Source organism: Streptosporangium sp. G12 (genome assembly GCF_052983175.1).
The window spans coordinates 1-57671 of record NZ_JBRIQO010000037.1; the positions used below are offsets into that span (position 1 = coordinate 1).

Genomic DNA, 57671 nt, shown 5'->3' on the forward strand with positions numbered 1-57671 from the left:
CCTGGTCGCCTTCGCGGTGATGTCCCTGGTCTGGGACGCCGGGGCCCGCCGCGCGATCGGCCTGCGCAAGCCGTACGTGGGGGCGCTGAACAAGGACCTGACCGGCGCCGTGCTGGCGATGGGCCTGCTGCCCGTGGTCACCTACGTCGTCTCCTGGGCCGGTTGGTTCGTCTCGCCGCTGGGCTGGGGCCGCAACTGGGTGCAGGCGACCTCGCAGGGCCCGGGGTTCTTCGTCTTCGACTCGCTCCGGTCGTGGCTGAGCTACCAGGTGCAGGTGCTCGGCTTCCACACCGGGCTGAGCACCGGGCACAACTACCAGTCGGCCCCCTGGACCTGGCCGCTGCTGTCCCGCCCGGTGGCGTTCCACTATCCGCCGAACAAGACCGGGTGCGGCGTCGACAGCTGCGCCGAGGCGGTGCTCGGGGTCGGCACCCCGGTCATCTGGTACGGGGGTCTCGCCGCCCTCATCGCCATGATCGCCTGGTACGTCGCCACCCGCGACTGGCGCGCAGGAACCGTGCTCGTCGGCTACGCCGCCGGCTGGCTCCCCTGGTTCTACTACGCCCTCGCCGACAACCGCACCATGTATCTCTTCTACGCGATCACGATGCTCCCCTTCATGATCCTCGCGTTGACCCTGGCCGCCGGGCTGATCATCGGACGGGCGGACGCCGCGCCCAACCGCAGGGCGATGGGGGCCGCGGTCGTCGGGGCCTTCACGCTCCTCGCGCTGATCAATCTCGGGTGGCTCTACCCGGTGCTCGTCGCCGAGCTCATCCCGCACTCCCAGTGGTGGGCGCGGATGCTGTTCCGGAGCTGGGTGTGACGGGACCGGGTGTGCCGGGATCCGGTGTGACGGGACCGGTCGTGCCGGTATCGGGCGCGCCGGGGGTGGTCGCGACGGGTCCGTCCGTGACGGCGGGCGGCTCGGTCGTGGCGGTCGCGGTCGCGGGCGGGGTCGGGGTCGCGGGCGGCGCGGCGGGGCCGATCATGATCGTTCCGGCCGGGGCGTCATCGGGGACGACGTCGCCGTCCGTGACGGCGGGCGGCGCGGTGGCGGGCCTGGAGAACCCGTGGCGCAGCGAGATCGCCGCCGCCAGGCACGCCAGCGGCACCGCGGGCAGCAGGTAGCGGTAGTCGAACTCGGCCGTCGCCGCCGGGGCCAGGATGAGCCCGAACGCCGCCAGCCACGGCAGCAGCACGGCCCCGCCCAGCCTGCGCCAGCGCGCCACCACCCCGGCCAGGCCGACCAGCAGCAGCGCGCCGAGCACGATGCCGGGCAGCCGGACGACGCGCTGGTAGCCCTGCAGGAAGGTGGCCCACGGGGCGTGCAGGTCGGTGCCGATCACGCGCTGCTTCCCCTGGAGCTGCGCGACCCGCAGGCCCGGGTCGTACTTGCGCGCGTCGGTGTCGGTGTTGCCCTGGTACGACGACCAGGCGGGCAGGACCTTGGTCGTCAGCGGGAACTCGTACTGCACGTAGGTCTGGACGTCGGGGAAGCGCGGCCTGCCCCAGTGGAAGGCGCGGAAGAAGTCGCCGGCCACGATGCCGAGATAGTCCATCGGCTGGGACAGGATGGCCCGCTGGGCGAACGCGCCCGCGGTCTTGTTCATCTCCGGGGTGAACGTGCTGCCCACCCCGAAGGCGTGGAAGCGCTGGCCGTTCTGTGCCCACCAGAGATACTTCTGCCCGGAGAAGTGGCGCTCGCTCGGTGGCGCGCTGATGCACAGCAGCGCCAGCTCCAGCTCCTCGCGCGGATCGACCTTCATCTTCGTGCAGTCGGCGAAGAGCGACGTCCGCATGTAGAGGATCGCGCCGTCGCTGTTGGTCATCGCGAAGTTGCCGTGCGCCGAGGCGAACCAGGCCATGTAGCCGACCACCGGGAGGGCGCACGCGGTGATCATCGCCGCGATCGTCTTCCAGGCCGTGCGCTTGACCAGCAGGTAGACCACGACCAGCGCGAGGATCGGCAGGCCGATGGACCGGGTCAGGGCGGTCAGCGCCAGCATCAGCCCGATCACCGCGCCGAGCCGCCAGGACATCCGCCGGTGCCAGAGCACCAGCGTGATCACGCCCACGACCAGCAGCATGAACATCACGTCGGACATGATCAGGTGTTCGAGCTGGATCTGGTACGTGTCGAACAGCACCGGCACCGCGGCCAGCGTCGCCCCCCAGCCGGGCAGCCCGAACCTGCCGCGCAGCAGGGTGTAGATCAGGACCGCGATGCCCAGGCCCATCAGGTGCTGGACGAAGGCCACCAGCGCGAAGCTGTGCAGGGGCCTCAGCAGCAGGAGCAGGAAGGAGTAGCCGTTCGGGCGCAGGGCGCTGGGGCGGCTCGGGTTGACGGCCCCCGAGACGTACTCGTAGGAGTCGTTGAACCACAGAGCCGGGCCGTAGCCGAGCATGGTGACCACACGCAGCAGGAACGCCAGCGCGAGGGCGGCCACGAAGAGGCGATGCCGAGAGAGGAAGGCTCGCAGGCGAGCGCCCCGCTCGGGCGGAGGCACGTCCAGGCGAGGGCGGTCGGCGACGGTCACCATGCATTACAGGATGCCAGCCGTTTCGGGGAGTTGACCCGGGCAGGGGACTCTAGAGGGCATCATGGTGAGATTGGCTTGTGCAGTGAGTGAAGGGTTGAGACGTGGAACTGACCGTGGTCATGCCTTGCTTGAACGAGGCGGAGACCGTGGAGACCTGCGTACGCAAGGCGCTCGCCTGCATGCGGGAGCACGGGATCGACGGGGAAGTCCTGATCGCCGACAACGGCAGCACGGACGGCTCACAGCAGCTCGCGCGCGAGGCCGGAGCCCGGGTCGTGCACGTCGACGCCAAGGGATACGGCAACGCGCTGATGGGCGGCATCCGCGCGGCGCGCGGCCGCTACGTCATCATGGGCGACGCGGACGACTCCTACGACTTCACGGCGCTGCTGCCCTTCGTCGAGCAGCTCCGTGACGGTGCCGACCTGGTGATGGGCAACCGGTTCAAGGGCGGCATCGCGCCGGGCGCCATGCCCCCGCTCCACCGCTACCTGGGCAACCCGGTGCTCTCCTTCATCGGCCGCCTGTTCTTCCCCAGCGCGATCGGCGACTTCCACTGCGGCCTGCGCGGCTTCCGGCGCGACTCCATCCTCAGGCTCGGCCTGCAGACCGGCGGCATGGAGTTCGCCAGCGAGATGGTGGTCCGCTCGACCCTGTCCGGGCTGGACGTGCGCGAGGTGCCCACCACGCTGTCGCCCGACGGCCGCTCCCGCCCGCCGCACCTGCGCTCCTGGCGCGACGGCTGGCGCCACCTGCGCTTCCTGATGCTCTACAGCCCCCGCTGGCTGTTCTTCATCCCCGGCCTGGTCCTGATGACCCTCGGCCTGGTCGCGGGCGCCGCCCTCACCTTCGGCCCGGTCTACATCGGCAAGCTCGCCTTCGACGTCGACACCCTGGTCGGCGCCTCGGCCATGGTGGTGATCGGCTTCCAGGCGTCGCTGTTCGCCCTGTTCACCAAGGTGTACGCCGCCGAGGAGGGCTTCCTGCCGGAAGACCGCAGGGTGCGCAAGCTCGTCGACATCGTGAGCCTGGAGAAGGGCCTGATCGTCGGCGGGCTGCTCGCCCTGGGCGGCCTGGGCGGACTGGTCGCCTCGCTGGTCCACTGGCAGACGCGCAGCTTCGGCCCGCTGATCCCGTCGGAGTCGCTGCGCATCGTCGTGCCCTCGGCCACCGCGCTGATCGTGAGCTTCCAGACGATCTTCGCGGCGCTGTTCATCAGCATTCTGGGCATCCGCCGTACCAAGGAGACGCCCATCGACGTGGCCGCCTCCGCCGCGGAGGAGGCCGCCGAGGCCGTCAGCCGCGCCGCCGCGGGCGACCCGGCGGACGCCCCCGTCGACGGTGCCACGCCGGCGGCCCCGCGGCTGCCGTGAGCGCCGCGGCGGCTTCGGGAAAAGGTCCCGGAAAGTCGAGGGCCGCGGAGAACCACGACAGCACCAAGACCCGAGGCCGCGTCCCTTAGGCTTGCATCATGTCCCAGCACATCCTGACCGCGGTCGCCTGGCCATACGCCAACGGCCCCCGCCACATCGGGCACGTCTCCGGATTCGGCGTGCCGTCCGACGTCTTCAGCCGCTACCAGCGGATGGCGGGCAACAAGGTCCTCATGGTGAGCGGGACCGACGAGCACGGCACCCCGATCCAGGTCCAGGCCGACAAGGAGGGCCTCACCGCCCGCGAGCTCGCCGACCGCTACAACAGAGTGATCGTCGAGGACCTCCAGGCGCTGGGGCTCTCCTACGACCTGTTCACCCGGACCACCACGGAAAACCACTACGCGGTCACGCAGGAGATCTTCAAGGGACTCCACGCCAACGGCTATATCTTCCCCCAGACCACGATGGGCGCCATCTCGCCCTCCACCGGGCGCACCCTGCCCGACCGCTACATCGAGGGCACCTGCCCGATCTGCGGTTACGAGAGCGCCCGTGGCGACCAGTGCGACAACTGCGGCAACCAGCTCGACCCGATCCAGCTGATCGACCCGGTGAGCAAGGTCAACGGCGAGACGCCGATCTTCGTGGAGACCGAGCACTTCATGCTCGACCTGCCCGCGTTCGCCGAGGTCCTGGCGTCGTGGCTGTCCTCCAAGGAGGGCGACTGGCGGCCCAACGTGCTGAAGTTCGCCCTCAACATGCTCGGCGACATGCACCCCCGCGCGATCAGCCGCGACCTCGACTGGGGCGTGCCGATCCCGCTGGAGGGCTGGAACGACCAGGCCAACAAGCGGCTCTACGTCTGGTTCGACGCGGTCATCGGCTATCTCAGCGCCTCCATCGAGTGGGCCCGCCGCTCCGGCGACCCCGAGGCCTGGCGCCGGTGGTGGCAGGACCCCGAGGCCCTCGGCTACTACTTCATGGGCAAGGACAACATCGTCTTCCACGCGGAGATCTGGCCGGCGATGCTGCTCGGCTACAACGGGCAGGGCGCCCGTGACGGCGAGCCGGGCTCCCTCGGCGCGCTGAACCTGCCCTCCGAGGTCGTCTCCAGCGAGTTCCTCACGATGGAGGGGCGCAAGTTCTCCTCCTCCCGCCAGGTGGTCATCTACGTGCGCGACTTCCTGGAGCGCTACGACGCCGACGCGCTGCGCTACTACATCGCCGTGGCGGGCCCGGAGAACCAGGACACCGACTTCACCTGGTCGGAGTTCCTCAACCGCAACAACGGCGAGCTGGTGGCGGCCTGGGGCAACCTGGTGAACCGCTCGATCTCGATGGCCGCCAAGAACTTCGGGGTCATCCCCGAGGCGGGCGACCTCACCGACGCCGACCGCGCGATGCTGGAGCGCAGCCGCGCGGCCTTCCCGAAGGTCGCCGCCGAGTTCGAGCACTGCCGCTTCAAGAACGCGACGAACGAGGCGTTCGAGGTCATCCGCGAGGCGAACCGGTACCTCGCCGAGCAGGAGCCCTGGAAGATCAAGGACGACCCCGCGCGGGTGAAGACCATCCTGCACGTCGCCCTGCAGGTCGTGGACGACGCCAAGACGCTGCTCACCCCGGTGCTGCCCAACTCCTCCAACAAGATCTACGCGATGCTCGGCGGCACCGGCGTCTGGACGGGCATGCCGGAGATCCAGGAGGTCACCGACGACGACGGCAGGACCTACCCGATCATCACCGGCTCCTACGACGGCGCCGCGCGCTGGGAGTCGTCCCCGATCCGGGTGGGCTCTCCGCTCGCCCCGCCGACCCCGTTGTTCGTGAAGCTCGACCCGAAGATCGTCGAGGAGGAGCTGGCCCGCCTGAGCGAGTAGGACAGGCTCTCGCGGCCCGCACCCAGGGCCCGCGGCGGCCCGCGATCAAGACCTTCAGCGGTCACCAGGGCTCTTCCCGCGGTCACCAGGGCTCTTCGCGGTCCGCGACCGGGGTTCTCAGCGGCCCGCGCCCGGCACCGGGCGCGGGCCCACCGGCTTCTCGGTAGGTTGGACGCCGTGAGCACGCCGAAGCTTCCCGACGCACCCAGGCCGCTGCCGGCAGAGGTGTTCGACAGCCACTGCCATCTCGACATCATGGTGGGCAACCGCCAGGCGTCCTCGGGGGATCCGGTCGCCCAGGCCGCGCAGGCGGCCCGGGCGAGCGTCGAGGGCATCCTCGACGAGGCCCGCGCCGTCGGCGTGACGCGGCTCGTCACGATCGGCTACGACCTGCCGTCCTCGCGCTGGAACGCCGAGACGGCCGCCCTCCACGCGGACGTCTACGCCGGGGTGGCCATCCACCCCAACGAGGCGCACGCCTCGACGCCGGAGACCCTCGCCGAGATCGAGCGGCTGGCCCGCCTGCCCCACGTCAGGGCGGTGGGGGAGACCGGTCTCGACTACTACCGAGACTGGGCGTCGAAGGACGACCAGCACGCCAGCTTCCGCGCGCACATCGAGATCGCCAAGCGGACCGGCAAGGCCCTGGTGATCCACGACCGCGAGGCCCACGACGACGTACTGCGCGTGCTGGCCGAGGAGGGCGCCCCCGAGGTCGTGGTGTTCCACAGCTTCTCCGGTGACGCCGAGATGGCGAAGCGGTGCGTCGCCGCCGGATATTTCATGTCGTTCTCCGGCCCGGTCACCTACAAGAACGCCGCCTACCTCCGCGAGGCCGCGCGGGTCGCGCCGAGGGAGCTGATCCTCGTCGAGACCGACGCGCCCTACCTGCCGCCCGCCCCCCACCGGGGCAAACCCAACGCGCCCTACCTCCTACCGCTCACGCTGCGCTGCCTCGCCGAGGTCAAGGCGGCCGACCTCACCGAGCTCGCCGCCGCCGTCAGCGCCAACGGGGAGACCGTCTTCGGCTCCTGGTGACCCTTCCCGGTGCCGGCCCACGGCGGCGCCGGAGCCGATCCGGAGCCGGGCGTCCGCTTCTACGGCGACCGGGGCCGGAGACCTCAGCCCACGGCGGCGCCGAAGTCGGCGGAGGCGGCGCCCTCGAGGGCGGGGATCTTCCCGGTGCCCGGCGAGAGCGGGATGCCCTCGGTGTCGTTGCGGCCCAGCAGGACGACCGCTCCGGCGCCTCCCCTGTCGGGCGCCCCGACGACCAGCCGGTTACCGCTGAACCCGACCGACCAGCCGAAGTGGTCGCCCGCCTCGCTCTGGGTGACCAGAGTGCCCGAGTCCGGCTCGCCCATCGTGATCAGTCGTACGCCGCCCTGCCCGCCGGTGCCGTCGAAGGGCACGCCCACGGCGAGCCTGATCTCTCCCGCGCCCTCGCCGGTGAAGGCCAGCGAGAATCCGTAGCCCTCGCCCCCGGCCCCCTCCGCGCCCTGGTGGAGGGTGGCGATCGGGCTGACCTCCTGGGCGTCGGAGGCCTGGAACAGCTGGACGAGGCCGGAGTCCTTCACCTCCCCGCCGTCGCCGAGCGGGGCGCTCACCGCGAGGTAGCCGACGTCCCCCTGCTCGGCGTAGGCCATCGCGTAGCCGAACCGGTCGCCCCCCTGGGACCTGGCCACCTCGCGCAGGTCCCACTTCCTGCTCCCGTACTCCTCCTTGGCCTCGCGCACGTCGTAGATCACCGCGATCGACCCCGAGTCGAGCTTGCCCGCGCCGACCTGGCGCCCCGCCCCGTCGTCGTTCTCGTACGGCACGCCGACCGCGAGATCCGGCTCGTCCGGGGTGCCGCCGAGCCTGCCGATCGCCAGTGACCAGCCGAACATGTCGCCGACCTCGCCGTTGCCCGAGATGCCCTCGGTCTCCTGGGAGATCCGCCGGCCCGTGCCGAGCGTCGCGGCGTCGAACAGGTGGACCGCGCCGGAGTCGGCCGTGCCCCCGGCGTTCTCGTGCGGGGCTCCGACCGCCACCAGCGTCCCGCCGAAGGCCAGGGACCAGCCGAAGTGGGCGTCGGCCTCCGGCTCGGCGGAGACCAGGCGGACCGTCCTGCCCCGGGGGCCGCCGTACACCACGTAGACCGCGCCCGCGTCCGTACGGCCCGCCACGTCCGCGTACGGGGCGCCGACGATCAGGTCCGCGCAGCCGTCGCCGTCGACCTTGGCCAGCCGCACCGACCATCCGAAGGCGTCCCCCGTCTTCGTCTCGGGGGCGGTCACCGCCTTGCCGCTCTCTCCCCGGCCGAACAGCATGTGGACGGCTCCCGCACCGGTCAGCCCGCCGGGGTTGGCGAAGGGGTCGCCGACCGCGGAGTCCTCCAGGCCGTCGCCGTCGAAGTCGCTCACGCCCGCCCCGGTGCAGTCGGCGGGCGAGGCGGTGCCGGATCCGGCCGCGAGGTGCCTGGCGGACGCGGTGAGCGCCTCGGCGGCCCCGGTGGCGGGGAGCGCGATCGCGGCCGTCGCCGCGAGGGAGAGCAGCAGCCTCAAGACAGTCTCACCTCGATGGTCCTGCCTTCCTTGATCATCACGCCGGTCAGCTTGGCGGGCTTGCGGGCCGGGGGAATGTCGAAGACCAGGAGGGCCTCCGCCTTCGTCCCGGGGGGCAGGGCGGCGGGCAGGGCCGTCGACACCCTCTCGGGGGAGTGCGTCGCGCCGCGATCGTCGATCAGGGTGATCGCGGCGCTGTCGCCGAGCTGGACCTGCTCCCCGCCGGTGTTGATCAGCGTCAGCGGGACCGTGCAGAACCGGCCCTTCGCCGGGGTGGCGTTCCGGTAGGAGGTGAGCCCGCAGGCCGGGGTGCGCGGGACGATCAGCCGCGGGTCCTCGAGGAAGGAGCCGGTCATGATCGTGCGGCCCACGTCGCCGGCGCCGCTTCCGGCGAGGTCGCCGGTTTCGCCGGTGGTGCCCGTCCGCGCCTGACCCTGGCCGTTCGGGTTTCCCCCGGGGATGTTCAACAGGACGACGACCGTGACGGCCAGCGCCACGAGCACGGCCAGTCCGGCGAACAGCCAGCGCCGCCGGGGCGCCGAGCCCTTCGCGTCCGGCGTGTCCGATCCCGGCGGGACCTGGAAGCCGGACGGGGGCGACTGGGGCGACGGGCGCGACGGGGGCGACGGGGGCGACGGGGGCAGGGTGGGCACCTGACCCGGTGCCTGATCCTGCGTCCCGTCCTGCGCCTGGCCCTGCGCCTGGCCGTACGCCGGGGCGTGGAAGGGGGTCGTGAACGGGCGCGACGGTGACGTCGTGGGCTCGGCCCGCATGGGGTACGGGAGCGGATTCGGCGGCGAGGTACGCTCCGGCGCCGCCAGGGAGCCCGACGCCCCCGATGACCCTGACGACTCCGACGACCCCGGCGGTCCTGACGGCTCCGGCGGCGTGGTCGGAGAGGCCGGCGCCGTGCGGGGCGCCGGTGTCGTCCGGGACCCGGAGGACGTCGGCGCCGTGGACGGGCCGGGCGCCGCGGTCTCCGGGGGCACGGACGTGAAGGCCGCCCCGGGGGCCGTGAACGGGGCCGGTCCGGAGGGCGAGTCCGCCGGACCCCGGACGGGAATCGATCCGGGGATGGGCGTCGGTGCCGTGGCCGGGTCGGTGAACCCCGCCTCCAGGTTCAGCGCGCTGAGGGTCTGGGTGGAGTCGGGTTCCACGTTGGCGGGTGGCTCCCAGGACTCGTTCAGCAGGTCGGTGGCGATCAGCGTGGGCGGGTCGACCCGGACGGGAGCCGGGGCGGCCGGTGCCGCGATCCCACCGCCGACCAGGGCGATCAGCAGGTCCTGGGCGCTGGGCCGCTGGTAGGGGTCCATCTCGGTCGCGCGGCGCACCAGGTCGTTCAGCGGGGCGGGAAGCGCGCCCAGGTCGGGCGGGGTGGTGAGCAGCCGGGTGGCCATGGTCATCATGTCGCCCCGCCCGTAGGGGTGGCGGCCGTTGCCCGCGTACGCGACCAGGCAGCCCCAGGCGAAGACGTCGGCGGCCGGGGTGATCTCCAGGCCGCGCACCTGCTCGGGAGCCCACCAGCCGGGGCTGCCGAGCACCTCGCCCGAGCGGGTGAAGCTGTGCGTGGAGTCGAGGGCCCTGGCGATGCCGAAGTCGATCACGCGGGGCCCCGACATGGACAGGATCACGTTGGCGGGCTTGAGGTCCCGGTGCACCAGCCCGGCGACGTGGATCGCGGCCAGCGCCGCCGCCACCCCCAGGGCCACGCCGTGCAGGGTGCCCTGCTCCAGGGCGCCGTGCTCGGTGATCTGGCGGGACAGCGGCGTGCCCGCGATGTACTCGGTGACCATGTACGGCCGGCCGTCGCCGTCGTTGCCGTTGTCCAGCACCTGCGCGGTACAGAACGAGGCCACCCGCCGGGCGTTCTCGACCTCCGTGTGGAACCTCGCCGCGAAGCCCTCCTCGACCGCGAACTCCGCCTTCACCACCTTGAGCGCGACCGGTCTCCCCGTCGGCGCCAGCGCCAGGTAGACGGTTCCCATCCCGCCCTCGCCGAGACGTCCGAGCAGGCGGTAACTCCCGATCTGCTCGGGGTCGGCGGGTCGCAGCCCTTCGACACCGGGCTGGTTCACGTCCTCTTCACCGGGAAGATTCCCTTTCTCACCGTTGGGCCCCCGTACGGCAACGTTATCCACAACGGAACCCCTCGCGCTTCATCGAGCGTCTTTGCATCGTCTTCGGTGCGGGAAACTGGTCGGATGGCATGGGAGAGCAACCTTGGGTGATCGAGATAAACGAGTCGAAGGCCACGGCGGGCCGGTGGATGCCGGGTTCAGACCGCCGTGCGGAGAACCAGCATGAACCTACTTGGTCCTGCAGAAATACGTATTTTGGCGAACAAGCTCAACATTCGTCCCACAAAAAAGCTCGGCCAGAACTTCGTGATCGACGCGGGCACGGTCCGCAAGATCGTGCGGGTGGCCGGGCTTGAGCCCGACGACGTCGTCATCGAGGTCGGTCCCGGGCTGGGGTCGCTCACGCTCGCGCTGCTTCCCGAGGTCCGCGGCGTGATCGCCGTGGAGATCGACCCCGTCCTCGCGGCCCAGCTCCCGCTGACCGTCGCCGAGCACGCCCCCGAGCTCGCCGGCCGCCTCACCGTGGTGCTCGCCGACGCCATGCGCGTGCTGCCCGCGGAGCTGCCGGAGGAGAGGCCGACCGCGCTGGTCGCCAACCTCCCCTACAACGTGTCCGTGCCGGTGGTGCTGCACCTGCTGGAGACGCAGCCGTCGCTGAGCAAGGTCCTGATCATGGTGCAGGCCGAGGTCGCCGACCGGCTGGCCGCGGCCCCGGGTTCCAAGGTGTACGGCATCCCCTCGGTCAAGGCCGCCTGGTACGCCGACGTCCGCCGGGCCGGTCCCGTCGGCCGTACGGTCTTCTGGCCGGTTCCCAACGTCGACTCCGGCCTGGTCGCGATGGTCCGGAGGGAACCGCCCACGACCGTGGCCACCCGCGAGGAGGTCTTCGCGGTGGTGGACGCCGCCTTCGCCCAGCGCCGCAAGACCCTCCGCGCCGCCCTCGCCTCCTGGGCGGGCACGGCCCCCGCGGCCGAGCGGGCGCTGCGGGCCGCGGGCATCGACCCCTCCGAGCGCGGCGAGCAGCTCACCGTCGAGGACTTCGCGCGAATCGCCGAGCACCGTACGACGGAAAGCGCGGCGGAAAGCGGTGTGTAGCGTGATTCACCGGTCGGTTTGTGTGCGCGGCGGAAGGATCCCGTTACGATCTGACGTCGTGACCAGTGAGCGAGCCCTGATGGGGGACGCATGAACTCCGTGACCGTCCGCGTGCCCGCGAAGGTCAACCTGCAGCTCGCCGTCGGACCGCTGCGGGACGACGGCTACCACGACCTCGTCAACGTCTTCCACGCCGTTTCGATCTTCGACGAGGTCACGGCCACCGCGGAGACCGGGATGAGCGTCCGGGTGGAGGGCGAGGCCGCCGGCCAGGTGCCGGAGAACCGCGACAACCTCGCGATCAGGGCCGCCCTCGCGCTGGCCGGGCACGCGGGCCGCTCGTACGGCGTGAACCTGCTCATCCGCAAGTCGATCCCGGTGGCGGGCGGCATGGCGGGCGGCAGCGCCGACGCCGCCGCGGCCCTGGTCGCCTGTAACGAGCTGTGGGGCCTCGGCCTGCCGATCGAGGACCTGATGGAGATCGCCGCCGACCTCGGCAGCGACGTCCCGTTCGCGCTGCTCGGCGGTACGGCCGTCGGCACCGGCAGGGGCGAGCGGCTCACCCCGCTGGACATCGCGGGCACCTTCCACTGGGTGTTCGCGCTCGCCGACGGCGGCCTGTCCACGGCCACGGTCTACGCCGAGTGCGACCGCCTCCGCCAGGCGACCGGCGAGCGGGTCGCCTGGCCCCAGGCCGCCGAGCCGCTGCTGGCCGCGCTGCGCGAGGGGGACGCGGAGACCCTCGGCGCCGAGCTCCGCAACGACCTGCAGCCCGCCGCGGTGATGTTGCGCGGATCCCTGGCCCGCACCCTGGACGCCGGCCGCGAGCACGGGGCCCTCGGCTCGCTGGTCTCCGGCTCCGGGCCCACCTGCGCCTTCCTCGCCCGCTCCGAGGCCCACGCGGGTGAGCTGGCCGCCTCCCTGAAGGACGCCGGGGTGGCGCGCGACGTCATCACCGCGCACGGCCCCGTCCCCGGCCCGGTGATCGTGTAGTCGCGGGGGAGCGCGCCGGCCGGGAGCGGATACGCTTGTGTGGCGATGAATCTGGTCAATCTTGAGTCGGTCTCCCACTCCTACGGTCCCAAGCCCCTGCTCCGCGACGTCTCCCTCGGCATCGAGGTGGGCGACCGCATCGGCGTGGTCGGCCGCAACGGCGGCGGCAAGACCACCCTCATCTCGGTGATAGCCGGCGACCTCAAGCCGAACACCGGACGGGTCACCCACAACCGGGGGCTCCAGGTGGGCTCGCTGTCGCAGGGCGACGATCTCGATCCGGCGCGGGCGGTGCGCGACATCGTCCTCGGCGACAGGTCCGAGCACGAGTGGGCGGGCGACGCGGGCATCCGCGAGATCCTCGCCAGCCTGCTTGGCGACATCGACCTGACGGCGCTCGCCGGGAGCCTGTCGGGCGGTGAGCGGCGCCGTACGGCCCTGGCCAAGCTGCTCATCGACGAGCACGACCTGATCATCCTGGACGAGCCGACCAACCACCTCGACATCGAGGCCATCGACTGGCTCGCCAGGCACCTGGCGGGCCGCAGGACCGCGCTGGTGGTCGTGACCCACGACCGGTGGTTCCTGGACGCGGTCTCCACCAGGACGTGGGAGGTCGTGGACGGCGCGGTCGAGCGCTACGAGGGCGGGTACGCCGCGTACGTGCTGGCCAAGGCCGAGCGCGCCCGGGTCGCGGCCTCCACCGAGGCCCGCCGCCAGAACCTGATGCGCAAGGAGATCGCCTGGCTCCGCCGGGGCCCGCCCGCGCGCACGTCCAAGCCCAAGTTCCGCATCGACGCCGCCCAGGCGCTGATCGCCGACGAGCCGCCCGCCAGGGAGAGCGTCGAGCTGGTCAAGTTCGCCGCCGCCCGGCTGGGCCGCACGGTCTACGACCTCGAGGACGTCACCCTGCACGCCGGGGGCCCCGGCCAGGGCCCGATGGTCCTCGACCACTCGACCTGGCAGTTCGGCCCCGGCGACCGGGTCGGCCTGATCGGCGTGAACGGGTCGGGCAAGTCCTCGCTGCTCCGCCTGCTCGCCGGTACCGTGCACCCCGACTCGGGCAGGCTCGTACGCGGCAAGACGGTCCGCCTGGCGCACCTGTCGCAGGAGCTGGGCGAGCTCGACCCGGAGCGCCGGGTGCTGGAGACCGTCGAGGAGGTCCGCAAGTTCATCCAGGTCGGCAAGAAGGAGTGGACGGCCTCCCAGCTGCTGGAACGCCTCGGCTTCAAGGGCGACGCGCAGTGGAAGGTCGTCGGCGACCTGTCCGGTGGCGAGCGGCGCCGCCTGCAGCTGCTCCGCCTCCTCATGGACGACCCCAACGTGCTGCTGCTCGACGAGCCGACCAACGACCTCGACATCGAGACGCTCAACGAGCTGGAGGACCTGCTCGACGGCTGGCCGGGCACGCTGATCCTGGTCAGCCACGACCGCTACTTCCTGGAGCGGGTCACCGACAGGACCGTCGCCCTGCTCGGCGACCGCAAGCTGTCGATGCTCCCCGGCGGGGTGGACGAATACCTGGCCCGGCGCGCCTCGGGGGCGGCCCTGTCCGCGCGGGCGGCGTCCGGCGCGGTGTCCGGCGCGGCCTCGGCGACCTCGTCCACCGGCGCGAAGGAGACGGCCCCCGGCCTGTCCGCGAAGGACGAGCGCGACCTCCGCAAGGAGCTCTCCCGGATGGAGCGTCAGCTCGACAAGCTGAGTGGCCGGGAGGCGAAACTGCACGCGTCCATGGCCGACGCCGCCGCCGACTACGAGCGGCTGGCCTCGCTCGACGCGCAGCTGAAGGAGATCCTCGCGGAGAAGGAGTCGATCGAGGGCGAGTGGCTGGAGCTGGCCGACCGTCTGGGCGAGTAGGCCGCGCGCTCCGGGTCCGTCCCGGAGCGCGGAAGGCCGAGGTTTGGATCTTCCTCGGAGGGCATGAAGGCTCAGCGCACTCCGGTGTCGGTGGCGTCGAAAGGGACGAGTAGCGTGCGCAGCAGGCCCGAAAGGGCCTGCTGTTCGCGTTTTCCCAGGCCGGACAGGAGATCGCGCTCGCGGCGCAGCAGGTCGGCGAAGGCGCCGTCCACGCGCGTCCGCCCGGCGTCGGTCAGCGAGACCAGGACGCCGCGCCGGTCCTCGGGGTCGGGGCGCCGCCTGACCAGCCCGGCCGCGGCCAGCCGGTCGATCCGGTTGGTCATCGTTCCCGAGGTCACCAGCGTCGCGCGGAGCAGGGCTCCCGGGCTCATCTCGTACGGCTCCCCGGCCCGGCGCAGGGCGGTGAGCACGTCGAACTCCCAGGTCTCCAGGCCGTGCTCGGCGAAGGAGGCCCGGCGGGCGCGGTCGAGGTGGCGGGCGAGGCGGGAGACCCGGCTGAGCACCTGGAGCGGCTCCACGTCGAGGTCGGGGCGTTCCTGGCGCCAGGCGGCGACCAGCAGGTCGACCTCGTCCCCGTCGGGTTCCCTGTCGAGCGCGCCGGCCGTGACGGTCTCGTCCTTCGCGGCGGACGGACGCCCGGACTCATGGTCCGCGTGGTGCAGGGTCATGCCGCGAGTCTATCTGTCTTGACATCGAGATATCTTGCCGGATATCAATTGTCTTGATGTCAAGAGATATGTGGGATCCGGTGATCTACGGCCGCTACGCCGACGAGCGCTCGCGGCCGTTCTTCGATCTTGTTTCCAGGATAGCCGCGGAGCGCCCCGGCCACGTGGTCGACGCGGGCTGCGGTACCGGCGAGCTGACCGCCGAGCTCGCCAGGCGGTGGCCCGGCGCCCGCGTCCACGGGTTCGACTCCTCACCCGCCATGATCGAGAAGGCCCCCGCGGGCGGCTCGCTGAGCTTCTCCGTCGACGACGTCACGCGGTGGCGCCCCGGGCACCCGGTCGACGTGATCGTGTCCAACGCCGTCCTGCAGTGGGTGCCCGAGCACCGCGAGCTGCTGCCGCGCTGGGTGGAGGCCCTCGCCCCCGGCGGCTGGCTCGCCTTCCAGGTCCCCGGCAACTTCGACGCCCCCAGCCACGCCCTGGTCCGCGAGCTGTGCCGGACGACGTGGCGCGACCGGCTGGGCGACCTGGTCCGCCCCTCACCGGTCGACGATCCGGCCGGGTATCTGGACCTGCTCACCGGCCTGGGCTGCCGGGTGGACGCGTGGGAGACCACCTACCTGCACGTCCTCCCCGGCGACGACGCCGTGCTCACCTGGATCACCGGCACCGCCCTGCGCCCCGTGCTCGACCGCCTGGATCCCGCCGAGGCCGTCGCCTTCCTCGCCGACTGCGCCGCCCTGCTCCGCGAGGCCTACCCGCGCGGGCCGCACGGCACGGTCTTCCCCTTCCGCAGGGTCTTCGCGGTCGCCCGGAGATGACCCGCGGCCCCGTGGCCGGCTCCCGCCGGTGGTCCGAACGCGACGGATTCAGGTCCCGGCGTGACCGTTCGTGACAGCCCGGTACGCCTCCAGCCGGTCGGCCAGCTCCCCGGGGCGGCTGAGCGCGACGCTGTGGCCTCCGCCGATCTCGTCGGGGACGGTTCCCAGCCGTTCCGCGACGACGCGGCGCATGAACTCGGCGGGGAAGAAGCGGTCGTCGCGGCACAGCAGGAATCTCGTCGGCACGGAGGGCCAGGCGTCGAGTGGCCACGGCTCGGCGAACGGGGTGGCGGACTGCCCGCGGCCTCTTCTCATCGCCTCCGCCGCGAGCTCGGGCGGGACATCGTGGAGGAACAGGGCGGTGTCGTCGTCCGGCGCCCGGCCGTCGCGTTCGTCCTGCTCGCGCCTCGCCGCCTCCCAGCCGGTGTTGGCCCACCAGGCGCCGGGCGGTTCGCCCGGTGACGGGACCATGGCCGTCAGCAGCACCAGGAGCCCGACCGGCACCCGCTCGCACACCAGCGGTGCGGTGAACCCGCCGAAGGACTGGGCGACCACGACGAGGTCGCCACGGTCACCGATGGCGTCGACCACCACGTCGGCGTACTCGGAGAGTCCGGCCGAGTCGTCGTCGCACGGCAGGTCGGGCGTAACCACGTCATGGCCGCGCGCCCGGAGCTCGGCGGCCAGAAGATGCCAGTACCAGGAGTCGGACGCGGCACCGGGGATCAGTACGTAGGTGGTCATGTCCGGCGGTCCTTCCGAGGGTGGAGCGGTGGGCGGGTGCCCGGACCGGCCGTCACAGCCGGCCCCGGCGCTCGAAGTCCTCCACGCCGGCGCCTCCGGGCAACCGGGTCGTGAAGTCGAGGACCCCGACCCAGGCCGGACGGACGGCGATGCGGGCCATCCTCGTACCGGGATGATCCACCGCCGCCACATTGGCGGCGCCCTGCTCGGCCCCGGCGTAACGGTGCTGGGCGAGCGCGTACTCCGGCACGATCCCGTCGACGTCGGTGACCGACGCCCGGCCGCGGACGAGGAGCACCTCGGGCGGCGTGGACGCGGCGTCGATGGTGATGGCGACGTCGGGCCTCGCCCGCAGGGCGGCGATCTTACGCGCTCCGGCGAACGTGGACATGACGACCTCGGTGCCCGTCCAGTGGAACAACATCGGAAACACGCGCGGGGTGCCGTCCGCCGCCACGTACGCCAGCCGCGCCAGCTCCTTCGAGGCGAGCAGGCGCCGCGCCACCTCGCTGTCCAGCAGGCGGACATCGCCCTGCGGCAGCGCCGTCATGTCTTCGCGACCGTCGATCACCATCAGGCTCGCTCCTCGTCGTTTCGACCACGCCTGTCGAGGTCGTACGTGTTGAGACGGTGAGGCGCCGGAAAAGGGGTCACCGCCCCGGCGGCGGCAGGGCGCGGGATCGGCCGGCGGTCAGGACAACGTCGGCGGCAGCCCGAACGCGGGAAACAGACGCGGCTCGAAGACGGTGATCTCGACGATCCTCCCGCCCGCGAGCCGCAGCACGTTGAGCACCTGGGGCCGGTACACGGAGTTTCCCGGCAGCCGGACGTATCCCGCCACCGCCGGCTGCCGGTTCGCCCGGGTGGGTACGCTCCGCCACTCTCCCCGGTACAGCGGCGAATCCGGCCCGAAGGCGTGTGCGGCGAAGGACTCGACCGCCTCGCGACCGGAGAACCAGAACGGGTGCGGAGGCATCGTCATCCGCACGTCCTCACTCAGCAGCTCCGCGAGAGCGGCCGTGTCGACCCGCTCGTGGGCGTCCATGAAGCGTCGCAGCAACTCCCGCTCCCGCGCGGTCGGAGCCGCCGGCGGTGACCATTCCAGCCGATGTTCCGGAAGGTGCGTCCTCAGGGTCGATCGCGCCCGCTTCAGGGCACTCTTGACCGAGTCGACACTCGTTCCGAGCAGCTCGGCGGTCTCCCCGGCGGGCCAGCCGAGCACGTCCCGCAGGATCAGTGCCGCCCGCTGCCCCGGGGGCAGGTGCTGGAGAGCGGCGAGGAACGCCAGCTCGATGGTCTCCTTGCTCACCACGGCGGCGTCCGGCTGCGTGTCGCCGGATGCCGCCGGCTCCAGCAGCCGATCCGGATACGGCTGCAACCACCGGATCTCGGCCGGCGGCGACACCGCGTACGGATCCTGTGCCTGTCGGGGCTCACGCGGGAGCGGATGGCGCGGGTGCCGGTCGAGGAAGTCGAGACACGCGTTCGTCGCGATCCGGTAGAGCCACGCACGGTAGGTGGAGCGGCCCTGGAAGGTCTCGCGTCCGCGCCACGCCCGCAGGAACGTCTCCTGCACCAGGTCCTCCGACTCCTCGAACGAGCCGAGCATCCGGTAGCAGTGCACCTGGAGTTCCCGCCGGTGGCGCTCGACGAGCTCGGTGAACGCCGGCTCGTCGCCCGCCCGCGCAGCGGCGACGAGCGCGCCGTCCCCGGCTCCGTCCTCGTCCAATGACCCGCCTCCCGAGTATCTCCGCGACACGCTCTCCCCATTAGGACGGATGAGCGGCGCGGAAAGTGTCAGCCCGAGCCCAGGCGACGGTCCAAGGCCGCGCGATACCAACCAGATTCTCACCGGAGCCGGAGCCGGAGCCGGAGCCGGAGCCGGAGCCGGAACCGGAGACGGGCACGGAGCACGCCCATCGGGTGGTCGAGCCTCTCTCCGGCACCGGCCGTCCCGCGAACCCGGTCCACGTCTTCGGCGGTCCACGAGCCGCGCGGTGGTGCGGGTGGCGTCGGGGGAGGGGGCCGTCGCGGTCGGAGGTGTTCACTCAGCGCTGTCGAAAAGCGGCTTGATCCGGTGGCGATCGGTGTGATTCGGTGTGATTCGGGCGGTGCGCGGACCGCCTACGGGGTGTCGGGGGAGTCGCGCGGGCACGCGCCCGGTCGCGGTGGCCCGGCGATCCATTGGACGGGTGTCAGGGGGCCGGTGGAGGAAGCGGCGGGGTCCGGACCGGAAGTGTCACGCCCTCTGTGGCGGGATCGTTCCTTCGGCATATTCTGGGGTGCGCAGACCCTTTCGGTGGCCGGTGACTCGTTCGCTCTCATCGCCGTTCCGCTGCTCATCCTGAACGTGACGGGATCCGTCGCGCAGATGGGCCTGCTGACCGGTGTCTCGGGCGCCGCCTCGGTCGTCGCCGGGGTGTTCGCCGGGGTTCTCGTCGACCGGTTCGACCGGCGTACGCTGCTCATCGTCTGCGATCTCGTCAGGCTCGTCCTGTACGCGCTGATCCCGCTGGTCTGGACGACCGGACCGCGGATCTGGCTGCTCTACGTGGTGCTGCCGCTGGCCGAGGCCGTCGGCATGGTCTTCCAGGTCACCTACGTGACCGCGGTGCGCAATCTCGTCGGCGGCGGACGCGTCACCGACGCCAACGGCAAGCTCTACGCGACCGCCGCGGCGGCGGGGATCCTCGGCCCGATGCTGGCCGGGGTGGTGGCCGGAAGGTTCGGCCTGACCGCCGCGATCGGCATCAACGCCGTGAGCTTCGCGGTGTCCGCGATCGGGGTCTGTCTGATCCGCGTCCCCCGGGACACCGGCGGCCCCGCGGCATCCGCCGTACGGGAGCGGCCGTGGCGCGAGATCCTGGCCGGGGCGGTGTTCCTGTGGCGCCATCCGGTGCTGCGCGTGCTGACCGTCCTGCTGTCGTTCTTCGTCTTCCTGACGCTCGGGTTGACCGACCTCGTGATCTACCGGCTCAAGGGCGATCTGGGGCAGCCCGACTCCGCCGTCGGGGTGGTCCTCGGCATCGCCGCGGTCGGCACGGTGATCGGCTCCCTCCTGGTCGCGCGCCTGCGCGCGCGTGTGGGCTTCGGCCCCGCCTGGATCGGCGCGCACGCCGTGGCCGGACTCGCGATCGTCGGTGCCGGATTCGCGGGCTCCGTCTGGGGGATGGCCGTCATCGTGGCCCTCTACCTCGGCTGCGTGAGCGTCGCGGGGATCTGCTCCATGTCCCTGCGCCAGCAGGTGACCCCGGACCACCTGCTCGGGCGGGTCACCTCGGCGTTCTGGACCATCCACTTCTCCATGGGCCCCATCGGCGCCGCCGCCCTCACCTGGGGCGCGGCCCGCTTCGGCGCCACCCCCGTCTTCGTCCTCGCGGGCGTCTGCTGCCTGCTGATCGCGGTGGCCGCCCTCTTCACCCCCGCACGCCTGCGGCACCCGGAGAACGTGATCCCCGCCCCGTGACCTGATCGGCCGGGGTTCGCGGACGTATGACTCGGGATTCCCGGACGTATAACAGGGCATCAATAAATACTGCGAAGACATGGTGCAAATCTGGGCAAATATGGGGATGAACTGTGGGAATAGAGATCGAGGACAAGTTCGACGTGCCGGTGGACTACCAGTTGCCGGACCTCACGGGCCTTCCCGGCTCGGCGGAGGTCGTGGGTCCGAAGACCCACCAGCTGGTCGCCCTTTACTTCGACACGCCCGATCTGAGACTCGCCGCGCGGGGGATCACCCTGCGCAGGCGCAGGGGCGGCACCGATCCGGGCTGGCACCTCAAACTTCCCAAGGCCAAGGGCGTCCGGCAGGAGATCACCCACCCGCTGACCCGGAGCGCCAAGATCGTCCCTGTCGAGCTGGCGGACCTGGTGCTCGCCTATACCCGGGGCGCCCCGCTCGCGCCCATCGCCGAGCTGGACACCCGCCGCGCCGTCACCACCCTGGTCAACGGCGCGGGGGTGGGGCTGGTCGAGATCGCCGACGACCGGGTCAAGGGCACCGTGTTCGGCGACGAACCCCACGTCGAGCGCTGGCGCGAGGTCGAGGCGGAGCTGCTCGAGGGCGACGAGAAGCTGCTGAGGAAGGTCGGCAGGCGGCTGGGCAAGGCCGGGGCCACCCCCGCCGACGCGGCCAGCAAGCTCGCGCGCCTGCTCGGCGGCGCCGGAGCGGTCCCGGAGCATCCGCGCGCCGAGACCGCTCCGGGGTCGGCGGGCGAGGTCGTCGTCGGCTACCTCGCCTCCCAGGCCGGCGCGCTGCTCGCGCAGGACCCCCGGGTCAGGAAGGCGGAGGAGGACGCCGTCCACCAGATGCGCGTCGCCGCCCGGCGGCTCCGCAGCGCGCTGAAGTCGTTCAGGACGGTCGTCGAGGGGACCGAGAACCTCCAGGAGGAGCTCAAGTGGCTCGGCACGGTCCTCGGCGAGGCACGTGACCTGGAGGTCGTCCGGGAGCGGTTCGCCCGCAGGCTCGACAGCCTGGACGACGAGCTGATCGTGGGCCCGGTCAGGGCGCGCCTCAGCTCCGACCTGCTGGACGACGAGCACGAGGCCCTCGACCGGATCAGGGACGCCCTCGGCGGGGAGCGCTACTTCGCCCTGCTCGACGCCCTCGACGACCTGACCGGCACCCCGGTGCTCACCAAGGCCGCCAGGAAGCCCGCCGACACCCTGGACACCGTCGCCGCCAAGAGCTGGCACCGGGTCACCAGGGCCTACGACACCGCCCAGGCCATCGAGAACGAGTCCGAGCGCGAGATCGCCATGCACGACGTGCGCAAGGCGGCCAAGCGGGCCCGCTACACCGCCGAGGTGCTCGGCATGAAGAAGCTGGCCACGCGGGCGGAGGACGTACAGGAGGTGCTGGGCACCCACATGGACGGCGTCGTCGCGCAGGAGCGGCTCGCGGCCGAGGCCGCGAACGCCCGCCTGGCCGGGGAGGACACGTTCACCTACGGCGTGCTGACCGGCGTGGAACGGGCCGGGGCCGCGCGCGCGTGGGAGGAGTTCCCCCGGGTCTGGGCGGAGACCACGGAGGCCGTCGCGAAGCTCCTCTGACGGGCGTCAGACCTCGTAGTCGTCCACGGCCACGACCTCGCCGCCCGCGTGGTGCAGCACCATGAACGCGCCCTTGGACAGCCGCGTGCCGCCCGCCCGCTCGTCGAGCCCGGCGATCAGCTCGGGCAGGACCTTGCCGTGGCTGCAGAGCGCCACGGGCCGGTTCGAGGCCATCGCCTCCGTGGCCAGGCCAAGGGAGGCCCCGGCGTCGTAGCCGCTCTCCGAGAGGACGGATTCGAGCCGGATCGGCAGGTCGGCCCGCTTCGCGTACGGCTCCAGGGTCTGCACGCACCGCCTGCTGGGGGAGCTGACCAGCTCCGTGGGGCGGAAGGCGCCCAGCACGCCCGCCAGTACCTCGGACTGCCCGCGCCCGCGCCCGTCGAGCGGCCGGTCGTCGTCGTCGCCCTCCCAGTCCTGCCGGTTGCCCGCCAGGCCGTGCCGTATCAGGACGAGCGGGGTGGTCGCCGGCGACGCCTCGCCGAGCGCGTCGAGCAGCCCGGCGTCCCACTCGTAGGTCAGGCGCCGCGCGGCCTCGTCCACCGGCAGCCAGATCACGCCGTCGACCTCGTGCGTGTCGGTACGGGGACCCTCGGCGACCATCCTGGCCAGCCAGTAGTCGACGCGCTTGGGCCGCCCGCCCTTCAGGTAGTGGCTCGACGGCAGCGACCGGCCGAACTCCGCGGTGATCCCCGCCTCCTCGGCCAGCTCGCGCAGCGCGCCCGCGACGGGGTGCTCACCGCGTTTCAGCTTCCCCTTGGGGAACGACCAGTCGTCGTACTTGGGCCGGTGGACGAGGGCGACCTCCGGCGCGTCCGGGGAGCCGCGCCAGACGACGGCCCCGGCCGCGTGGATCGTGTCGTCCCGGCGGGTGTCGCGCTCAGTCATCGATCGTTCTCCACCGGCGGGTGCCGATCAGGTAGGTCTGCAGGTCATCGCCGGGATGGCGGGTCCAGGTCCCGTCGGAGTTGAGCCACCAGGTCGCGGTGTCGTCCGACATGGCCCGGTCCAGCAGGTCGCTGAGGTAGTTGCGCTGCTGCTGGCTGGAGACCTTGACCAGCGCCTCCACCCGGCGTTCGATGTTACGGCGCATCATGTCGCCGCTGCCGATCCAGATCTCCGGGCGCCGGCCGTGGCCGAACTCGTAGATCCGCGAGTGTTCGAGGAACCGGCCCAGCACGCTCCTGACCCTGATGTTCTCCGACATCTCGGGGATGCCGGGACGGAGCGTGCAGACTCCCCGCACCCACAGGTCCACCGGTACGCCGGCCCGTGACGCCCGGTAGAGGGCGTCGATGATGGGCTCGTCGACCAGGGAGTTCGTCTTCATCCTGATCCTGGCCGGGCGGCCGGCCTCCTGGTGGGAGATCTCCCGCTCGATCCTGGCCAGCAGCCCGCCGCGCAGGGAGTGCGGGGCGACCAGCAGCCGCCGGTAGGCCGAGTGGTTGGAGTAGCCGGTCAGGTGGATGAACAGGTCCGTGACGTCCTCGCCGACCAGCCGGTCGGCGGTGAGCAGGCCGAGGTCCTCGTACAGCCTGGCGGTCTTGGGGTTGTAGTTCCCCGTGCCGATGTGGCAGTAGCTGCGCAGCTCGCCCGAGGACTCCTGGCGCACGACCAGGGCCAGCTTGCAGTGGGTCTTCAGTCCCACGACGCCGTAGACCACGTGGCATCCGGCCCGTTCCAGCTTGCGGGCCCAGGTGATGTTGGCGTGCTCGTCGAACCTGGCCTTGATCTCCACCACCACGACGACCTGCTTGCCGGCCTCGGCGGCGTCGATCAGCGCGTCCACGATGGGCGAGTCGCCGCTGGTGCGGTAGAGCGTCTGCTTGATGGCCAGTACGGCGGGGTCGGCCGCGGCCTGCTCGATGAACCGCTGCACGCTCGTGGAGAACGAGTCGTACGGGTGGTGCAGCAGCACGTCCCGCTCGCGCAGCACCGCGAAGATGTCGTCCTCGACGTGCACGACCTCCGCGGGCACGAACGGGCGGAAGCTCAGCTCGCCCCGGTCCAGGTCGGCGATCGCGTGCAGCCCGGTCAGGTCCAGCGGCCCGGGCAGCCGGTAGATCTCGTGTTCGGCCACTCCCAGCTCGTCCACCAGCAGGTCGAGCACCTCGGGGGTGATGGTCTCCTCGACCTCCAGCCGGACCGGGGGGCCGAAGCGGCGCTTGAGCAGCTCGCGCTCCAGCGCCTGCATGAGGTTCTCGGTGACGTCCTCGTCGACGTCGAGGTCCTCGTTGCGGGTCACCCGGAAGACGTGGTGCTCGACGACCTCCATGCCCTTGAACAGCTGCCCGAGGTGGGCGGCGATCACGTCCTCCAGCGGGACGAAGCGGTTCACGGACGCCGTGACGAAGCGGGGGAGCTGGCTGGGCACCTTGACCCTGGCGAAGACCGTGTTGCCGGTCGTGGGATTGCGGACGGTGACGGCCAGGTTCAGGGACAGGCCCGAGATGTACGGGAAGGGGTGGGCGGGGTCGACGGCCAGCGGCGTCAGCACCGGCCTGATCCGCTCCCTGAAGAGCTTGCGCATCTCGCCGCGCTCGTCGCGGCCCAGTTCGTCCCAGCGCACGATCTCGATGCCCTCGGCGCCCAGCTGCGGGCAGATCCGCTCGTAGAAGCAGGCCGACTGCCGCTGCGCGAGGTCGTTGGCGATCGCCGCGATCCTGGCGAGTTCCTCGCGGGGCTTCAGCCCGCTCTTCGTACGGAGCAGCAGTCCGGTGGCCATCCGCCGTTTCAGCCCGGCCACCCGGACGCGGAAGAACTCGTCGAGGTTGCTGGCGAAGATGGCCAGGAACCGCACCCGCTCCAGCAGAGGCAGGGACGAGTCCTCCGCCATCTCCAGAACTCGTTGGTTGAACTGGAGCCAGCTCTCCTCTCGGTTGAGGAAGCGCTCCTGGGGTAGTGGAAGCCCGTCGGGGGTGGGACGAACGAGTTCAGCGGACATATGACCAGAATGCCCGCTTTGGTTGAACGGAACGTTAATTTAGTCTCAACGAGCGCTGTTGCTTACTCACTTGGCTCAAGTTTTCCCTGCGCATCATCAACGAGTTTCGCGTGCTTGAGGGCGTCGCGCTCGGCGGTCTTGGCCTCCTTCAGGCGCGCCTTCTCCTGCTCCCTCAGCAACCGCTGCTGCTCCCGCTGCTCCCGCTCGCGCGCCTTGTCCAGCTCCCGCTGCTCGCGGAGCCGTGTCTTCTCCAGTTCCCTGGCCAGCTTCTCGGCCTCGCGCTGCTCGCGCTGCCGCAGCTTCTCCCGCTCCTTGAGCTCCCGCTCGCGCAGCTTCTCCTGGTTCCTCAGCTCCCGCTCACGCGCCTTCTCCAGCTCCCGGACCTCCTTCTCCGTCGGGGGCGGCGACGACTCGGGGCGCGGGAGCGAGTGTGATCCCGCCGGGGGCGGTTGCGGTTCCGTCTCCGCGGCGTACGGCGCTGTCCCCGCGGCGCGTAGCTCCGTTTCCCCGCCGCGTAACTCCGTTTCCGCGGTGCGTGGCTCCGTTTCCGCGGTTTCCCCGGTGCGTGGCCGCGGGCCGGACGGGTGGGGCTGCGGGCCGGGGCCGGAGGGGTGGGAGTCGGCCGGGCGCTGCGGCGGGTGGGCCAGCCGGTGCTCCAGGCCGCGCGAGGCGGCGGTCAGCCGGGGGTCGGGGTTCAGGCCGGTCAGGCCGTTCCAGGCCAGGTTGACCAGGTGGGCGGCGACCTCCTCGCGCGGCGGCCTGCGCACGTCCAGCCACCACTGACCGGTCAGCGCCACCATGCCGACCAGCATCTGGGCGTACATGGGAGCCAGCTTGGGGTCGTAGCCACGCTCGACGAACTCGTCGACCATGACGTCCTCGACCTGGCTGGCGATGTCGTTGATCAGGCTGGCGAACGTGCCGGTCCCCGAGGCGGCGTGCGAGTCACGGACGAGGATGCGGAAACCCTCGCTGTTCTCCTCCACGTAGGCCAGCAGGGCCAGGGCCGCCCGCTCCAGTTTGATCAGCGAGTGCGAGGCGGACAGCGCCTCGGTCACCAGGCCCAGCAGCTTCTGCATCTCCCGGTCGATGACGACCGCGTAGACGCCCTCCTTGCCACCGAAGTGCTCGTAGACCACCGGTTTGGAGACGTTGGCGGTCGCCGCGATCTCCTCCACCGAGGTGCCGTCGAACCCTTTCTCCGCGAAAAGGGTCCTGCTGATCTGGATCAGCTGTTCCCGGCGTTCCTTACCTGACATGCGCCGTCGGGGTTCGCTCACGGTTCTCATAATGGCGTCCCCTCGCTGTCCGACGGCACCCGAACCCCGGGTCAGGCGGCGATGCGCTTGGCGGCGAGGCGCTCGGGCGTCGGCCAGCGGACGTCGTACGCCCATCCGGCCTTCTCGAACCAGCGGATGACGCCCGCGCTGAGGTCGATCTGCCCCTTCAGCGCGCCGTGCCGGGCGCAGGTCGGGTCGGAGTGGTGCAGGTTGTGCCAGGACTCGCCGAAGGAGGGGATGGCCAGCCACCACACGTTGCGCGACTTGTCGCGCGACTCGAAGGCCTCCTCGCCGAAGACGTGGCAGATGGAGTTGATCGACCAGGTCACGTGGTGCAGCAGGCCGATCCGGACCAGCGTGCCCCAGAAGAAGCCGGTCGCCATGCCCCACCACGACCAGGTCAGCAGGCCGCCGAGCACGGCGGGCATGACCATCGTGGTGATCGCCAGCACCGGGAAGAGCTTGTGCAGCTTGATGATGTCCGGGTCCTTGACCAGGTCGGGCGCGTACTTCTCCCGGTTGGCCCGGTCGGCCTCGAACAGCCAGCCCATGTGCGCCCACAGCAGGCCCTTGGACACCGCCACGAAGCCCGTGCCGAAGCGCCACGGCGAGTGCGGGTCGCCCTCCTTGTCGGAGAACTTGTGGTGCTTGCGGTGGGTGGCGACCCAGTCGAGCACCGACATCTCCATGGAGAGGCTGCCCGCGACGCCCAGCGCGATCTTCAGCGGGCGCTTGGCCTTGAACGAGCCGTGGGTGAAGTGGCGGTGCAGGCCGACGGTGACGCCGAGCCCGGTGACCACGTAGAAGACGCCGGCGATGACGATGTCGGACCAGCCGAGTCCCCACCCCCAGGCGAACGGGACGGCAACCACCAGGGCGATCAGCGGGGCGCCGACCACCACCCCGAAGGTGATGATCTCGGGCAGGGTCTTCCGCTCGGGGTCGACGTCGGGTTTGGGGCCCTGAGCAGGGCGTTCTTCGATGAGGGTCATGCGCTACCTCGCGGTGGCTCGAAAGGGCCAAGGACTCGTGTGCGGCTACGCCACCGTAACCTACGCCATCGTAAGTTAGGAACACCTAAGAACTGAATGTCTGGAACATGACTCTTCGGGATTAAGGTCGTAGCGGGTCCATCACTTGTTCTACCCCCGGCTGACCTGCTAAACGGGGGGCCTCGCGCGCGCATGGTCGCGCGGGCGTGTGTCACGGGTGTGCGGGCCCCGGGGCGGAGCGCCGAGACGGGTCCGTAAACGAGGCGCGTTCGGCGGCGCGGGCTCTGTATCGTAGGGGTGCCGGGTGCGCGGGAACCGTCCCGATCGCCTGGTCGGTCCGGCATTGGGTAATTGGCAGCCCGCAAGGTTTTGGTCCTTGTTGTCCAGGTTCGAGTCCTGGTGCCGGAGCCATCCCTTGTGTCTGTTTTATTCACTCGGCTGGTCGGCTGAGTGGGTTCCCGGGCGGGAAGGTATCCTCACGTTGTCGAGCAGGTGACGATGCCGCGCCCTGGGGGTGGCCATCCGTCATCGCGCTTCGCCATGTCTCAGCCGCGACGCCGAGGGAGCCTCGTCCGTGAGTGTGCCGCGCCCGGCAGCCGTCATCGTCCTCGCCGCAGGCGAGGGCACCCGGATGAAGTCGAGAACACCGAAGATCCTCCATGAGCTGTGCGGCCGAACCCTGGTCGACCACATGCTCGTCGCCGCCCGGGGTCTCGAACCCGAGCGGCTCATTGTCGTCATCGGCCACGAACGGGAGCGCGTCCAGGCGCATCTGGCCAAGACCGACCCCGACGCGCAGACCGTCGTGCAGGCCGAGCAGAAGGGCACCGGCCACGCCGTCAGGACCGCCCTGGAGGCGTCCGGCACCATCGACGGCACCGTCCTGGTGACCTACGGCGACACGCCGCTGCTGCGCACCGAGACCCTCGCGGCCCTGCTCGAACGGCACGGCCAGGACGGCAACGCCGTCACCGTGCTGACGGCCGAGGTCCCCGATCCTTACGGCTACGGCCGGATCGTCCGCGACGGCTCGGGCGCGGTCCTGGAGATCGTCGAGGAGAAGGACGCCGACCCCGCGCAGCGGGCGATCAAGGAGATGAACTCCGGCGTCTACGCCTTCGACGGCCTCCTGCTCGCCGACGCGGTCAAGCGGGTGTCCGCCTCCAACGCCCAGGGCGAGGAGTACCTCACCGACGTCCTCGCGATCCTGCGGGAGGACGGCCACCGGGTCGGCGCGCACATCGCGGCCGACTACGTGGAGGTGGAGGGCGTCAACGACCGCGTGCAGCTGGCCTTCGCCCGAAAGGTGCTCAACGCGCGCCTGCTGGAGGCCCACATGCGGGCCGGGGTGACCGTGATCGACCCGGCCACCACGTGGGTCGACGTCGACGTCATCCTCGAAGCGGACGTGGTGATCCACCCGGGAACCCAGCTGCTCGGCTGCACGACGGTCGCCGAGGGCGCCGAGGTCGGGCCCGCCAGCACCCTGACCGACACGATCGTCGCCGAGGGGGCGCTGGTGCGCAACGCGGTCTGCGTCGACGCCGTGATCGGCCCCGAGGCCCTGGTCGGGCCGTACGCCTACCTGCGCCCCGGCACGGTCCTGGCGCGCAAGGCCAAGGCGGGGACGTACGTTGAGATGAAGAACGCGCAGGTCGGAGAGGGTGCGAAGGTGCCCCACCTGAGCTACGTGGGCGACGCCACGATCGGCGCGGGCGCCAACATCGGCGCTTCGGCGATCTTCGTCAACTACGACGGGGTCGACAAGCACCACACGACGGTGGGCGAGCACGCCTTCGTCGGGTGCGACACCATGCTCGTCGCGCCGGTCACCATCGGCGACGGCGCGTACACGGCCGCGGGCTCGGTCATCGACGCGGATGTCCCCCCAGGGGCCATCGGGGTGGCCCGCGGACGGCAGCGCAACATCGAAGGGTGGGTCGCGCGCAGGCGCGCGGGCACCAGATCGGCCGAGGCGGCGCTACGGGCCGCCGAGACCGGGAAACAGCAGGGGAGCCAGACGTGAGTGAGCGAAGCGAGCGGCCCGGCGGGCACGGCAGCGTCGCGCGGACATCGGTGTGCCGTCAGGCGAGGGGGACGGCATGAGCGGCATCAAGAAGACCGGTGAGAAGAACCTGATGTTCTTCTCCGGGCGCGCGCACCCGGAGCTGGCGGACGAGGTGGCGAGCCACCTGGGGGTCGACGCGGCACCGACCACGCTGCGCGACTTCGCCAACGGGGAGATCTACGCCCGCTACCAGGAGTCGGTCCGCGGCTGTGACGCGTTCGTCATGCAGAGCCACACCTGGCCGATCAACCAATGGATCATGGAACAGCTGATCATGGTGGACGCCCTCAAGCGCGCCTCCGCCAAGAGGATCACCGTGATCATGCCGTTCTACGGCTACGCCCGCCAGGACAAGAAGGGCCGGGGCCGCGAGCCCATCACCGCCCGCCTGATGGCCGACATGTTCAAGACGGCAGGGGCCGACCGGCTGATGTCGATCGACCTGCACACCTCCCAGATCCAGGGCTTCTTCGACGGCCCGGTGGACCACCTGTTCGCCATGCCCGTCCTGGTCAACTACCTCAAGGACAAGCTCGACCTGGCCACGACCACGGTCGTCTCGCCCGACACCGGCCGGGTGCGGCTCTCGGAGCGCTGGGCCGACACGCTGGGCACCCCGCTGGCCTTCATCCACAAGCGCCGCGACCTCGACGTGGCCAACCAGGTGAAGGTGAGCGAGGTCGTCGGCCGGGTCAGGGGCCGGACCTGCGTGCTGATCGACGACATGATCGACACCGCGGGAACGATCTGCAAGGCGGCCGACGCACTGTACGAGCAGGGCGCCACCAACGTGGTCGTGGCCGCCACCCACGCGGTGTTCTCCGACCCTGCGGTCGACCGGCTGAAGAACTCCAGGATCTCCGAGGTCATCGTCACCAACACGGTGCCGCTCCCCGAGGACAAGCGGTTCGACAAGCTCACCGTGCTGTCGATCGCCCCCCTGATCGCCCGCGCGATCAACGAGGTCTTCAGCGACGGCTCGGTGACCAGCCTCTTCGAGGGCGACAGCTGACAGCCCGCCCCGCCCCCGGGAACCCGTCGCCGACGCGTTCCCGGGGGCGGCCGGAGCCGCGGCGCGTCGGCGTCACCGTTGACACGGTAGGGTTGTGGGATTGCGTGCGCTCGTAACGCCTTCCGCTAGGGCGGGTGAGGGGGAGCGCACCTTTCCGATTCCCAAGATCCCTAGGAGATCAGCCATGTCCGAAGTGGTCATCACCACCGAACTCCGTGACAAGTTCGGCAAGGGCGCCGCCCGCAAGATCCGTCGTGAGAACAAGGTGCCCGTCGTCCTCTACGGGCACGGCACCGACCCCCAGCACCTGTCCCTGCCGGGTCACGACCTGCTGCTCGCCCTGCGTACGCCGAACGTGCTGATCCGCCTCGAGGGCGCGGTGGCCGAGCTGGCCCTGCCCAAGGGCGTCCAGCGCGACCCGATCAAGGGCTTCCTGGAGCACGTCGACCTCATCCTCGTCCGTCGCGGCGAGAAGGTCACCGTCGACATCCCCGTCACCGTGGTGGGCGAGGTCGCCGACGGCATCCTCGACCAGCAGCTCGTCTCCATCTCCGTCGAGACCGAGGCCACCCACATCCCCGAGGGCGTCGAGGTCGACGTCGAGGGCCTGGAGGTCGGCACCCAGATCACCGCCGCCGACCTGAAGCTGCCCAAGGGCACGACGCTCGCCGCCGACCCCGAGGCGCTGGTCCTCATCGTCGCCGGGATGACGGCCGCCGAGCCGGAGGGCGAGGCCGCCGAGGCCGCTCCGGCCGCCGAGGGCGAGAGCTCCGAGAGCGCCGAGTAGTTTTCTCTGCTAGATCTGTCAGGGCGGCCCGGGACCGGGCCGCCCTGACGCGCGTGTGAAGGGATGCCGATCGTGGACCGCTGGTTGGTCGTGGGCCTGGGAAACCCCGGGCCGGAGTACGCCGGGAACCGGCACAACGCGGGGTTCATGGTCCTGGACGAGCTCGCCGCGCGAGCCGGGGGACGGTTCAAGGCGCACCGGTCGCGGGCGGAGGTGCTGGAGGGCCGCCTGGCGGGCGTCCCCGCCGTGCTGGCCAAGCCGCTGTCCTTCATGAACCTCTCCGGCGGGCCGGTCAAGGCCCTGGCCGACTTCTACAAGGTCGACCCGGCCCGCGTGGTCGTCGTCCACGACGAGCTGGACATCCCGTACGGCGCGCTGAGGGCGAAGCTGGGCGGCGGCGACAACGGCCACAACGGGCTGAAGTCGATCACCAAATCGCTGGCGACCAAGGACTACCTGCGGGTGCGGTTCGGCATCGGCCGTCCGCCCGGCCGGATGGACGCCGCGGCCTACGTCCTGCGCGACTTCGCCACCGCCGAGCGCAAGGACCTCGCGTTCCTGGTCGACCGCGCCTCGGACGTGGTGGAGTCGCTGATCAGGGTCGGCCTGGAGCCGACCCAGAACGCCTTCCACACCGGCGACCTGAACGTCTCCGGCCCGCCCAGATAGCCGGTCACGCCCGGGTGATCCGGCCCTCGTTCGGGCATCGGCCCGCTCAGGGGCGCGGCGGGTCGAACGCCATCAGGTTCTGCAGCAGCTCGGCCTGCTCGATCGCGTCGTCCAGCGCGTTGTGGGTGTGCGGCCGCCGGGACCGCAGGTGCTCGGGCATCTGCCGCTTGGTCGCCCAGCCGATCGGCACGCCCGCCTTGGCCGCGTACAGCGTCTTGAGGTCGACGCAGCGCGAGTGTCCGAACGGCGAGACGCCGGTGAAGCGCATGAAATACCAGTAGATCCACATCCAGTCGTAGGAGAGCGGGTAGGCCGCCAGCACCGGCGAGCTGTTCCCGCACACCTCGCGGATCCACGCGGCGGCCTCCCGCATCGCCTCGGCCGGGTCCCGGCCCTCGCGGAGCAACGTCTCCCGGTCCAGCCCGCTCACCGCGAGCGCCTCGGGAACGTGGTCGTCGCTGATCGGCCGCAGCTCCACGTAGTGCGTGTGAGTCTGCGGATCCACCGGTTCGAAGACCTTTCCGGTCATCCGCCCGGCAACGGTCATCCCCAAGCTGACCATTGAATATGCCCCCGGAATGGGACCATCGGCTTCGACATCCACAGAGATGTACGTTTCGGTCTTCAACCTTCGGGCCTCTCCCGCCGCCGCTACCATTCCATAACTGTCTGTCCGTGAACGGTTACGCAGGGGGAGCGCGTGCGCGACGTGACCGCAGTCCAGACCGCACAGGAAACCGGGCCCGGAGCCGTTCCGGCCGCGCGCCGGCGCATGCCGGCCTGGGTGCGGGAGCACCGCGCGACGGCCGTCGCCGCCGACACCGCCTGCGCCGCCCTGGCCGGAGCCCTCGCGCTGTTCGTTCGATTCGGCGAGGTTACCGCCTACGTCTTCCCGTACGTCATGCTGAGCGCGGCCCTGCCCGCCGTCTGGGTCTGCGTGGTCGCGCTGAACCGTGCCTATGAGCCCCGGCTGATCGGCCTGGGCTCGGAGGAGTTCCAGCGGATCCTGCAGTGCGGCTTCATGCTCACCGCCGCCCTCGCCGTCTGCGCCTACCTCACCAAGATCGAGGTGGCCCGGGGCTACGTGGTGCTGGCGCTCCCGCTGACGACGCTGCTCACCCTCCTCTCGCGCTACGCCCTGCGCCGTTCCCTGCACCGCAGACGGGCGCGGGGCGGGTGCATGCGGCGGGTGGTGGCCGTGGGCCACCGGGCGGCGGTCGCCGAGCTGGTCCGCAGGTTCCGCCGGGAGCGCTACCACGGCATGGAGGTCGTCGCGGCGTGTGCCCCGCACGACGGGACGGGCGACGTGGAGGGCGTGCCGGTGCTGGGCGACTTCACCGATGTCGCGCTCGTGGTCGGGCAGGTCTCGGCCGACACCGTGGCCGTGCTCGCCTGCCCGGAGATGGACGGGGTGGCGCTGCGGCGGCTGGCCTGGCAGCTGGAGAAGACCCACACGGACCTGATCGTCGCCCCCGCGCTGATGGAGGTGGCCGGGCCGCGGATCACCATTCGCCCGGCGGCGGGATTGCCGCTGCTGCACGTGGACCACCCCGAGATCTCCGGCCTGCGTCAGGTGCTCAAGAACCTGTTCGACCGGGTGGGCGCCTGGCTGCTGCTGGCGGCCCTGCTGCCGCTGCTGGCGGGGGTGGCGGTGGCCGTACGGGCCTCGGGGCCGGGACCGGTGTTCTTCCGGCAGACGAGGGTGGGCCGCGACGGCGCCGAGTTCACGATCTACAAGTTCCGGACGATGCACGCCGACGCCGAGCGCCGGAAGATCGCCCTGGCCGGTGACGGGCACGGCATGCTCTTCAAGATCCGCGACGATCCGAGGGTGACCCCGCTGGGCACCTGGCTGCGCCGCCACTCGCTGGACGAGCTGCCCCAGCTGATCAACGTGGTCCTGGGACACATGTCCCTGGTCGGCCCTCGGCCGCCACTGCCCGAGGAGGTCGCCAGGTACGGTGACGACGTCCGCCGCCGATTACTGGTCAAGCCCGGGATGACCGGTCTCTGGCAGGTAAGTGGTCGTTCCGACCTTTCCTGGGAGGAATCCGTACGGTTGGACCTGCGTTACGTGGAGAGCTGGTCCCTCATGCTGGACCTGCAGATCCTGTGGAAGACTTGGTCGGCTGTCGCGCGAGGAGCTGGAGCATACTGATGACCGTTCGCGACGATCACGTACTCGCCGCGGAGCTGGCGACGACGGCAGGCGAGAAGCTGGCCGCCCTGCGCGCGGAGCGGGGCTTCGGCGACCCGTCCGAGCTTCGCAGGGAGGGTGACGCCGCCTCCCACGTGTTCCTGATGGATGCGCTGTCCCGGTTGCGCCCGGATGACAGCGTGCTGTCCGAGGAGGCGACCAGCGAGGAGCGTCTCGACCCGCGCAGGCTGCGCGCCGATCGGGTCTGGATCGTCGACCCGCTGGACGGCACCCGCGAGTTCGCCGAGGAGGGCCGCGCGGACTGGGCGGTCCACGTGGCGCTCTGGGAGCGCGGCACGCTGACGGCCGGAGCCGTCGCGCTGCCCGCCCAGGGCCGTACGCTCTCCACCCTCGAACCCCCCGTGCCGCCCGCTCCCGAGGCGGGCGCCAGGCCGCGGATCGCGGTCAGCAGGACCCGCCCGCCGGAGTTCGTGCAGAACCTGGCCCGCCTCGCCGGCGCCGACCTGGTACCGATCGGTTCGGCGGGCGCCAAGATCTCCGCCGTGCTCACCGGCCAGGTCGAGGCCTACGTGCACGCCGGAGGCCAGTACGAGTGGGACTCCGCCGCGCCCGTCGCGGTGGCCCTCGCCTCCGGGGTCCACGCGAGCCGTATCGACGGCTCGCCGCTGGTCTACAACCAGCCTGACCCCTCGCTGCCGGATATTCTTGTATCCCTACCGGGACTGGCGCCAACGTTGCTCGCTGGAATCCGGGATCTGCACCGCTAATCCCCGCTAGGAGAGTCTGATGCTTCAGCGCGACTACACCACGTCGCAGCTCGACGTCCTCGAGGCAGAGGCTGTTCACATCATGCGCGAGGTCGCGGCGGAGTTCGAGCGTCCCTGTCTGCTCTTCTCGGGGGGCAAGGACTCCATCGTCATGCTTCGCATCGCGGAGAAGGCGTTCTGGCCGGCGCCGATTCCCTTCCCGCTGATGCACGTCGACACCGGGCACAACTTCACCGAGGTCATCGAGTTCCGCGACCGCCGCGCCGCCGAGCTGGGCGCCCGCCTGGTCGTCGCCAGCGTCCAGGACTCCATCGACGCCGGTCGCGTCGTCGAGGAGACCGGCCGCAGAGCCTCGCGCAACCGGCTGCAGACCACGACGCTGCTGGACGCGATCGAGGAGAACGAGTACGACGCGGTGTTCGGCGGCGCCCGCCGCGACGAGGAGAAGGCCCGCGCGAAGGAGCGCGTGTTCTCCTTCCGCGACGACTTCGGCCAGTGGGATCCCAAGAACCAGCGCCCCGAGCTGTGGAACCTCTACAACGCCAGGATCCGCAAGGGCGAGCACATCCGGGTGTTCCCCCTGTCCAACTGGACCGAACTCGACATCTGGGACTACATCCGGCGCGAGGGGATCGAGATTCCCTCGATCTACTTCGCCCACACCCGCAAGGTGTTCGAGCGCGACGGCATGCTGCTGGCCGACAGCGAGTTCATCACCCGCGACGACGACGAATCGCTCCTGGACATGACGGTCCGCTACCGGACGGTCGGCGACGTGACCTGCACCGGCGCCGTCCAGTCGAGTGCCGCGACGGTCGAGGCGATCATCGACGAGATCGCGGTGACCCGGATCACCGAGCGCGGCGCCACCCGCGCCGACGACCGCGCCTCGGAGGCCTCCATGGAGGACCGCAAGCGGGAGGGGTACTTCTAGTGAGCGTCCGTCTCCCCGGCTCCCCGTGCCACCCGGCCCACCCGGCCTCCCGCGAGCCCCTTCCCGCGCGGTCCCGCCGCGCACGCCGTACGACCTCTGGAGAGCAGCGCTAATGGACATTCTTCGCTTCGCCACGGCGGGAAGTGTCGACGACGGAAAGTCGACCCTCATCGGGCGGCTGCTCTTCGACTCCAAGGCGATCTTCGAGGACCAGCTGGAGGCCGTCGAGCGCACCTCCCGCGACCGCGGCACCGAGTACACCGACCTGTCGCTCCTCACCGACGGCCTGCGGGCCGAGCGGGAGCAGGGCATCACGATCGACGTGGCCTACCGCTACTTCGCCACTCCCAAGCGCAAGTTCATCATCGCCGACACCCCCGGGCACATCCAGTACACCCGCAACATGGTCACCGGCGCCTCCACCGCCGACCTGGCGATCGTCCTGATCGACGCCCGCAAGGGCGTGCTGGAGCAGTCGCGGCGGCACGCGTTCCTCACCACCCTGCTGCGGGTGCCGCACCTGGTGCTGGCCGTCAACAAGATGGACCTGGTCGACTACTCCCAGGAACGGTTCGAGGAGATCCGCGAGGAGTTCACCGCGTTCGCCTCCAAGCTGAACGCCCCGGACCTCACGTTCATCCCGATGTCGGCGCTGCACGGCGACAACGTGGTGTCACGCTCGGAGAACACGCCCTGGTACAACGGGTCCTCCCTGCTCCACCACCTGGAGCACGTGCACATCGCCTCCGACCGCAACCTGGTCGACGTACGCTTCCCCGTGCAGTACGTCATCCGCCCGCAGCGGGCCACCGACCCCTCCCTGCACGACTACCGCGGCTACGCGGGCCAGGTCGCCGGAGGGGTGCTCAAGCCGGGCGACGAGGTCATGCACCTGCCCTCGGGCCTGGCCACGCGGATCGCGTCGATCGACACCTTCGACGGGCCGGTCGACGAGGCGTTCCCGCCGATGTCGGTCACCCTGCGACTGGAGGACGACATCGACATCTCGCGCGGCGACATGATCTGCCGCCCGAACAACCAGCCGCAGGTCTCCCAGGAGCTGGAGGCGATGATCTGCTGGATGGCCGACACCGCCAAGCTGTCCCCGCGCACCAAGCTGACCATCAAGCACACCACCCGCACGGCCCGTGCCCTGGTCAAGGACCTGCACTACCGGCTGGACGTCAACACCCTGCACCGGGACGAGACGGCCCAGTCGCTCGGCCTCAACGAGATCGGGCGGGTGTCGCTCCGCGTCACCCAGCCCCTGTTCGTCGACGACTACGCCCGCAACCGCCTCACCGGCGGATTCATCCTCGTGGACGAGTCCACCAACAACACGGTCGGCGCCGGGATGATCGTCGACGCCCGGTAGGCACGCCCCGCCTGCCCGCCCGCGGGCCGCCGTGGCCCCTCCCCGTGCGCGACGGGAGGGCCACGCCGGACCGCGGGCGGTTCGCCGTTCCCGGAGCCGTCCCTGAAGCCGTCCACGGTGCCGGTCGGATCGTTCTTTCCGAACCCTTCCGGGTAAGCCCGTCCGGCGGTGCGGAGCCCTTCCCGAGGTGCCGGTCGTCGTTCGTGGAACCGCGCATCCCCTCGCGCCCGTGACCCGGCCATGGGCCCGCCCGGCACCGGGTTGCGAGGTTCCGGCCCTTTCCCGTTCAGGAGACGGGCGGCGTTACACCCGCTGGGTAGATCCTTTGTCCGTTCTCTGACTCCTCCGTTACGCTCCGCGCTAGCCTCGGCACGTTCCGTATCCGTCGGGTAAGGATTCGTGCCTGTGTCTGATAGTCCGTCACCTGCTCGGGTGGTATTCCTGGGCGGCCTCGGCCGCAGCGGGACCACGCTGCTCGAGCGCCTGCTGGGGGAGGTCCCCGGCATCGCGCCGCTCGGCGAGGTCGTCCACCTCTGGGCCAGGAGCGCGCTCGCGGACGAGTCCTGCGGGTGCGGCGAGCCCTTCGGGTCGTGCCCCTTCTGGGAGAAGGTCGGCGAGCGCGCGTTCGGCGGCTGGTCCGAGGGTCTGGCGCACCGGATGATCGCGCTCAGGTCCCGCGTCGACCGCACCCGGCGCATCCCGACCCTGGCCAGGCTGCTGGCCGAGGAGCAGGCGGGCACCGGCAGGTGGCCGACGCCCGGCACCGCCGAGCTGGACGAGTACGCCGCGGTCTACCGTGACCTGTACAACGCGGCGGGCGAGGTCGCCGACTGCCCGGTCGTGATCGACTCCAGCAAGCACGCCTCGCTGGCCTTCTGCCTCGCGGCGGCCGGGGTCGACGTCCAGGTCGTCCACGTGGTCCGCGACCCCCGCGCGGTCGCGCACTCCTGGCGCAGGAGGGTCGCGCGTCCCGAGGACGGGCGCCCGATGACCCACTGGTCGCCCTCTCGCACCTCGCTGCACTGGCTGAGCGAGAATCTGAGCCTCGAACTCCTCGCCCGCAGGGGCGTACCGGTCACCCGGATCCGCTACGAGGACCTGCTCGACGCCCCCGCCGACACGCTCAGGCGCGTGGTCGCCAGGATCGGACTCCCGTGCCGCCTCGACTTCCTGTCGGGCAACTGGGCGGAGCTCTCGACGGCGCACACGGCCTCGGGCAACCCCGTGCGCTTCACGGTCGGCCGCACGGAGCTGACCAGGGACGACAGCTGGCGCGCCGTCGCGTCGTCCCGGCAGTCGCGCCTGGTCACCGCGCTGACCTGGCCCCTCATGATCAAGTATGGCTATCACAGGAGACTCGCGTCGACGGCCCCCTCCTGAAGGAGAGGGCTTGAGGCGCGACGATGCGCTTCGAAGCCCCGTGTTGACCAGCCCTGGCCGTCAGTTCAAGGAGGTGCGTTTTGATGGCTATGTTGAACACGAGATCGCAGACCCACCGGCGGGTGCTTCCTCAGCCTGCCGCTCCGGAATCCGTGGGAGCAGACACGCCCGAGGGTGGGCACGAAACGGCTCACGGACACCGCCTCGCGGCGGTCCCTGGTGTTCAACCTGGGCGAGGGGAGATCGAGCGGACCGGCACCTGGCCCGTTCGGCGTCACCCCGAGGACGCTTCGGCGCCCGAGGGAGCGAACCGTGAGGTTCACCCCGTCGTGTTCATCCTGGACAGGCACGGCCACCCGCTCGACCCCTGCCACCCCGCCCGTGCCCGTCGCCTGCTGGCGGCCGGGCGCGGCACCTACGCCCGCACCACCCCTGATCGATACGGGTTCCCCCGTCTTGTCCGGCCACGGATCAAGCTGCACCACGGCTTCCAGACCGGCGACCTGGTCCGGGCGAACGTCCCGGCAGGCAAGAAGGCCGGGCTTCACGCCGGGCGAGTCCTGGTCCGCTCCTCCGGCTCATTCGACATCACCACCCGGCACGGTCGCGTCACCGGAATCAACCACCGGCATGTCCGTCATCTTCAGCGCGCGGACGGCTACGGCTACGCGACTCAGAAAGAAGCCGATCGAAATGACTGAACGTTCAGAGCACGCTCGGGCCATGACGGCTCTGTCGCTCCCGATTCCTCACCGGCCTGAAGGCCAGAGCATCCTCGGGAGGTCCTGGTGAACACATCGGTGGGTGTCGTCATCCCCACCCGGGGACACCGGCCTGACCAGTTGCGCGCGGCCACGCTCGCCGTGCTCGGTCAGGACCACCCCGGCCCCGTCGAGGTCGTCGTCGTCGTGGACGGCGGTGATCCGGCCTGGGTCGCCGACCAGGTGGCCGACCTCCTGGCCGGCCGGGCACTGGCGCCCGGCCGGCGCGAGGCGCCCCCACGCGGCGTGCGCGTGATGGCCAACCGGCTCACCCCGGGCCTGCCCGGGGCCCGCAACACCGGCATCGCGGCCCTCGGCACCGACATGGTCGCCTTCTGCGACGACGACGACCAGTGGCTGCCCGGCAAGATCGAGGCCCAGGTCGCCGCCCTGGAGGCGGAGCCGGACGCGCGCTTCTGCAGCTGCGCCATCGAGGTCGAGTACGGCTCGCGGCGCATCCCCCGGCTGGCCGGGACCAGCCGCGTCACCTACCGCCACCTGGTGCGCTCGCGGATGGTGATGGTGCACTCCTCGACCTTCCTGTTCCGGCGCGGCGGGCTCTGGGTGGACGAGAGCGCCCCCAAGGGCCAGAACGAGGACTGGGACCTGGCGCTGCGCGCCGCCGCCCAACACCCCATCGTGCACGTCGACCGGCCCCTGGTCCGGGTGCGCTGGGGTGGCTCCTCGTACGTGGCCCGTTGGGCCGACCGGATCGCCGGGCTGCAGTGGATGCTCGCCCGGCACCCTGATCTGGCCGTGGATCCGCGCGGCGCGGCGCGGGTCTACGGTCAGCTCGCCTTCCACCACGCGGCCCTCGGCCAGCGGCGGGAGGCGGGCCGCTGGGCCTGGCGGGCGTTCACCGCCCGCCACGGCGAGCCCCGCGCGCCCATCGCGCTCGCGGTGGCGGCGGGCCTGATCCCCGCGAGGATCATGCTCAGTGTCCTGAACCACCGAGGGCACGGCATCTGATGGCGCCCATCACCGAGCAGCCACGGGTGACCCTCCGCCACGGTGCCTGGATCGTGCCGTCCATGACGGACCAGGCCGCCGAGCACCCGCCGGTACCCGCGCGCCACGGCCCGCCGGTCGCCTCGCTCCTGACGGGACAGCCCGTCGAGCGCCCGCCGGTGTTCCCCCGCCACGGTCTGGTGCTCGCTCCGTCCGCGGCGGGGCAGGCCGTCGAGCGCCCGCGCGCGACCGCTCGCTACGGCCTGCCGGTCCTTCCGCCCGCGCCGGGGCGCGCCGCCGAGCCGCCGCCGGCGGTCATGCGCCACGACTCGCAGGTCATGTCGTCCGTGGTGAGGCGGGCCGCGGTCCCGGCCACCCGTGACACCGTGACGCCGGCCCCGCCCCTCACCGACCACCGGTCCGCGACCACCGGTCGCGATCCGGTGCCCGGCCTGCCCGCCGTCGCAGGGCGGGCCGGAACGCCGGTCGCCAGGCGGGGGACGACCCCGGGCGTCCCCCGCCGGAGGCCCCGGCCCGACAAGGCCACCCGCAGGCGTCTGCGCAGGCGCGTGCACGTGGCGGGGGTCGCGATCGACCCGATGACCGAGAGCGAGGTCGTCGACCACGTGGTCGCCGCCCTGAAACGCGGTGAGGGCGGCCACCTCGTCACCCCGAACGTCGACATCAGCCGGACCGTCGCCCGAGACCCCCGGGCCCGCCGGTTCGTCGAGCGCGCCGACCTGGCGGTGGCCGACGGCATGCCGCTGGTGTGGGCGGCGAGACTGCTCGGCACCCCCATCCCCGGCAGGGTCACCGGCGCCGACCTGATCTGGTCCCTGTCGGAGGCCGCCGCCTTCTACCGCCATCCCGTATACCTGCTGGGCGGTCCCCGGGGCACGGCCGCGCAGGCGGCCCGCGAGCTGGTGAACCGCCATCCGACGCTGATGATCGCCGGGGTCGACGCCCCGCCGTACGGGTTCGAGGACGATCCTGAGAGTTACGCCCGGGTGCGCGACGCCGTGATCGCCGCAGCACCCCGGCTGGTCTTCGTCGGGCTCGGCTTCCCCCGGCAGGAGCGGCTCATCGCCTCGCTCCGCCGGGACCTGCCGGGCACCTGGTTCGTCGGCTGCGGTTCGGCGATCTCCTTCGCCGCGGGCACCGTCCGGCGGGCACCGGCATGGATGCGCCGCGGTGGCCTGGAGTGGATCTTCCGGCTGACGCGGGAACCGGGCAGGCTCGCCCGCCGCTACCTGGTCGACGACCTGCCGTACGCGCTCCGGCTCCTCACGGTCTCCCTCGTACGAGGCCTCTTCTCCTGAGTCCTGAGCTCTGAGCCGTGAAGCTTTGAGGCGCCGGTGCCGGGGGCTTCGCCGAGCTTCCCGACCGTCATCGTCCTGATCGGCCGTCAGCGTTTCGCGGAGATCAGCTCCCTGACCCGGAGGGCCTCCTCGGGGCTCAGTCGGGCACCGGCCTCGGCGAGGGCGCGGCGCGAGTCCATCGGCCGGTAGGCCGTGCGGGACAGGCCGCTCCAGGCGAAGCCGCCGGGGCCCGTGCCCGACGCGGTCACGCCCGACCTGGTCGTGCACGCACGGCGGACGCGCTCCTCGGCTCGGGCCGACCAGGTCAGGCCCGCCCACTCGTACAGGTGGCGAAAGCCCGTCAGGGGGTCACGGGCCAGGTCCTCGTAGCGGGCAAGCATGATCCCCGGGTGCCGGTCGGCCAGGTCGGCGGCGGTGATCCCGGCCACCCGCCACAGGGCCACGGCCTTGGCGACGCGGTCCTGGGAGCCGATCAGCGGGCGCAACGCCTCCAGGTGCGGCTGGTCACGCACCAGCAGCGGCTGTTCGAGCAGCTCGTGGAAGTAGACCGTCCAGCCGAGCCGCTGCCAGCTGCCGACGAACGCCACCGGGTCGCGCAACAGGACGATCACCCGGCAGCCCAGCCGGTCGGCGAACCATCCGGCGGAGAACAGCGCGAACGGGTCGTCCAGCAGCGCCCGGCGCCCGCCCAGCCGCCCCAGCGTGAACGCGGTGCCGTACCGGACCATCCGCGCCAGGTCGTACGGTGACCGGTTGCGGCGCAGCTCCGCCAGGAACCCGTAGCGCAGCGCGACCGTACGGGCGAAGGCGGGCAGCCAGGCCCGCTCGTTGTCCGGGCAGATGTACTGGAAGCGGTGGCCGACCACGGCGTCGAGGACGCCGGGGGAGCGGCCCGGCGGGTGTTCGGGGTTGAGCGGCTCGTTGACGTAGACCAGCTCCCCGCTCGCCGCGAGCATCCTGCCCGTCCAGCTCGTCCCGGTCCTGGGCAGCCCGGTGACCAGCACGGGCGTCACGGCCCCCACCGCCCGTCCAGCTTCCTGGAACGGCCGGGCCGCGTGCGGGCACGGCGTCCGGGACGGCCGGGCCGCGCGGTCACCGGGTCCGCCGGGGATTGAGAGCGGCCGGGCGACGCGGTCATGATGTCCGCCGGGGTTGAGAGCGGCCGGGCCGCACGGTCACGGGGTCCGCCGGGGGTTCAGGGCGGTCAGGCTGTGCGTGCCGAAGGGGCGCAGGCCGTACAGGCGGTGGATGCGCCACAGCGGCAGCAGGTTCTTGACCACCGTGCCCCCCGCCCAGCCGAGGGCGGCCCCGAGCGAGCCCATCGAGGGGATCAGCAGCAGGTCCAGCGCCACCGCCGTCGCGACGGCGGCGACCAGATTGGCCAGGCTGGACCCGGTGTGCCCGGCGGAGGTCAGCACCACGTCGGCCATCCCGCACGCCGTGGCGAGCATCATCGTGGCGGCCAGCACGAACGCCACCGGCGCGCCGCCGGTGTAGCCGTCCCCGAAGACGGCGCCGAGCAGCCAGGGCGCGAGCGCGGCGTACCCCAGCCAGACCGGCCAGGTCAGCAGGACCAGCCAGAGGGTGGCCGACTGGTACAGCTCGCGGGCGCGCGGCAGGTCGCCCCCGGCCAGGGCCCGCACCAGCCTCGGCTGCGTGGCCTGCGCCAGCCCCTGACCGGCCAGCTGGCCCACGATCTTGAAACGGGTGGCGGCGGTGTAGACGGCCGCCTCGGCCGGCCCGGCCAGCAGCGCCACGATCACGACGTCCAGCCGCTGGAACACCGCCTGGATCCCGGCAGCCAGCGACCGGGGCCAGGTGTGGCGCCACAGGTCGCGCGCGGTACCCGGCGGGCAGGGGGTCCGGGGCAACCGCCGGCGCAGCCAGATCGAGGCCAGCAGCAGCACCGGCAGGTACGGCAGCGCCCACGCCGCGGCGAGCAGCGGCACGGAGTCGCGGTCCGCGAGCACCACCGCCCCGACCAGGAGCAGCTGGGTCACCGGCTGCAGCACCCCGTCCAGCAGCACGGTCGGCCGCATCGAGCCGAACCCGCGGGTCGCGCCCACCACGACGCCCGAGCACGCCACCGCGGGCAGGGCCACCGCCAGCACCCGCGGCACCGGGTCGGAGGTGGTGAGGATGACCGCCGCGCCGGCCGCCAGCGAGAGCGAGGCGACCGGGACGAGCGCGGCTCGGACGTGACCGCAGGCGCGGCGGTAGCCGAAGGACCTGGACCTGGCGATGAAGTAGACCAGCCCGTTCCCGGCGTCCAGCCGCAGGACAGCGGCGACCATCAGGCACAGGGCGGTTCCCGAGAAGAAGAGACCTGCCGTCTCCTGCCCCACCCCCCTGGTGACCAGCACGACCGTCAGGAACTGCGCGGCGGCCCCCGCCCCCGCTCCCGCCAGCCCCGCCACCCCGCCCCGCGCGGCCCCCCTCAAGCCCGTCAGGCCCGCCAGGCGAGTGGTGGTCAGCGGCGCCACGACGGCTCCGCGCCCAGCCACGAGGTCAGCAGGGTGTCCTGCTCCGCGAAGTGGGCCGTCAGCTCGCGGCGGAGTTTGCGGGACATGGGGCCCGGCCTGGCCCGGTTGTTGTGCCGCTCGAAAACCGGGTCGCCGAGGTGCGGCAACCCGAGGAACGCCAGCACGCGGTCGTAGACGAGGTCGGGTTCGGCGAAGAACCGGCCGCTGTCGAGGACGAGCAGCCGGTCGCGGCCTACCAGCGGTTCCAGCCGGGCGAGCTGCTCGGCGTAACGGCCCCTGGCGAGGTAGGCGTGGTGGCGGTGGGCCAGGTTCGTCGAGTGCGGCGAGGCGATCAGGGCCTCCTCGGCCCCGGCCAGCCGCTCCTCCTCCAGCCGTACGGCCCTGGCGAAGGACCGCTCCGTCTCGAAGCCCCTGGCCAGCTCGTGGGCGTGCGCGGAGAAGGCCCGCTCGACGGGGTCGCGGACCAGCACGATCAGTTTCGCGCCCGGCAGGTCGTGGGCGATCCTGGGGCCGGCCAGTGGGTGGAACAGATAATAGGGCGACGACTCGAACGCCTGGGGCCGGCAGCCGTACCTGCGGGCCAGCCGGGAGGCCGACGCCCGCAGCGGAAAGTGCGCCCGGTACCAGGACAGGCCCCGGTCGTACGCCGTGTCGAAGTAGTGCACGCCCTTGCGCAGGACGGGTTTCAGGACGAGCGGGTGCTGGGACAGGACGCGGTACAGGGAGGTGGTGCCGCAGCGCTGCGCCCCGATGATGAGGAAGGAGGGCAGCACCCGGCTTCCCGAGGTGAGGCGACCTATGGCCCCCGACGCCGCGTGGACCGAACGCTTCAACGCGGGCTTCACAGCAGCGTCTCCTGGGAGTCGGCGAGGGGGGTGAGCCAGACCTCGGGCGGTCCGAGGGGCGCGTGGCCGTCGGCCGCGTGACGGTCGGCGAGGGCGATCAGGTAGCGGAGCGCGGTCAGCCGGGACTCGGCGGCCGACAGCCCGAACGGTGCCAGGATCCGCAGGGCCCGCGCCACGCAGGCCCTGGCCGCTGTGGCCGGGTCGTCGCGGCGTAGCGCCCGCTGGAAGAAGTGGTGGACGGCGTCGAAGCCCAGCGGGACCCCGGTGCCGAACCGCTCCCAGTCCCAGACCAGCAGCCGCCCGTCGGGCCCGCGCGAGATGTTCCACGGCGTCAGGTCGCCGTGCCAGGAGAACCCTCGCCCGCAGGACGGTTCCCCGGGCCCCCGGCTCGTGTCTCCGGGAAGCGGGTCCCCCGGAGCCGGGCCTCCGGGGGTCTGTCCGGTGCGGGCGAGGTCTCCGGGGGTCTGTCCGGTGCGGGAGGCTTCGGGGGCCTGTCCGGTGCGGGCGGCGGCTTCGGGAGGCGAGCTTTCCGGAGCCGGGTTCCCCCGGGCCCGGCCGTCGAGCGGAGCGCGCTCCGGGGCATGCTCCCCGGGAATGCGGGCGATCTCGGCGATCGCGTCGGTGAGGACCTCGCCCGGTATCCGTCCCCGCCGTACCGGAAGCGGGGTCAGCGCCAGCACGGACAGGCCACGCCAGGATCCGTGGTGCAGCACGGCGGGCGGGACGACGGTCTTCAGCGGAACCCCGGCGAGCAGGCCGAGCGTCCGCGCCTCGTGGGCGACGAGCTCCCGGGTCAGGTCGGTGTCGCCGATCTTCACGAAGGCGATCGGCCCGTCGGCGGCGCGCGCCTCCAGGATCGGCTTGCGGTTGGCCCGCCTGGCCGGTCGCACGCGCAGCGTGACGCGGACGGGTGTGCCGAACACCTCGCTCAGGTGGCTCTCGATGCCGTCCCGGCCCGACGGCACGGTGACCCGCCCGCCCGGGTGCCACCACGCGCGGGGGACCAGCCTGCGGGGGAGCAGGCGGTGCGGGAGCAGGGTGTACGGGCTCGGGTCGCCGGGGCCGGGGAACAGCAGGTCGAGAGTCTGGTCCAGGTAGCGCAGACGGGCGCGGGCGTCGTTCATGAAGCCGTGCTCGCCATCGAGTTCCTCCAGAGCAGCGCGAACGAGACGAGGTACAGGCTGAGCGGGGTGACCAGCCCGTCGTAGACGAACATGTAGAGGAGGGTGAGGATCATCACGAGGACCCCGGCCAGGCCGATCGGGCTCCGGTCACGCCAGTGGCGGCGGACGGCCCCCGCGAAGAACGCCACGTAGAGCGCGGCCCCCGCGAAACCCTGCGTGATCATCAGGTGCCAGAGCTGGCCGTCCCCGCCCAGCGGCGGGTGGCCGCAGGTGGGGCACCACCCGCTCTTGCCGGTGGTGATCGTCCGGTGGTTGCCCGTGGCGTTGCGGGTGTTGCCGTACCCGACGAGCGGCGCGGTGCCCGCGGCGGCGAGGGTCGCCGAGACGGTGAAGGCGCGGATGTCGTTGCTGTGCGGGCTGTCGAGCCGCTGGGCCACCACCGCCTGCAGCGGGCTGAGGGTGAACGCCAGCGCCCCGGCGGTCAGGGCCGCGCAGGTCGCGACGCGGGCCCGCGCGCCCAGGCGCAGCAGGACGTACGCGGCGGCGACCCCGAGCCCGATCCACAGGCCGCGGTTGAGCGAGTAGACGACGGGGATCGCGGCCAGCGCGACCAGCGGCACCACGGCCAGGCGCCTGCGCGGCCCGCCGTACACCCACCAGCCGACCACGAACCAGACGAGCAGCACCGAGAGGTTGCCACCCCAGGCGTTGGCCCACTCGAACGGCGCCTCGGGGCGCGGCGAGGCGTGGCCGAGGACCCGCTGCATCTGGGCGGCGGTGGGGTGGATCAGGTTGTGGACGAAGGGGTTGCCGCTGATCCAGCCCGGGAGGACCATCTCGACCGGCGAGGTGAACTCGGCGCGCGGGGCGAACACGCCCAGCAGGCCGCCCGCGACGGTCGTGAGGAACAGCGCGCCGAGCATCCGCACCAGGGTGAGCTGCGGCAGCTCCTCCTCCGTCAGGTTCCCCAGATAGAGCACCATGATCAACAGTGAGACGTAGAGGCACAGGCGCATCAGGTAGCCGATCAGCCGTCCGGCGCCGAACTCGCCGTAGGTGCCGGGCGGCATCTCGCCGAGCATGAGCGCGCTGATCAGGTAACCCGCCAGGAGCAGCAGCCAGAGGCCGAAGCCGCGCGGCGCCCTGATCGGCCGTCTCCGCCACAGGACCAGCGCCATCGCCGGGGCCACCACGATCACCGACAGGCCCCCGAAACCGAGCGCCCACCAGGCCGGGTATCCCACCAGGAGCGCGGCGATCGGCCAGACGGCCGGACGCGGACCCCTCACGACCTGCGCCCCCTCCGCCCGCCCGCCGTCTGCCGGGCGGGTGGAACGTTCCCGTACACCCGAGGCGCGAGCAGCGCCTCCGAAGCACCGGCTGATCCGTGCGCCCCGTTCGCCCCGCGTGCTCCGTCGCCGCTCGCGTCGCTCGTCCCGGTCCCGCTCATCCCGTGCGCTCCCGGGCGGGCGGGTGCCTCCGATTTCTCGCAGGGCGGCTCGGGGACGGCCGTGCCGCCGCCCGGCACGCTGCTCGCCAGGCCGGCGAGAGGCCGCCCGGCTCTCCTCGGGAGGCTCTCGCGGTCTCGCGCCCCTCCGGACCGCGGCGCGGGCGAGACGTGCGGGGTCTGCGAGACGTGCGGGGTCTGCGAGAGGCGGGAAGCCTGTGAGCCCTGCGGAGCCTGCGGGAGGTGGGGGATCTGCGGCGCCTGCGAGACGCCCGGGACCCGCGCGGGGGGAGACGGAGACACGGTGAACGACGGGGCCTCGTCGCCGATGACGAACGCGCCGACCACGGGAACCCCGCGTTCGTTCAGGGCCCGTACGGCGTCCTTCACCTCGCGCGAGGAGGTGCCGGGTACGGCGACCACGAGCACCGCGCCCGCCAGGTCGTGCGTCTCCCCGCTGTTGACGGCGTCGAGGCCGGTCAGGCGCCTGACGTCGGCGGCGGTTCGCAGGGCGGTGTCGAGGCGGTCGCGGAGCCAGGCGACCCCGACCCCGCACAGCAGCCCCGCCATGAGGCCGCTGCCCAGGTAGAGGGGCGGCCGGGGGGTGGCGGGCCCGGTCGGCGCCACCGCCTGGCTGATCACGGAGCCGGGGGTGACGGCGACGGTCTTGAGGGCGTCGTACCTGGCGGTGAGGCTGTGAACCTGGCGGGCGAGGACGTTCTGCCGCTGGAGGGCGAGGGCCCGCTCGGTGGTCCCCCTGCCGAGATCGGGAAGCTCGGTGGCGACCTTGGTGAGACCCGCGTTGGCCTGTCTCAGCTTGAGCAACACGGCCTTGAGCTGGGCCGAGAGCATCTGGGTGGCGGACTCGCGGCGCTGGGCCAGGTAGGCGAGGGCGTAGGCGCTCGCGCCCGAGGCCGCGGCCTTCGGGTCGGCGGCGCTGCAGGAGATCTCCAGGACCGAGGTGTTGGGCGGCACCGAGACCTCCGCGGCACAGGGAAGGCCGCCGAACAGCCGGCGGGCCTTCGCCGCGACCACCGCGGAGCGGGCCACCTGTGCCTCGGTGTCGAGGTTGAGGGGTTCGCGCTGGCGGGCGGTGACCTGGTTGGTCTGTTCCTGCGAGCCGGTCGCGGTCACCAGGACCTGCCCTGAGGCGGTGTAGGAGGCCGGGGTGAGCCACAGCAGGGCGAGGCCGCAACCGGCTCCGGCCAGGAACAGGGAGAGGACGATCGGCCACCGCCGACGGAGAAGCGACGCGTAGTCCGCCAGATCCTCGCCTCCGCGGCGGACGGGAGCGTCCGGTGACGGGCTCATATATCGCTGGTGCCTCTCCGGCGAACAGACGCTGGGAACCTTAGGAACTATAGGTCGGGTTTCCATTTCCCCGAACGAATACACAAGATTTTCTTTGCGTTGCTCCCGCTGATCACAGGTAGATAACAGCTGTTTATCCGATATTTCCTGTCGTCCGCCAGGCAGCTACGGCACGGACCGGCAAAGTCTGGGACGAGGCACGTCCGGGCGATGGGAAGGTGTTCCCCCGTGATGGTCGAGGACCGTCCACGAATGCGTACGCGCGACAGCTGTGAGGAACCGGTGCATCAGACAAATGCCGCTATAGACGTAATTCCGCGAGTAGTAAGAATCGCCGGTTCCGGCCTCGTCCTGGCGCTGGGGCTGGGCACCCTCGCGCTGGGGATCGCGGGGCTGAGCGGGGGCGGTCGGGCCTCGAACGCCGCGGGCGCCGGGAAAACCTCGGACGCGCCGGGAGTCGCAGGTGCGCCGGACCCGTCCGCCGAGCCGTCCCGGGTGGCCTGCGAGGTCAGCGGCAAGCTCGTCCCCTCCTGCGGCGCCTGGTGGGGCATCGCGCCGGAGATCTTCACGGGGAGGCCTCCCGGGCGGGCCCTGGAGAGGGCGGAGAAGCGCATGGGCCGGACGGCCGACGTCATGCACGTCTACCACCGGGGCGACGAGCTCTTCCCGACCCCCGCGGAGCGCGCCATCGCCCGCGACCCGGACGGCCGCAGGCTCCTGCTGGTCAACTGGAAGCCGTCCCTCGACCACACCTGGGAGCAGATCGCCCATGGGGCGCTGGACGCGCGGATCGACCGGCTGGCCGCCCACATCGTGAGGACCTTCCCCGAGAAGTTCTTCCTCACCGTCCACCACGAGCCGGAGGACGACGTGCGGGAGGCCCGCGGCAAGGGGATGACGGCGGCCGACTACGCCGCCATGTTCCGGCACGTGGTGACGCGCCTGCGGCACGGGGGCGTGACCAACGCGGTCACGGTGATGACCTACATGGGCGCGCCCAACTGGGCGTCCGAACCCTGGTTCGAGAAGCTCCACCCCGGTGACGACGTGGTCGACTGGGTGGCGATGGACCCCTACGTCGACCACCGGGTCCACAGCTTCGACGGGCTGGTCAACAAGACCCGCCCGGAGTTTCCCCGGTGGCACGGGTTCTACCGGTGGATGCGGGAACGCTTCCCGGACAAACCCGTCATGCTCGCCGAGTGGGGCGTCTTCGAGCGTCACGACAGGCCCGGGTTCAAGGAGTCGTTCTTCACCTCGGTACGCCGGGAGATCGGCGAGTACCCGCAGATCAAGGCCCTGATCTACTTCGACTCGCCGCGCGCACCCCGGGGCGACACCCGGTTCGACACCACGCCCGGCGGCCGGAGGGCCTTCGGCGAGCTCGCCCGCGACGCGCGCCTCAACGCCGCCGTCCCCGCGGGCTGAGCCCCGCCGGTCCCCCGCCGCACCGGCCGGCCACGGCCACCGGACCCCACCGCGGGCGCGGATCCGGGCCGCCCCGTACGGCGGCGGGGAACCGGCGAGCGGCGGGGGACCGGCGGGGCGTCAACGCCGGGTCATCGAGCCCGAACCGACGGGCTCGAACCGGCAGGCCCGAACCGCCGCACCCCGGGCCGCCGGACTCGGGTCATCGGATCCAGCCGCCCTGGATCAGCGGGTCGAGCACCTGGTGCACCGCCCGGTCCACGCTGATGCCGGTGGTGTCGATCTCCAGATCGGCGTCGTCCGGCTCCTCGTACGGGTCGGAGATGCCGGTGAACCCGGGGATGAGCCCTGCGCGGGCCTTGGCGTAGAGCCCCTTGCGGTCGCGGCGCTCGCACTCCTCCAGGGGGGTGGACACGTGGACCAGCAGGAAGTCGGCGCCGACGGCCTCGACCATCTCCCGCACCTCCTCGCGGGTGGCCGCGTAGGGCGCGATGGGCGCGCAGATCGCCAGCCCGCCGTGCCTGGCGGCCTCGGCGGCGACGAAGCCGATGCGGCGGATGTTGAGGTCGCGGTCCTCCTTGGAGAAGGTCAGCCCCGCCGACAGCAGGTGGCGGACCACGTCACCGTCGAGGTAGGTCACCGTGCGGCTGCCGCGTTCCAGCAGCGCGTCGCGCAGCCCCCGGGCGACGGTCGACTTGCCGGAGCCGGACAGGCCGGTGAAGAAGACCACCAGCCCGCGGCGGTGCGGGGGGCCGGGGAGCGTCACGGGCTCGGGGCCCGCCAGATGCTCGGTCGCGCCGTAGGCCTCGGCCACGCGCTCGCGCAGCTCCAGGTCGATGGCGGGCTCCCTGGGCGCCAGCGGCACCACCGCCACGAGCGTGTCCTCGGGCAGCCCGTCGCGCGCCTTGAGCGCGGCGCGGACCACCGCGGGCCCGCCCTCGCCGTACGCCAGGGGGAGCAGCAGGATCGACGCCTCCAGCTCCTGCGCGGTCGCGATGATCTCGCCGAGGTCGCCCAGCGGCCCGCGCATGGTGACGGCCAGGACCGACTCCCGCCCGCCCAGCTCCTCGCGGACCCGCGCCGGGGTACGGCGCAGCCGGGCGAACGGCCCGTGCTCGGGGGCGTCCAGCGGCTCGACGGGGCCGGCGACGAAGCCGTCCTCGCGCCCGGTGACGGTCAGCACGGCGAGCGCCGCGCCCTCGGGGTCGCGCAGGGTGATCCGGTCACCGGGGGCGGCCGGGTGGTCGTCCGGAAGGGTGAGCGTGACCGGCGCGGGCCACGGGGTGCCGTCGGCGAGCGTGCCGCGCTCGTCCACGGCGTGCGCGTCCGCCGAGCTCAGGAAGCCCGCCAGCGGTCTGAAGGCGCCGGAGAGCAGCAGCTCGAGATCGGCCAGCTCGCGGGCGTCGGGGGTCCACTCGAAAGGCGCCGTCATCTGCTCCACCATCGTGATCGTCGGACTTTCCTGCCTCGCCCGCTCACGATGGGCCCCTGTCCGGCGAGCCTGGGATTCACCGGTCCGGTGAATCCCGGGCGCCCCGGCCCGGTGGATCTCAGATCAACCGGGCGAAATGGCTCTGGGGCTTGCGGATCACCATGGTTATCTCGTCGTGAGACGCGGGCCGGCTTCCCCTGGAGAGGGCCTCCACCACCGAGCAGGCGGCGCGGGCAAGCTTACCGAGAGGCCCGTGGAGCGCGGACCCGCTGCTGGCGGAGATGTCCTCGGTCACCATCAGCCCGCGCACCAGGCAGAAGGAGTGCATCCCCTCGCGCGAGGCGATCTGCTCGTAGACGGCGGGCAGCGGGCCCACGGTCCCGGCGGGGGCGAACCTGCGCCACACCGCCCGCCGCAGCCTCGCCGGCGCCAGCCGGTCGCACGCCCCGTACGCCGAGGCCCGGTCGCGCATCCTGACGAGCAGCAGCCCGCCGGGGCGCAGACCGGTCAGCAACCGGTCGAGCACCAGCTCGGAGTGCTCGATCCGCTCCAGCAGGAACGACACGTAGACGATGTCGAACGCCCGCGGGGGCACCGGCACCGAGCGCAGGTCGCCCAGCGCCCAGGAGTCCAGGTCCTTGCGGGCGGACGTGCTCCTGCGCAACACGGGCAGGTCCTCGTCGATCCCGATGACCCTGGACTCCGTCTGCGCCAGATCGAGCGGTTCCGGCCATCCGCACCCGGCGATCAGGATGTCGAGCCGCCGGCCGAGCTGGCTGCTCCACTGCTCCCTGATCCGCTGACTCAACAAGTCGTCGCGAGCGACGACCGACCTCACCTCTGACATGTAACCGAGAGTAGTCAACTCAGCACGATTCGTCGCGCATTTACCACTCTTTGCGAGAGCGGGTGCCCGGGCAAGTAGCCTTGAGCAGGTACCCCCCGTGTCTTCCCGGCCCGGGGTTGTCGTGTTGCCGTCGTGGGGCTGTGGGCGAATCTGATGAGTCTTTCCGGACTTCTGGACCTTGTCGCCGGGGAGCCTGAGCTGGCTTCCCTTCTTCAGGACGTGCGCGGGGGCGACTCGTCCGACGTGTCGCTGGTCGCGCCGCCGGCGCTGCGCCCCTTCGCGGTGGCCGCGCTGGCCAGGGAGGGGGCCAAGGGGGCGGCCAGGACCGTTCTCGCGGTGACCGCCACCGGGCGCGAGGCCGAGGATCTCGCCTCGGCCCTCACCAGCCTCCTGGACGAGAGCACCGTCGCGGTCTTCCCCGCCTGGGAGACGCTCCCGCACGAGCGCCTGTCGCCGCGCAGCGACACCGTGGGGCAGCGGCTGGCGGTGCTGCGCAGGCTGGCGCACCCGGTCGAGGGCGACCACTCGGCGGGACCGCTGCACGTGGTCGTCGCGCCGGTCAGGGCGCTGCTCCAGCCGATCGTCCAGGGGCTGGGCGACCTGCGGCCGGTGCGGCTGCGCGCCGGGGACGACGCCGATCTCGACACCGTCGTCCACAGCCTCGTGGAGAACGGCTACCACCGGGTCGACATGGTGGAGAAGCGCGGTGAGGTCGCGGTCAGGGGCGGTCTGCTGGACGTCTTCCCGCCCACGGAGGAGCACCCGCTGCGGCTGGAGTTCTGGGGCGACACCGTCGAGGAGATCCGCTGGTTCAAGGTCGCCGACCAGCGTTCGCTGGAGGTGGCCGAGGACGGGCTGTTCGCCGCCCCCTGCCGGGAGCTGCTGCTGACCGCCGACGTCAGGGAACGGGCGAGGGAGCTCGCCGAGGCGCACCCCTCGCTGGCCGAGATCCTGGAGCAACTGGCCGAGGGCGTGCCGGTGGAGGGCATGGAGGCGTTCGCGCCGGTGCTCGCCGGGGAGATGGACCTGCTCGTCGACCACCTGCCGGGACAGGCGGCGATCTTCGTGTGCGACCCGGAGCGCATCCGGGGGCGCGCCGACGAGCTGGTGCGGACCAGCCAGGAGTTCCTGGAGGCGTCGTGGATCAACGCGGCGTCCGGCGGCGAGGCGCCGATCGACCTGGGCGCGGCGGCGTTCCGCGATCTGGAGGAGGTCCGCGACCACGCGCGGGGACTCGGCCAGCCCTGGTGGTCGCTCGCGCCGTTCGGCGCCGACACCGATGACATCGCCCCGGGCGGCGGGCAGGCGCTGAGGGCGCGCGAGGTGGAGTCCTACCGGGGTGACACCCAGCGGGCGCTGGCCGACATCAAGGGCTGGCTCGACTCCGACCGGGTCGTCGTCCTGCTGAGCGAGGGCCACGGTCCCGCCGAGCGCATGGTCGAGTTGCTCAAGGGCGTCGACCTGCCCGCGCGCCTGGAGCCGGGTCTCGACACCGTGCCCGAAAGGAAGGTCGTCCACGTCACCACGGGCCTGGTCGAGCACGGGTTCGTGACCCCGACGCTGGCCGTGCTGACCCACCTCGACCTGGTCGGCCAGAAGGCGTCGACCAAGGACATGCGGCGGCTGCCCTCCCGGCGCCGCAACATGGTCGACCCGCTGCAGCTCAAGGTCGGCGACCACGTCGTGCACGAGCAGCACGGCGTGGGCCGCTACGTCGAGATGGTGCAGCGGACCGTGCAGGGCGCCACCCGCGAGTACCTGGTGATCGAGTACGCCAAGGGCGACCGGCTCTACGTGCCGACCGACCAGCTCGACGAGGTCACCCGCTACGTCGGCGGCGAGTCGCCCACCCTCAACCGGATGGGCGGCGCCGACTGGGCCAAGGCCAAGACCAAGGCCAAGAAGGCTGTCAAGGAGATCGCCGGAGAGCTGATCCGCCTGTACTCCGCCCGGATGGCCTCGCCGGGACACGCCTTCGCGCCCGACAGCCCCTGGCAGCGGGAGATGGAGGACGCCTTCCCGTACGCCGAGACGGGCGACCAGCTGGAGGCCATCGACGAGGTCAAGCGCGACATGGAGCGCCCGATCCCGATGGACCGGCTGATCTGCGGCGACGTGGGCTACGGCAAGACGGAGATCGCGGTGCGGGCGGCGTTCAAGGCGGTGCAGGACGGCAAGCAGGTGGCCGTCCTGGTGCCAACCACGCTGCTGGTGCAGCAGCACATGTCGACCTTCGCCGAGCGGTTCTCCGGGTTCCCGCTGAACGTCAGGCCGCTGTCGCGGTTCCAGAGCGACGGCGAGGTCAAGGCGACCATGGAGGGTCTGCGCGAGGGCTCGGTCGACATCGTGATCGGCACGCACCGGCTGTTCTCGCCCGAGGTCAGGTTCAAGCAACTCGGCCTGATCATCATCGACGAGGAGCAGCGGTTCGGCGTCGAGCACAAGGAGGCCATGAAGCACCTGCGCACCCAGGTCGACGTGCTGGCCATGTCGGCCACCCCGATCCCCCGCACGCTGGAGATGGGCCTCACGGGCATCAGGGAGATGTCCACGATCCTCACCCCGCCCGAGGAGCGGCACCCGATCCTCACCTTCGTCGGCCCGTACGACGAGAAGCAGATCGGCGCCGCGATCCGGCGCGAGCTGATGCGCGACGGCCAGGTCTTCTTCGTCCACAACCGGGTGGCCAGCATCAACAAGGTCTCGGCCATGCTGCGCGAGCTCGTGCCCGAGGCCAGGATCGCCGTCGCGCACGGCCAGATGCAGGAGCACCAGCTGGAGAAGATCATGGTGGGCTTCTGGGAGCGCGACTTCGACGTGCTCGTCTGTACCACGATCGTCGAGTCCGGACTGGACGTGCCCAACGCCAACACCCTGATCGTCGACCGGGCCGACAACTACGGCCTGTCGCAGCTCCACCAGCTGCGCGGCCGGGTCGGCCGGGGCCGCGAGCGCGGCTACGCCTACTTCCTGTACCCGCCGGAGAAGCCGCTCACCGAGACCGCCCACGAGCGCCTGGCCACCATCTCCCAGCACACCGAGATGGGCGCGGGCATGTACGTCGCGATGAAGGACCTGGAGATCCGCGGCGCGGGCAACATCCTGGGCGCCGAGCAGTCGGGCTTCATCGCGGGCGTCGGCTTCGACCTGTACGTCCGGATGATGGCCGAGGCCGTGCAGGAGCAGAAGGCCAAGCTGGCGGGCACCTACCAGGAGGACGAGCGGCCCGACGTCAAGGTCGAGCTGCCGATCAACGCCCACATCCCGCACGACTACGTCACCTCCGAGCGGCTGCGGCTGGAGGCGTACAAGCGGATCGCCGCGATCGGCTCCGACGCCGACATCAGTGCGGTGCGCGACGAGCTCGTCGACCGGTACGGACGGCCGCCCCAGCAGGTGGAGAACCTGCTGGAGGTCGCCCGCTTCCGCATCCGCGCCCGCCGCGCCGGGCTCACCGACGTCACCCTGCAGGGGCAGAACATCAAGTTCGCGCCGGTGGACCTGAAGGACTCCCAGCAGGTCAGGCTGCAAAGGCTCTACCCGAAGGCGCTGCTGAAGCAGGCGGCCGGTACGTTGCTGGTGCCGGTGCCCAAGACCAGGCCCCTCGGCGGCCAGCCGCTGCGCGATCTGGACCTGCTCAAGTGGTGCGGTGATCTCGTCGAGGCGATGTTCCTCGAAGCGGTGCGGGTAGAGTAAGCGGCGTTTGTCGTGAAGGGAACGCATGTGAAGTCGACTCGAATTCGCGTCATCCTGGCGGTCGCCGCCGCCGGTGTCGCGCTGACCGCCTGCTCTCCGAACCAGGCCGGCGCCGCCGCCGTCGTGGGCGGGGAGCGCATCAGCTCCGGTGAGCTGGACAGAAACGTGCGCGAGTACGAGGCGGCGCTGGCCAAGGCCAAGGTCACCCCCGCGGACCTGCAGTTCAAGGACAGCGTCCCGCAGCTCGTGCTCTTCCAGCTGGCCAACGCCAAGCAGTTCGCGAAGGTCGCGGAGAGAAAGGGCATGACGGTCACCGAGGGCGAGATCGACCAGCTGGTCGCCGGCCAGGGCGGCCAGCAGAAGCTGGAACAGCAGCTGCTCCAGAACGCCGTGGCCCCCTCGCAGATGCGTCCCTTCATCCGGGCGCAGCTCCTGTTCCGCAAGCTGATCACCCAGTACGGCGGCGGCACGGACGAGGCCGCCCTGCAGCGCGGCCAGGAGCAGGCGATCAAGGACCTGCAGGCCGTGCCGATCACCTGGAACCCCCGGTACGGCACGCCGAACCAGCAGCGGAGCGAGCAGCAGCCGAGCGTCTTCGTCGACGCCGGCCGTTTCGGCGCCCCCGCCGCTCCCGGCCCCGCCGACGCGCCGCCCGCGCCGCCGCAGCAGTAGCCTCCGGGCATGCCGCTGATCGTCGTCACCACCTCGCCCCGGGTCGCCCCGGGGCTGCTCAGCCGCCGCGCGTGGCGGGTCCTCGAGGAGGGCCCGGTGCGCACCGGGTCCGCGGACCACCCGCACCTGCCCTACCTGGCGGAGGCCGGGGTCGACGTCGAGGTGGTCGTCCCCGACCCGGCCGCGCTGGTCCGCGAGGCCGGGGCGGCGACCGTCGTGTGGCTGGAGGCCGACGAGGCGCTGATGCGCTCCATCGGCTACGCCGCCGTGGCGCTCGACGACCCGCCGGTGATCGAGGTCGTGCCGGGCTCGTACGACCTGCCGGGCGCGCGGCTGCTCGACCTGGTCTCGGTGATGGACCGCCTCCGGGTCGAGTGCCCCTGGGACGCCCGCCAGACCCACGAGTCCCTCGCCCCGTACCTCATCGAGGAGGCCTACGAGGTGCTGGAGACCATCGAGGAGGGCGACCACACCGCGCTGCGCGAGGAGCTGGGCGACCTGCTGCTGCAGGTGGCCTTCCACGCGCGGGTCGCGAGCGATCGGCCCGACGGGTTCGACGTCGACGACGTGGCCGAGGGGATCGTCGCCAAGCTCGTCCGCCGCCACCCGCACGTCTTCGCCGACACCCGGGTGGAGGGGGCGGGCGAGGTCAGCGCCAACTGGGAGACCATCAAGGCCGCCGAGCGGGCGGCCAAGAACGGCGGCGACCCGGGCTCGGCCGTCGACGGCGTCCCGATGGGCCAGCCCGCGCTCTCCCTGGCCGCGCAGCTCCTGCGCCGCGCCGAGCGCGCCGGAGCCCCCGCGACCCTCCCCGAAGGGGTTCCCGCCGACGGGCTGGGGGCCAGGCTCTTCGAGCTCGTACGGCAGGCGGGGGAGGCCGGGCTCGACCCGGAGGCCGAGCTGCGCGCGGTGGCCCGCGCCTACCGTGACCAGGTCCGCGCCCAGCCGCTCTGAGGCCGCTCTGAGGCCGCTCCGGGGGTTCGCGGGGCTCCGGAGGACCCCGAGGCGAGGCCGGGCGCTCCGCGGGTCCTGGAGCGGTGCGCGGCCGGCTCGTCTCCCCGCCCCCGCCGGGCGACGCCTTCCGGACCCTTTGCGATCATCGTTCGGAAACGTCCCGGCCGCCGTACCGGTAAGTAGGTCTCGGTAGGCTTCTGAGGCAAACTGTCCTGCGACTTTAGGAGCGCTTCGTGGCTTCCATCGAGGGCGTCACCGCCCGAGAGATCCTTGACTCCCGGGGCAACCCGACGGTCGAGGTCGACATCCTCCTGGACGACGGCAGCCAGGGGCGTGCCGCGGTTCCCAGCGGCGCGTCCACCGGCCAGTTCGAGGCCGTCGAGCTGCG

45 protein-coding genes, 1 tRNA gene and 2 pseudogenes (1 of these 48 running past the window's edge) are annotated in these 57671 nt (G+C 71.7%); 28 read left to right on the forward strand and 20 right to left on the reverse strand.

The window, feature by feature from the left end:
• Window positions 1-826, forward strand: a pseudogene (locus ACVCAG_RS40050) (phospholipid carrier-dependent glycosyltransferase); the annotation flags it as partial.
• Here the strand turns inward: ACVCAG_RS40050 and ACVCAG_RS40055 are convergent.
• Window positions 774-2543 carry a hypothetical protein gene (locus ACVCAG_RS40055; protein ID WP_447191363.1) on the reverse strand — a complete coding sequence of 590 codons (1770 nt, stop codon included), beginning with the start codon at window positions 2541-2543 and terminating at the stop codon, window positions 774-776. The pseudogene ACVCAG_RS40050 and the gene ACVCAG_RS40055 sit on opposite strands and share 53 nt — an antisense overlap.
• Window positions 2544-2644: 101 nt before the next feature.
• Between ACVCAG_RS40055 and ACVCAG_RS40060 the strand changes: the two genes are divergently transcribed.
• The 3 genes from ACVCAG_RS40060 to ACVCAG_RS40070 all read left to right on the forward strand — a co-directional run bounded on the left by ACVCAG_RS40060 (window position 2645) and on the right by ACVCAG_RS40070 (window position 6834).
• Window positions 2645-3916 carry a glycosyltransferase gene (locus tag ACVCAG_RS40060; RefSeq protein WP_440068152.1) on the forward strand — a complete coding sequence of 424 codons (1272 nt, stop codon included), beginning with the start codon at window positions 2645-2647 and terminating at the stop codon, window positions 3914-3916.
• Window positions 3917-4014: 98 nt separating this feature from the next.
• Window positions 4015-5796: a methionine--tRNA ligase gene (gene metG, locus ACVCAG_RS40065; RefSeq protein ID WP_447191364.1), complete on the forward strand. Its 1782-nt coding sequence runs from the start codon at window positions 4015-4017 to the stop codon at window positions 5794-5796.
• A gap of 177 nt (window positions 5797-5973) precedes the next feature.
• The gene (locus ACVCAG_RS40070; protein ID WP_440088304.1) at window positions 5974-6834 is read left to right on the forward strand and encodes a TatD family hydrolase; all 861 of its coding nucleotides are present in this window, start codon (window positions 5974-5976) and stop codon (window positions 6832-6834) included.
• Between the two features lie 83 nt (window positions 6835-6917).
• Here the strand turns inward: ACVCAG_RS40070 and ACVCAG_RS40075 are convergent, their stop codons facing one another.
• A complete protein-coding gene (locus tag ACVCAG_RS40075) occupies window positions 6918-8339 on the reverse strand; it encodes a hypothetical protein (RefSeq protein WP_440088302.1) in 1422 nt (473 codons plus the stop codon).
• Window positions 8336-10414, reverse strand: coding sequence for a protein kinase domain-containing protein (locus ACVCAG_RS40080; RefSeq protein WP_447191365.1), 2079 nt, complete (start codon window positions 10412-10414; stop codon window positions 8336-8338). The genes ACVCAG_RS40075 and ACVCAG_RS40080 overlap by 4 nt, the downstream gene beginning before the upstream one ends.
• Window positions 10415-10639: 225 nt before the next feature.
• On the opposite strand from ACVCAG_RS40080, the gene rsmA reads away from it, so the two are divergent.
• The 3 genes from rsmA (at window position 10640) to ACVCAG_RS40095 (ending at window position 14362) form a co-directional block, all read left to right on the forward strand.
• Window positions 10640-11512 carry a 16S rRNA (adenine(1518)-N(6)/adenine(1519)-N(6))-dimethyltransferase RsmA gene (rsmA, locus tag ACVCAG_RS40085; RefSeq protein ID WP_440088299.1) on the forward strand — a complete coding sequence of 291 codons (873 nt, stop codon included), beginning with the start codon at window positions 10640-10642 and terminating at the stop codon, window positions 11510-11512.
• Between the two features lie 90 nt (window positions 11513-11602).
• Window positions 11603-12505, forward strand: coding sequence for a 4-(cytidine 5'-diphospho)-2-C-methyl-D-erythritol kinase (locus ACVCAG_RS40090; protein ID WP_440088298.1), 903 nt, complete (start codon window positions 11603-11605; stop codon window positions 12503-12505).
• 45 nt (window positions 12506-12550) lie between these two features.
• The gene (locus tag ACVCAG_RS40095) at window positions 12551-14362 is read left to right on the forward strand and encodes an ATP-binding cassette domain-containing protein (RefSeq protein ID WP_440088296.1); all 1812 of its coding nucleotides are present in this window, start codon (window positions 12551-12553) and stop codon (window positions 14360-14362) included.
• 71 nt (window positions 14363-14433) lie between these two features.
• Here ACVCAG_RS40095 and ACVCAG_RS40100 read toward each other — a convergent pair whose 3' ends face one another.
• Window positions 14434-15030 (reverse strand): MarR family transcriptional regulator, encoded by a 597-nt coding sequence (locus tag ACVCAG_RS40100; RefSeq protein ID WP_440088294.1) that lies wholly within the window; start codon window positions 15028-15030, stop codon window positions 14434-14436.
• A 56-nt stretch (window positions 15031-15086) separates the two neighbouring features.
• Between ACVCAG_RS40100 and ACVCAG_RS40105 the strand changes: the two genes are divergently transcribed.
• Complete coding sequence (locus ACVCAG_RS40105) at window positions 15087-15851, forward strand: trans-aconitate 2-methyltransferase (protein WP_440088293.1); 765 nt, start codon at window positions 15087-15089, stop codon at window positions 15849-15851.
• 48 nt (window positions 15852-15899) lie between these two features.
• Here ACVCAG_RS40105 and ACVCAG_RS40110 read toward each other — a convergent pair whose 3' ends face one another.
• The 3 genes from ACVCAG_RS40110 to ACVCAG_RS40120 form a co-directional block, all read right to left on the reverse strand.
• Window positions 15900-16595 carry an alpha/beta hydrolase gene (locus ACVCAG_RS40110; protein ID WP_447191366.1) on the reverse strand — a complete coding sequence of 232 codons (696 nt, stop codon included), beginning with the start codon at window positions 16593-16595 and terminating at the stop codon, window positions 15900-15902.
• Between the two features lie 52 nt (window positions 16596-16647).
• On the reverse strand, window positions 16648-17169 hold the full coding sequence (locus ACVCAG_RS40115; protein ID WP_440088291.1) for a pyridoxamine 5'-phosphate oxidase family protein: 522 nt from the start codon (window positions 17167-17169) through the stop codon (window positions 16648-16650).
• A 117-nt stretch (window positions 17170-17286) separates the two neighbouring features.
• The gene (locus tag ACVCAG_RS40120; protein ID WP_440088289.1) at window positions 17287-18324 is read right to left on the reverse strand and encodes a sigma-70 family RNA polymerase sigma factor; all 1038 of its coding nucleotides are present in this window, start codon (window positions 18322-18324) and stop codon (window positions 17287-17289) included.
• Between the two features lie 507 nt (window positions 18325-18831).
• Here ACVCAG_RS40120 and ACVCAG_RS40125 point away from each other — a divergent pair.
• The gene (locus ACVCAG_RS40125; RefSeq protein ID WP_447191367.1) at window positions 18832-20061 is read left to right on the forward strand and encodes an MFS transporter; all 1230 of its coding nucleotides are present in this window, start codon (window positions 18832-18834) and stop codon (window positions 20059-20061) included.
• 113 nt (window positions 20062-20174) lie between these two features.
• The gene (locus ACVCAG_RS40130; RefSeq protein WP_440088287.1) at window positions 20175-21653 is read left to right on the forward strand and encodes a CHAD domain-containing protein; all 1479 of its coding nucleotides are present in this window, start codon (window positions 20175-20177) and stop codon (window positions 21651-21653) included.
• Window positions 21654-21659: 6 nt separating this feature from the next.
• Here the strand turns inward: ACVCAG_RS40130 and ACVCAG_RS40135 are convergent, their stop codons facing one another.
• The 4 genes and pseudogenes from ACVCAG_RS40135 to ACVCAG_RS40150 form a co-directional block, all read right to left on the reverse strand.
• Window positions 21660-22538 (reverse strand): NUDIX hydrolase, encoded by an 879-nt coding sequence (locus ACVCAG_RS40135; RefSeq protein ID WP_447191368.1) that lies wholly within the window; start codon window positions 22536-22538, stop codon window positions 21660-21662.
• Window positions 22531-24594 carry an RNA degradosome polyphosphate kinase gene (locus ACVCAG_RS40140; protein ID WP_440088284.1) on the reverse strand — a complete coding sequence of 688 codons (2064 nt, stop codon included), beginning with the start codon at window positions 24592-24594 and terminating at the stop codon, window positions 22531-22533. The genes ACVCAG_RS40135 and ACVCAG_RS40140 overlap by 8 nt, the downstream gene beginning before the upstream one ends.
• A gap of 662 nt (window positions 24595-25256) precedes the next feature.
• Window positions 25257-25883, reverse strand: a pseudogene (locus tag ACVCAG_RS40145) (TetR/AcrR family transcriptional regulator); the annotation flags it as partial.
• A gap of 41 nt (window positions 25884-25924) precedes the next feature.
• The gene (locus tag ACVCAG_RS40150) at window positions 25925-26866 is read right to left on the reverse strand and encodes a fatty acid desaturase (protein ID WP_440088283.1); all 942 of its coding nucleotides are present in this window, start codon (window positions 26864-26866) and stop codon (window positions 25925-25927) included.
• A 336-nt stretch (window positions 26867-27202) separates the two neighbouring features.
• Here ACVCAG_RS40150 and ACVCAG_RS40155 point away from each other — a divergent pair.
• From ACVCAG_RS40155 to pth, 5 genes are all read left to right on the forward strand, one after another.
• Window positions 27203-27277, forward strand: a tRNA-Gln gene (locus ACVCAG_RS40155).
• Between the two features lie 163 nt (window positions 27278-27440).
• Complete coding sequence (gene glmU, locus ACVCAG_RS40160; protein WP_440088282.1) at window positions 27441-28892, forward strand: bifunctional UDP-N-acetylglucosamine diphosphorylase/glucosamine-1-phosphate N-acetyltransferase GlmU; 1452 nt, start codon at window positions 27441-27443, stop codon at window positions 28890-28892.
• A gap of 76 nt (window positions 28893-28968) precedes the next feature.
• Entirely contained in the window at window positions 28969-29946 is a 978-nt protein-coding gene (locus ACVCAG_RS40165; protein WP_344743831.1) for a ribose-phosphate diphosphokinase, read from the forward strand.
• Window positions 29947-30130: 184 nt separating this feature from the next.
• Window positions 30131-30733, forward strand: coding sequence for a 50S ribosomal protein L25/general stress protein Ctc (locus ACVCAG_RS40170; protein ID WP_440088281.1), 603 nt, complete (start codon window positions 30131-30133; stop codon window positions 30731-30733).
• Window positions 30734-30796: 63 nt separating this feature from the next.
• Window positions 30797-31402 (forward strand): aminoacyl-tRNA hydrolase, encoded by a 606-nt coding sequence (gene pth / locus ACVCAG_RS40175; protein WP_329086086.1) that lies wholly within the window; start codon window positions 30797-30799, stop codon window positions 31400-31402.
• A gap of 46 nt (window positions 31403-31448) precedes the next feature.
• On the opposite strand, the gene ACVCAG_RS40180 is transcribed toward pth, so the two are convergent.
• Window positions 31449-31949 carry a 3'-5' exoribonuclease domain-containing protein gene (locus ACVCAG_RS40180; protein ID WP_440088308.1) on the reverse strand — a complete coding sequence of 167 codons (501 nt, stop codon included), beginning with the start codon at window positions 31947-31949 and terminating at the stop codon, window positions 31449-31451.
• Between the two features lie 162 nt (window positions 31950-32111).
• Between ACVCAG_RS40180 and ACVCAG_RS40185 the strand changes: the two genes are divergently transcribed.
• The 8 genes from ACVCAG_RS40185 (at window position 32112) to ACVCAG_RS40220 (ending at window position 41044) form a co-directional block, all read left to right on the forward strand.
• Window positions 32112-33560 carry an exopolysaccharide biosynthesis polyprenyl glycosylphosphotransferase gene (locus tag ACVCAG_RS40185; protein WP_440088279.1) on the forward strand — a complete coding sequence of 483 codons (1449 nt, stop codon included), beginning with the start codon at window positions 32112-32114 and terminating at the stop codon, window positions 33558-33560.
• Window positions 33560-34327, forward strand: a complete 768-nt coding sequence (locus tag ACVCAG_RS40190) for an inositol monophosphatase family protein (RefSeq protein ID WP_440088278.1) — start codon at window positions 33560-33562, stop codon at window positions 34325-34327. The genes ACVCAG_RS40185 and ACVCAG_RS40190 overlap by 1 nt, the downstream gene beginning before the upstream one ends.
• Window positions 34328-34346: 19 nt before the next feature.
• Window positions 34347-35261 carry a sulfate adenylyltransferase subunit CysD gene (gene cysD / locus ACVCAG_RS40195; protein ID WP_440068191.1) on the forward strand — a complete coding sequence of 305 codons (915 nt, stop codon included), beginning with the start codon at window positions 34347-34349 and terminating at the stop codon, window positions 35259-35261.
• A gap of 112 nt (window positions 35262-35373) precedes the next feature.
• Complete coding sequence (cysN, locus tag ACVCAG_RS40200; protein ID WP_440088277.1) at window positions 35374-36636, forward strand: sulfate adenylyltransferase subunit CysN; 1263 nt, start codon at window positions 35374-35376, stop codon at window positions 36634-36636.
• 432 nt (window positions 36637-37068) lie between these two features.
• Window positions 37069-38016 carry a sulfotransferase gene (locus ACVCAG_RS40205; RefSeq protein ID WP_447191369.1) on the forward strand — a complete coding sequence of 316 codons (948 nt, stop codon included), beginning with the start codon at window positions 37069-37071 and terminating at the stop codon, window positions 38014-38016.
• Window positions 38017-38345: 329 nt separating this feature from the next.
• Window positions 38346-38717 carry an RRXRR domain-containing protein gene (locus tag ACVCAG_RS40210; protein ID WP_447191370.1) on the forward strand — a complete coding sequence of 124 codons (372 nt, stop codon included), beginning with the start codon at window positions 38346-38348 and terminating at the stop codon, window positions 38715-38717.
• Between the two features lie 87 nt (window positions 38718-38804).
• Complete coding sequence (locus ACVCAG_RS40215; protein WP_440088271.1) at window positions 38805-39746, forward strand: glycosyltransferase; 942 nt, start codon at window positions 38805-38807, stop codon at window positions 39744-39746.
• A 62-nt stretch (window positions 39747-39808) separates the two neighbouring features.
• Window positions 39809-41044, forward strand: a complete 1236-nt coding sequence (locus ACVCAG_RS40220; RefSeq protein ID WP_447191371.1) for a WecB/TagA/CpsF family glycosyltransferase — start codon at window positions 39809-39811, stop codon at window positions 41042-41044.
• An 86-nt stretch (window positions 41045-41130) separates the two neighbouring features.
• On the opposite strand, the gene ACVCAG_RS40225 is transcribed toward ACVCAG_RS40220, so the two are convergent.
• The 6 genes from ACVCAG_RS40225 to ACVCAG_RS40250 all read right to left on the reverse strand — a co-directional run bounded on the left by ACVCAG_RS40225 (window position 41131) and on the right by ACVCAG_RS40250 (window position 48254).
• Window positions 41131-42057, reverse strand: a complete 927-nt coding sequence (locus ACVCAG_RS40225; protein WP_440088268.1) for a sulfotransferase — start codon at window positions 42055-42057, stop codon at window positions 41131-41133.
• Between the two features lie 162 nt (window positions 42058-42219).
• Complete coding sequence (locus ACVCAG_RS40230; protein WP_447191372.1) at window positions 42220-43527, reverse strand: lipopolysaccharide biosynthesis protein; 1308 nt, start codon at window positions 43525-43527, stop codon at window positions 42220-42222.
• On the reverse strand, window positions 43515-44372 hold the full coding sequence (locus tag ACVCAG_RS40235; RefSeq protein WP_440088265.1) for a sulfotransferase domain-containing protein: 858 nt from the start codon (window positions 44370-44372) through the stop codon (window positions 43515-43517). The genes ACVCAG_RS40230 and ACVCAG_RS40235 overlap by 13 nt, the downstream gene beginning before the upstream one ends.
• A complete protein-coding gene (locus ACVCAG_RS40240) occupies window positions 44369-45496 on the reverse strand; it encodes a hypothetical protein (protein WP_440088263.1) in 1128 nt (375 codons plus the stop codon). Before ACVCAG_RS40240 ends, ACVCAG_RS40235 begins: the two co-directional genes overlap by 4 nt.
• Entirely contained in the window at window positions 45493-46785 is a 1293-nt protein-coding gene (locus tag ACVCAG_RS40245; protein WP_440088261.1) for a hypothetical protein, read from the reverse strand. The genes ACVCAG_RS40240 and ACVCAG_RS40245 overlap by 4 nt, the downstream gene beginning before the upstream one ends.
• Window positions 46782-48254, reverse strand: coding sequence for a Wzz/FepE/Etk N-terminal domain-containing protein (locus tag ACVCAG_RS40250; protein WP_447191373.1), 1473 nt, complete (start codon window positions 48252-48254; stop codon window positions 46782-46784). Before ACVCAG_RS40250 ends, ACVCAG_RS40245 begins: the two co-directional genes overlap by 4 nt.
• A 282-nt stretch (window positions 48255-48536) precedes the next feature.
• Between ACVCAG_RS40250 and ACVCAG_RS40255 the strand changes: the two genes are divergently transcribed.
• A complete protein-coding gene (locus tag ACVCAG_RS40255; RefSeq protein WP_440088259.1) occupies window positions 48537-49682 on the forward strand; it encodes a glycoside hydrolase family 26 protein in 1146 nt (381 codons plus the stop codon).
• Between the two features lie 202 nt (window positions 49683-49884).
• On the opposite strand, the gene cysC is transcribed toward ACVCAG_RS40255, so the two are convergent.
• On the reverse strand, window positions 49885-51114 hold the full coding sequence (gene cysC / locus ACVCAG_RS40260) for an adenylyl-sulfate kinase (protein ID WP_440088257.1): 1230 nt from the start codon (window positions 51112-51114) through the stop codon (window positions 49885-49887).
• A gap of 118 nt (window positions 51115-51232) precedes the next feature.
• Window positions 51233-51961 (reverse strand): methyltransferase domain-containing protein, encoded by a 729-nt coding sequence (locus ACVCAG_RS40265; RefSeq protein ID WP_440088256.1) that lies wholly within the window; start codon window positions 51959-51961, stop codon window positions 51233-51235.
• A 153-nt stretch (window positions 51962-52114) separates the two neighbouring features.
• On the opposite strand from ACVCAG_RS40265, the gene mfd reads away from it, so the two are divergent.
• The 4 genes from mfd to eno all read left to right on the forward strand — a co-directional run.
• The gene (gene mfd, locus ACVCAG_RS40270) at window positions 52115-55657 is read left to right on the forward strand and encodes a transcription-repair coupling factor (RefSeq protein ID WP_440088254.1); all 3543 of its coding nucleotides are present in this window, start codon (window positions 52115-52117) and stop codon (window positions 55655-55657) included.
• Between the two features lie 27 nt (window positions 55658-55684).
• Window positions 55685-56329, forward strand: a complete 645-nt coding sequence (locus tag ACVCAG_RS40275; RefSeq protein ID WP_440088252.1) for a SurA N-terminal domain-containing protein — start codon at window positions 55685-55687, stop codon at window positions 56327-56329.
• A 9-nt stretch (window positions 56330-56338) separates the two neighbouring features.
• The gene (locus tag ACVCAG_RS40280) at window positions 56339-57283 is read left to right on the forward strand and encodes a MazG family protein (protein WP_440088251.1); all 945 of its coding nucleotides are present in this window, start codon (window positions 56339-56341) and stop codon (window positions 57281-57283) included.
• A 233-nt stretch (window positions 57284-57516) separates the two neighbouring features.
• Window positions 57517-57671, forward strand: partial view of a phosphopyruvate hydratase gene (gene eno / locus ACVCAG_RS40285; RefSeq protein ID WP_350971782.1) — the start only. 1123 nt of this gene lie beyond the right edge of the window; only the first 155 of its 1278 coding nucleotides appear in the window; the start codon lies at window positions 57517-57519; the stop codon falls past the right edge of the window.

Excerpts from the sequence above, each read along its gene's own strand:
- ACVCAG_RS40055 (WP_447191363.1), bottom strand. The coding sequence starts at position 2,543 with ATGGTGACCGTCGCCGACCGCCCTCGCCTGGACGTGCCTCCGCCCGAG.
- metG (WP_447191364.1), top strand. The coding sequence starts at position 4,015 with ATGTCCCAGCACATCCTGACCGCGGTCGCCTGGCCATACGCCAACGGC.
- rsmA (WP_440088299.1), top strand. The coding sequence starts at position 10,640 with ATGAACCTACTTGGTCCTGCAGAAATACGTATTTTGGCGAACAAGCTC.
- ACVCAG_RS40090 (WP_440088298.1), top strand. The coding sequence starts at position 11,603 with ATGAACTCCGTGACCGTCCGCGTGCCCGCGAAGGTCAACCTGCAGCTC.
- ACVCAG_RS40095 (WP_440088296.1), top strand. The coding sequence starts at position 12,551 with ATGAATCTGGTCAATCTTGAGTCGGTCTCCCACTCCTACGGTCCCAAG.
- ACVCAG_RS40100 (WP_440088294.1), bottom strand. The coding sequence starts at position 15,030 with ATGACCCTGCACCACGCGGACCATGAGTCCGGGCGTCCGTCCGCCGCG.
- ACVCAG_RS40105 (WP_440088293.1), top strand. The coding sequence starts at position 15,087 with ATGTCAAGAGATATGTGGGATCCGGTGATCTACGGCCGCTACGCCGAC.
- ACVCAG_RS40110 (WP_447191366.1), bottom strand. The coding sequence starts at position 16,595 with ATGACCACCTACGTACTGATCCCCGGTGCCGCGTCCGACTCCTGGTAC.
- ACVCAG_RS40115 (WP_440088291.1), bottom strand. The coding sequence starts at position 17,169 with ATGGTGATCGACGGTCGCGAAGACATGACGGCGCTGCCGCAGGGCGAT.
- ACVCAG_RS40135 (WP_447191368.1), bottom strand. The coding sequence starts at position 22,538 with ATGACTGAGCGCGACACCCGCCGGGACGACACGATCCACGCGGCCGGG.
- ACVCAG_RS40140 (WP_440088284.1), bottom strand. The coding sequence starts at position 24,594 with ATGTCCGCTGAACTCGTTCGTCCCACCCCCGACGGGCTTCCACTACCC.
- ACVCAG_RS40150 (WP_440088283.1), bottom strand. The coding sequence starts at position 26,866 with ATGACCCTCATCGAAGAACGCCCTGCTCAGGGCCCCAAACCCGACGTC.
- ACVCAG_RS40165 (WP_344743831.1), top strand. The coding sequence starts at position 28,969 with ATGAGCGGCATCAAGAAGACCGGTGAGAAGAACCTGATGTTCTTCTCC.
- ACVCAG_RS40170 (WP_440088281.1), top strand. The coding sequence starts at position 30,131 with ATGTCCGAAGTGGTCATCACCACCGAACTCCGTGACAAGTTCGGCAAG.
- pth (WP_329086086.1), top strand. The coding sequence starts at position 30,797 with ATGCCGATCGTGGACCGCTGGTTGGTCGTGGGCCTGGGAAACCCCGGG.
- ACVCAG_RS40180 (WP_440088308.1), bottom strand. The coding sequence starts at position 31,949 with ATGACCGTTGCCGGGCGGATGACCGGAAAGGTCTTCGAACCGGTGGAT.
- ACVCAG_RS40190 (WP_440088278.1), top strand. The coding sequence starts at position 33,560 with ATGACCGTTCGCGACGATCACGTACTCGCCGCGGAGCTGGCGACGACG.
- cysD (WP_440068191.1), top strand. The coding sequence starts at position 34,347 with ATGCTTCAGCGCGACTACACCACGTCGCAGCTCGACGTCCTCGAGGCA.
- cysN (WP_440088277.1), top strand. The coding sequence starts at position 35,374 with ATGGACATTCTTCGCTTCGCCACGGCGGGAAGTGTCGACGACGGAAAG.
- ACVCAG_RS40220 (WP_447191371.1), top strand. The coding sequence starts at position 39,809 with ATGACGGACCAGGCCGCCGAGCACCCGCCGGTACCCGCGCGCCACGGC.
- ACVCAG_RS40240 (WP_440088263.1), bottom strand. The coding sequence starts at position 45,496 with ATGAACGACGCCCGCGCCCGTCTGCGCTACCTGGACCAGACTCTCGAC.
- ACVCAG_RS40250 (WP_447191373.1), bottom strand. The coding sequence starts at position 48,254 with ATGAGCCCGTCACCGGACGCTCCCGTCCGCCGCGGAGGCGAGGATCTG.
- cysC (WP_440088257.1), bottom strand. The coding sequence starts at position 51,114 with ATGACGGCGCCTTTCGAGTGGACCCCCGACGCCCGCGAGCTGGCCGAT.
- ACVCAG_RS40265 (WP_440088256.1), bottom strand. The coding sequence starts at position 51,961 with ATGTCAGAGGTGAGGTCGGTCGTCGCTCGCGACGACTTGTTGAGTCAG.
- mfd (WP_440088254.1), top strand. The coding sequence starts at position 52,115 with ATGAGTCTTTCCGGACTTCTGGACCTTGTCGCCGGGGAGCCTGAGCTG.
- ACVCAG_RS40280 (WP_440088251.1), top strand. The coding sequence starts at position 56,339 with ATGCCGCTGATCGTCGTCACCACCTCGCCCCGGGTCGCCCCGGGGCTG.